This is a genomic window from Bacillus sp. EB600, from assembly GCF_024494385.1.
GTDB lineage: Bacteria > Bacillota > Bacilli > Bacillales > Cytobacillaceae > JAEVLT01.
In genome coordinates, this window is record NZ_JAEVLT010000001.1 from 173015 (window position 1) to 230685 (window position 57671).

A 57671-nucleotide genomic window follows, 5' to 3' on the forward strand; every position below is an offset into this window, starting at 1 on the left:
ACCTTCCGATGAGAACTCCCTTGATTCCTTTTGCATCTGGCAAATGAAGGAGTGATTGTAACTGACGATCAAAATTATAAATATGCGTTTCCTCGTCGTCCTCAATAAAAAGAATGGAATCCTCAAGTGGAGGCATATATTTTGTTCCTTGCAAAAGGTTTAACGTACTCAGGTTTCCGCCAATCAAAGTGCCTGAGGCTGTTCCCTCCTGATGGACCAGATAACCAATTTGGTCAACAAAGTTTCGGTCTTCCTGTTCCGAATACCACGGATCATCGCTCCAGGTCGGAGACGGATTGACATCAAACGGAGCATCATTTGTGACCGCCTCTAAAAAGGATTGAAGAGTATAATCAAAACCTGATTTTATGCCAAAGCTCGAAAAAAATGGACCGTAATAGGTAATTAATCCTGTTTTTTTATAGATGGCAGCCTGGATTGCAGTACTATCACTGTAACCACAAAACACCTTTGGATTGGCTTTAATTAAATCGTAGTCTATGTAGTTTAATAGCTGGTTGGCGTTATAACCGCCAGTCGCTGTTAAAATCCCTCTTACATTCGAATTTTGAAAAGCTTGGTGTAAATCCTCAATTCTCTGTTCAATCGATGTACTAAAGAATTCGTCGTGGTCCTCGACATTTTTCCCAAATGTAACCTGAAAGCCTAATTGTGTTAATCTTTCTATCGCGAATTCTACTTGTTTACCTTTAACCAATGCCATACTTGTCGATGGAGCGATCACTCTGATCTCATCACCGGGAATTAATCTGTTTGGCAGCATTCTTTCACCCACTTTTTTCTCATTAAGTTTATTTTGAAACCCGCAAAAGGGCGGGCTTAGACATTCACTATTTCCTTTTGATGGGTTGTTTTTGCTTTTTCAATAATATCTCTGGCGATCCAAACACCGCATGCACTTGCCTGAGCAAGGCCGCGGGTAATACCTGCTCCATCACCACCTACATAAAGACCGTCTATTTCCGTTTCAAAATGATCATTCAACTTAGGACGTGCTGAATAAAACTTTGCTTCTACACCATAGAAAAGCGTATGCTCTGAAGCGATCCCTGGTGTGACGTAGTTTAATGCTTCTGTCATTTCAATCAAACTTTTCAACGTGTTGTATGGAAGTACAAGACCTAAATCTCCTGGTACTGCTTCTTTTAAAGTCGGTTCAATAAATCCTTCTTTGATCCGTTTATCAGTTGATCTTCTGCCCTTTAGGAGATCCCCGTATTTTTGAACGATCAACCCACCATTTGACAGTGCATTTGCCAATTTTGAAATGGCATGAGCAAATTCATTTGGCTTATCAAACGGCTCCGAAAATGTATGTGAGACAAGCAAGGCAAAGTTTGTATTAGGGCTGCCTAATTTTGGATCCCGATAGGCATGTCCGTTTGCAAGCATGGTGCCAGAATGGTTTTCAACCACCACATGTCCCGAAGGGTTACTACAAAAGGTTCTGACTCGTGTTCCAACGGATGTATTAAAAATAAATTTGCCTTCATAAAGATTCTCATTGATTTCCTGCATGACAATATTTGTTGTTTCAACACGGACACCAATATCCACCTGGTTATTGATCATATGAAGCCGTCTTGAATTAAGTAACCCCTTAAGCCATGTTGAGCCATCCCTTCCAGGTGTGATGACAACCTTATCAGCAAACACCTTTTGATCACCTTTCAGTTGCACACCCAACACTTTTAGTCCATCAGTAGTCTTTTCAGTAAGTACATCTTCCACTTCGGTTTTAAATGACATTTCTATTTTCTCTTTTAAGTATTCATAAATACTTTGCATGATTTCAAGATTCTGTTCAGTACCTAAATGACGGACCTGTGCGCGAAGGAGCTTTAACCCGGCAGCATAGCCTCTACGCTCAATTTCTCTTACATTTTCTGTCATTGGATCGGTTATGCTCTTTGTTGCCCCATGCTTTAAGTTAATCTCATCAACATAACGAATTAGCTCAATGACCTGTGAATCGGGCAGGTAGTCTGTCATCCAGCCCCCAAATTCGCTTGTAATATTAAACTTTCCATCTGAATAGGCTCCGGCGCCCCCAAAGCCATTTGTAATTGAACAGGCTGGCAAACAGCCTGCATAATTCTTCTTTCCAGCAGGTGCGGGGCATTTCTTAATTTTTTTTTGCAAAATGGGACAATTTCTTCGATAGATATCATGCCCTTTATCAATTAAGAGTACCTTTGCATTAGGCATTTTAAGGGTAAGCTCGTAGCAGGTAAAAATACCAGCCGGTCCTGCCCCCACCACAAGCACATCATAGTTCATATCCATCACCCAAAACCTCCAACAAGATTATATATAACAAGAATGATTTAGCATTCTACTTTCAAATTGTTTAGTACATTATTCAGCGAACTTATGGGTTTTCTACTCACCACCGCTAAATATAGCACTTACATTTGATGAAGTCAACCAAAATCACGAACTATAAATAAATATTTTTATATAATGTTCGTGTATTTTTGACAAAAAAGAAAACCGCCAGCAGCGGTTTTCTTATTCCTATTTAAACATCTCTTTAAATTCTCCGTAGCCTGCTTCATCTAGTTTTTCAAGTGGGATAAACTTTAACGATGCAGAATTTATACAATAGCGCAGCCCAGTTGGACCAGGTCCATCATTAAAAACATGTCCTAAGTGGGAATCAGCTGTTTTACTCCTAACCTCTGTCCGAACCATAAAATGACTTACGTCTTTTTTTTCAATGATCTCCTCATCTTCAATTGGTTTCGTAAAGCTTGGCCATCCGCATCCTGCATCAAATTTATCTTTAGAAGTAAACAATGGTTTACCTGAAACAATATCAACATAGATACCTGGCCTGGTTTCGTTCCAATATTCGTTATGAAACGGAGGCTCAGTAGCACTGTTCTGTGTTACCTCAAACTGGGTCGGTGTCAGCTCTTTTTTTAATTTTGATAAATCTTTATTTTCCAAGCTGCTCCCCCCAATGTGTTTTTATAAATCCAGCGCGGCCTGAACCAACATGATAGGATTCATAGTGCGCAGGATTTTTTTTATAATAATGCTGATGGTAGTTTTCTGCCGGATAAAATTCCACTGCAGGCAAGATAGGCGTTACAATGGGTTTCGAGAATCTGCCACTGTCCTCCAATTGTTGCTTTGATTCCTCTGCAAGCTGTTTTTGCTGCTCATTTTGATAAAAAATCGCTGTTTGATATGACCTTCCACGATCGTAAAATTGCCCTCCCGGATCCGTTGGATCGATTTGCTGCCAATATAACGAAAGCAATTTTTCATATGGAAAAATGGTTGGATCATAAGTAATTTCAACCGCTTCGTAATGACCGGTTGTACCAGAACATACCTGTTCATATGTTGGATTTTCAACAGTGCCTCCCGTATAGCCGGAAATCACCTTTATAATACCAGGCTGTTGATCAAATGGCTTGACCATACACCAAAAGCAGCCTCCCGCAAAAATGGCTTTTTCATTTCTATCTTCCACACTATCCACCCCTTAAATAGGTTAACTTTAAGTATACAGAATAATCCTCCATTTTAAAATCGAGATGCTTTGCGGCTCCTCACAGCAAATGATTAAAGTGTTAAGCACCCGTCTTCAGGTTGTCGAATAATATGTAGTAGACAACATAATTGGGGTGAGGACGATGGCTGAAAAGAGAAATCAAATTGATTTTCTGCAAAAAGCAGCCATGTATGAATTATTAGCGGATTATTACAGGTATTCAAACCCAAACCTGCATATCCATTATTATCTTAAACATATGAAAAATACTAATAAAGCATTGGATATTATGAGTAATATAACCGATATCAATAAGCGAGTTTTGCATGCTGATGCAAACATCCGCTTTCTTCATGCTGTTTACGATGCCCATAAAGTCGATTTGTATGTGAATAATAAACCGTTCGCAAGTAACGTTCCTTTTCAAAAGGTAAGTGACTATGTTTCACTTCAGCCGGGGCAATACAGCATTGAGATTTTTTCAAGCGAGGAACCAGCTAAAAGGCTTTTAAACAACAACATGTTAATCGAAGCTGGAAAAATCTATACCATCGCTGCTGTTGGACTGCTCGAAAAGGTCAATCTGCTCACCGTTGAAAACAGACCGAGCGTTCCTTTAGGTGAATCTAAGATGCGGTTCTTACATTTAGCAACCGATACGCCTTCGCTTGATTTAGCAGTAAAAGATCGTGATGTCGTTTTCCCAAATATATCGTTTCAGCAAGCGACAGACTATTTAGGGTTAACTCCGATGACAGTCGATTTAGAACTGCGAACCGCAGGCCGTAAAGAGGTTATTCTTCCAATGCCAAAACTTCAATTCAAAGCAAATGAAACATATACGGTCGTCCTATTCGGTTTGGAAAAAGAGCTTTCTATATCGGTTATAAAGGATTAATCCTTAAATCTGACTCCAGTGGATGGAGTCTTTTTCATGAATTGCCTTGACAACATTAAATGAAAACAGAATAATCATGTTTGAATGATGTTTGAGAGGAGCAGGCAAAATGGAGCTGCCATCAGAGTTTATTATAAAATTTAAGCAATTATTAACAGCCGAATCGGAACGTTTTTTTGATACATATAATCTGCCTAAAAAGAGTGGATTACGGCTAAATCCTTTAAAAATATCAAAGGCAGAATGGGAAAACTTATCCCCGTTTGAATTGGAACCAGTCTCATTTGTACCAACGGGCTACTACTATCAACCAGAAAAAGTTCAGCCTGGCAAACACCCCTATCATCCGGCAGGCTTATATTACATTCAAGAGCCCAGTGCAATGTTTGTTGCAGAACAGTTAGCAGTTAACAGCGGCGACCGGGTCTTGGATTTATGTGCTGCACCGGGTGGAAAAACAACCCAGCTGGCGGGCATGATGCACCAAAGGGGCCTTTTAGTAGCAAACGAAATAAATACAAAAAGAGCAAAAGCACTATCAGAAAATATTGAAAGACTTGGAATTGCAAACGCATTGGTTACCAATGAAACTCCAGAACGGCTTGCAGGGAGGTTTCAAGGCTATTTTGACAAAATTCTCGTGGACGCGCCATGCTCCGGGGAGGGTATGTTCCGTAAAGATGAAGATGCGATTCGTTATTGGAGCCAAGACCATGTTATTGCCTGTGCCAAACAGCAGCAGAACATTTTAGATTGTGCCTATAAAATGTTAAAAACAGAAGGCACTATCGTTTATTCCACCTGCACTTTTTCACCTGAAGAAAATGAACAAACAATTGAGGCTTTTTTAAGCAGATATACTGATATGGAACTGCTGCCGATCGAAAAGCCCAAGGGTATTCAAGATGGCAGACCTGAGTGGTCCATCACTAAGAACGAAGAGCTCAGCAAAACTGCCCGGTTATGGCCGCATATGCTGCAAGGGGAAGGACATTTTGTTGCCAAAATGAAAAAAACGGGTGAAGCCGAGCCATCTTCAGTAACTAATGCTGATTCTCACCTTGGAAAAAGCCACTTAAAGGATTTTCGACAATTCAGCAATGAAATGATTCAACACCATTTGTTTGAAAATTTTTTTCTTTTCAACCAGCAACTATATTCACTTCCTGAAGGCTGCCCAAACTTTCAAGGTTTACGAGTTCTACGTGCTGGTCTCCATCTTGGAGAATTGAAGAAAAATAGGTTCGAGCCTAATCACGCTCTTGCCCTATTCTTAAAGGATGGCGAGGTCAATCAGACTTTTAACCTTTCCACAAAGGATGATCAATGGATTCATTACTTAAAGGGCGAAACATTCACAACAGGTGCAGACCGGGGCTGGATTCTGATAACAATTGACGGATTTCCGCTAGGCTGGGGGAAGGAAGCAAAAGGGATTCTAAAAAACTTCTATCCAAAGGGTTTGCGAATTTTTAGTATTTAAAAATAAGGTGCCTGTTTGGCACCTTATTTGACTGGAACTAATAATGTAAATGCTATTTTGTCGTTTTTTAAGTCAAATTTGTTCACTTTGACCTTTGTATCACTTTTAAATTTTAATCTTTGCATATCAATGTAAACTAGCTTATTATTTGGTTTAATTTCCACACCTGAGGGCAATTGGTAACTATCGCCAATAAGTTTGAGGACATATGATACAGGCAAATGCAATCTTCCTGCAGAAATTGTCTTTTGCCTTAAAATGAGATCACCATTCTTTTGTGCCTCAGGTTCAAAGGTAAGTTTCATATTTAAGTCTCGGCTCAAAAAAGGAATTGTCCCAAATAATTCGACCTTATCCCCCAGCTTAACTTGATAATCTACTGGTAAATTACCGGCTTCCTTTTGCAAGTAATAATTGATTAGTTTATTTAGATCTTCTTTATTTGATTGAACATAAAATGGTACATATTCACCGGCAGGATCTTTTTGATTAGGAACACTGTGATCACTTGCAGGCGTCAACAGCATGAATAATACAAAGATGACAATAAGAAGGTCGATACCTATTAAAACAAAGAAGCCCTTCTTCCATTTACTTTTCATTAAACTAGTTCTCCTCTTTAGATACGAAAGGTTTATTGAAGTGTTTTGATATCGTTAATAATTTCATCAAATGGGACATTCTTTACTCCCTGATAGGATTTCTTTATTTTTCCATCAGGTCCAACTAAGTAAAAGTCAATTCCATGAATAACCTGATCCCCTGTTTGCGGCTTTTTCACAAGTGCTTTGTAGTTTTTCAAAGCAAAGTTTTCAATACTTTCTTGAGAGTAGCCGGTCAAAAATGTCCAATTTTTCGTGTCAGCTCGAAATCTTTTTGCAAAATTCTGCAATGCCTGCGGTGAATCCACTGTAGGGTCCACACTATAGGAAACAAATTCAACGTTTTTCAAGCCTTTTTCCTTTACCATTTCTTGAAGCTTTACCAAATTTGCGGTCATTGGCGGGCAGACATCCGTGCAGCTTGTATAAATAAAATCGGATACCCAAATTTTCCCCTTCAAGTCCTTTAAGCCAAAAGGTTTATTGGCTTGGTCTGTAAAGGTGAAATCATTTATCGGCCAATTTACCGCATTTTTAATCTCCTTTTGTCCACATGCAGATAATAATAGAATGCCAACGAATAAAAACAAATATAAATATCTAAATTTCATACCATCACCCACACCTTTTTCTTTTCATCTCGTGAATATTTTAACAAATGAATGCTCAAGATGAAAGAAATTAGCTATCAAACGACCGTATCCTATGATCACTTTTATTCAAAAAAATACATTAAAGCGATCGCACCAGCTCCGGCGTGTGTACAAACAGTTGAATTTGTATAGTCAATTTCAATATCGCTAAAACCAGTTGTCTCGGTGATTTTTTCTTTTATCTTTACGGCAAGTTCTTGTGCTTCAGCGTGAGCAATCCCAACTCTCCTAATTGTATTTCCCCTGACGTCTTCTACAAACTGATTAACAAGGTACTTTACAACCTGGGAATAACTACGGACCTTCGTAATTGGATGGTACTCCGCTCCTTCAAGCGAGGCAATCGGCTTGATATTCATTAGTGAACCTATGAAAGCCTTCCCTTTACCAATTCTGCCCCCTTTTACTAGATTTTCAAGTGTATCTACCATTACATATAATTTTGAATGGCTACGGACGATTTCAAGACGGTTAACAATTTCAATGCTGCTTTTTCCTTGTTTCGCCATTTCAGCGGCTTCAATTACTTGAAATGAAAGCGCCTTTGAAACAAATTGAGAATCTATGACTGTAACTTTTGTGTTTGCCATCTGTGCTGCTGCTTCAGCTGACCTTACTGTACCGCTCATTTTTCCTGTCATATGTATGGAGATCACTTCATATCCTTCTGTGCCTAAACGATTGTATACTTCAAGAAATGCACCAGGAGAAGGCTGCGAAGTTTTCGGTAATTCAGTCGATTCCCGCATCATTTTTATAAAATCAACTGGATTGATTTCTACTCTATCCAAAAAGGTTTGGCCGTTAATCATTACGGATAATGGCACAACTTCAAGTTCAGTTTTATACTTTAACAATGCTTCTTCAGACATATCCATTGTAGAATCGGTAACAATTTTAATCTTGCTCACTTATTTACTCACCTCATAAAAATCTCTCTCCATATTATACATAGTATACAAGTTTATCGATATATATCTTATCACACAAAAAAAGAGCACTGAGGCCGGTGCTCCTTTTACGTATGTTTCTTTTAAAAATTAAGCCTTCAGGGATTCATAGTCCCCAAAGGCTGATTGTTAATCTATTTAATTATACTAGTTGATCTCTGTTCCATTATTATGCTTAGCACTGTCTACTTCCAATTCTTCAGCCTGTGCCTTTGTTAATTTTCTTTTATAAACAATCTTTGACAAATTAATGCTTATTTCGTAAAGCAATAATAAGGGAATGGTTACCACAAAGTCCGACATAAAGTCTGGAGGAGTAATGACAACGGCAATAATAATTAGGACAAAGTAGGCATACTTTCGAATTTTAGCCAATACGAAAGGGTTGATAATTCCTAGTGAAGTGAGAAACATGACCACAACCGGCAATTCAAATAAAACACCGAACGGAAGGGTCATATTCATAATAAAGCGAAAATACCGTTCTGCTGTAAAATTCGCAACAAACATATCTGCGCCTAAGTTAACAAGGAACTTATATACCATTGGAAAAATTACAAAATAACCAAATGCAAGACCCATGATGAATAAGAAAAAGAGTGCTGGTATATAAGTAAGTGTAACTTTTCGTTCCGAAGGACGTAAAGCAGGTCTCACAAACAGCCAGATTTGTAATGCTAACACGGGAATGGTGCCTACAATTGCAACAACAGTGGCAAGCATAAAATAAATCCAAATAATATCACTAGGTCCGAGAACCAAAAGCTTTACATCCAAACCTTTAACAAACCACTTATAAATATCTACACAATAGATAAAACCAACAATAAAAAAGATGATAAAGGCGATGGCGGAGATGATTATCCGCTTTCTCAATTCCTCTAAATGCTCAGTTAACTGTAATTCTTTATCTTCCATTTCCGTCCCCTGCCAATATCCTAATGTTGCGTATTAAGAGGATGCAAGATGAAGCCTACACCTTATTTAGTCAATGTCTTCTTATCCTCGTCTGCATCTTTCATCACGTCGTCTGTCAATTCACGCGTTGATTTTTTAAATTCTTTTAATGTTTGTCCGAACGCACGACCAATTTCAGGCAATTTCTTTGGGCCGAAAATGATCAGCGCAAGAACTAAAATCAGAATTAGACCTGGGATGCCAATATTTGAAAACATGATAGATACATTCCCTTCCATTAAGGTATTGTGTCGTTCTTATGTCAATTTATCAATAACGTCGCAGGAAGTCAATTACTATTCGTGAATAAGCATAGTAACCCATTTGCCAATTGATTTTTTCTATTATATTTATCCACCAAATCACATATACTACTAAAAGTATGAATTCCTGAAAGGATGGGATCTAATTACAATGGAATTTTCACTATCCAGTTTTGATGGGGCCATGCCCGTTGAGGTAACGATTGATGAGGACAACGGGAGATACATGATTCGAAAAAGTGATACCAGCGGTGAATTTTTCAATACACCAAATGAATTAATCCAATGGGTAAAGTCCCACTTTAGGGAAGATGAATTTTGCCATCCACAGGAATTCCACGGAATGCTAGACAGGTTAGCAGAATATGAAATGAAGAATGTATAGTAATCATTCCGGCTTCTTTTTAATGGTCCAGTTCGATGTACCAGACGAGCTAGTCCTAGTGTATTCGAAAAGCCTGCACTTGCACTTTTTCCTAAAAGCATCAGCAAAATTTGCTGATGCTTTTCCTTTACGTCTAGCTTCGGCACGCAGGAAGTGCTAGTGCCGACGTTGCCGCTAGGACGGCGGCGCTCTTAGTCGGCCAGCGCCCAGCGACTAGTGTACTTCGCCCACTTCCCTACGATAAGTCAACATCTAATCGACTATACCTCCGTGTATCCTTTATCTAAAGTTCCGTGTGCTCCAGTCCTGTCGTGCGCTAAACGGGAGCTTGCGCTTTTGGTCTTTTCAACGCTTACGGTCATATATGCAAAAATCATAATCATAAGGATTCTTCTCATCCTTAATCCCTTTTGTACAGGAGTTTAATGTCCACTCGCGTTCATCAAATTCAGGAAAAAAAGTATCCCCTGCAAATTCATGATGGATCCGAGTAATATATAAACGATCAGCGAATTTAAAGGTTTCTTTAAAGACTTCCGCGCCACCAATAACAAAAATCTCTTTTTCAATGCTTTGACAGTAAGCTGTAAAGTCTTGAATGGAATAAAAGACGGTACAGCCTTCGCACTGAAAATTAGGATTTCTGGTAATAATGATATTTTCTCTTCCCGGCAGCAGTCGGCCTATTGATTCATGAGTCTTTCTTCCCATTGCAATTGGATGTCCCATCGTAACTCTTTTAAAAAACTTTAAATCCTCAGGCAGACGCCACGGCAGCTGATTATTTTTTCCAATTGCTTTATTTTCGTCCATTGCGACAATAAAAGAAATCATACACTTACCACACCCCTAATATGTGGGTGCGGGTCATATCCTTCAAGCTGAAAATCTTCAAATTGAAACGAAAAAATATCTTTTACATTCGGATTTATTTTCATAGTGGGTAATGGTCTTGGTTCTCTTTCCAATTGAATTTTCACTTGCTCAAGATGATTTTGATAGATGTGCACATCCCCAAACGTATGAACAAATTCACCAGGTTTTAGCCCACAAACCTGGGCTACCATTAACGTTAGCAGCGCATAAGATGCAATATTGAAGGGGACTCCTAGAAAAACATCTGCCGACCGCTGATATAGCTGGCAGGAAAGCTTTCCGTCTGCAACGTAAAATTGAAACATACAATGGCATGGTGGCAGTGCCATTGTATCAATCTCTGCCACATTCCAAGCATTTACAATCAATCTTCTTGAGTTTGGATTGGTCTTAATTTGCTCAATCAGTGTACTGATTTGGTCAACTGTTTTCCCATCAGCCCCTGTCCAAGAACGCCATTGATGACCATATACAGGACCCAATTCCCCATTTTCATCTGCCCATTCGTTCCAAATCCGTATGCCATTTTCCTGTAAATAGCGAACATTTGTATCTCCATTTAGAAACCATAGCAGCTCATAAATAATCGATTTTAAGTGGAGCTTTTTCGTTGTTAAGAGCGGAAATCCGTCCTCCAAATTAAATCTCATCTGGTAACCAAACGTGCTGATTGTCCCTGTACCAGTACGATCACCTTTTAACGTTCCGTTTTTTAAAATGTGCTCACAAAGCTGCAAATATTGCTTCAAATATGTCACTCCCTTTGTTTACTAGAGTCAGCTTTTTTATTTTAACACAAACTCAAGATCAAATGTTTTATTGAAAAAAGCTGCCAGAAACAAATCCAGCAGCCTCTTCAAATTCTTTAAACTTCCAAACCAAAATTGCGGCAAAGTGCTGCCAGACCGCCTGCAAAGCCGCTGCCAACTGCACTAAATTTCCAATCACTATTATGACGGTACAGCTCACAAACAACAACCGCCGTTTCAACTGAAAAATCTTCACCTAAATCAAAGCGAAGTATTTCGTTGTTACTTTCTTCATCCACCACTCTTACAAAGGCATTAGAGACTTGTCCAAAGTTTTGACTTCGTGATTCAGCATCATGAATCGTTACTGTAATCGCAATCCGGTGTACATGTGATGGAACCTTACTAAAGTCAATTTTAATTTGTTCGTCGTCCCCATCACCTTCACCTGTACGGTTATCGCCAGTATGTTCAACCCCGCCTGATGGATGAACTAAATTATTATAAAAAACAAAATCGCTGTCTTGAATGACTTTGCCATTGGCATCCGTTAAAAATGCTGAGGCATCAAGGTCAAAATCATGCCCCCCTGAATAACGGTTTGTGTCCCAGCCAAGGCCGACAATGACCTTAGTCAGCCCAGGGTTTGTTTTGGTTAAATCAATTCTTTGTCCTTTTGATAAGTTAATGCCCATACACTGCCACCTCTTAATAAACTAAAATACTAGCCCTTAACTGTAGGATCGAACGACTTCACTAAGACTTGCTGCATTGGTACCGTTGCCGATTGCCGCAAATTTCCACTCACTCCCGTGGCGATAAATTTCCCCTGCAACCAAGCATGTTTTTCCGCTATAATCATCGGTTAAATTGTAATGAAGCATTTCCTGATCACTTGCTGGGTTTGCAATTCTAATAAACGCATTTTGAATCATCCCAAAATGCTGCTTCCTTTTTACTGAATCATAGATATTTACAACAAAGACCAGTTTGTGGATCGTTCCAGGAACCTTACTTAAGTCGACGACAATCTGTTCATCATCTCCATCTCCTGCTCCTGTCAAGTTATCCCCAGAATGCTGGACACTGCCATCTTTGCTCTTCAAATTTCCAAAATAAACAACGTCATTATTATGTTGTAGTTTATCATTCTCACCAAGCATAAGAACAGAGGCATCACAATCAATATTAGCAGTACCCCCGCCACCAAATAGGGAACCTAAAAATCCGCCACCACCACTACTTTTAACAGGGTCCCAGCCTAGTCCAACTAAAATTTTTGTAAGCCCCGGATTGCTTTTTGTTAAATCGACTCTTTGTCCTTTTTGCAAATTAATTGCCATTAAAGTTCACCCCGCAAATTTATTGTTGTTTTATTTTCTTGAAGTTTTCTTGAAGCTGCTCTAAACGTTTTGTCCCTTCTTCTCGCATGCGCTTATTTTCCTCTTCGATTGAACGTGTTTCCTGCATGCCTTTAATGATAATGTTCCATGATTCTTCAATCGTTTCTATTTTAATACTAGGACTGCCGGCGAGTCGGGCTATATCTGTACTTTGCTGTGAAATATTTTGGGCATTCCGGAGCAGCATCTCATTGGTTCTCCGATCAAGCTCACTCATTGACTCAGCAACAAGTTTTTGTCTTTTTGCTGCCATTGCCTGGATGATCCCATTTTTAAAAATTGGAATGGTTGTTACAAAAGCGGAATTGATTTTTCCAATCAGTTTTGTGTTTCCCCGCTGCAGCAGACGAATTTGTGGAGCGGTCTGCAAGGATACCATTTTTGCCATTTCTAAATCATAAATCCTCTGCTCCATTAACTCAATCGCATTCTTTAATGAATCAAGCTGCATCGAGGCAAGTTGATCATTGGCTGCTGCCCGTGACTCCAGTTGCGGAAGTTGATTGTTTTTTAATTCCTCTACCTTAATTTGTCCAGCGACAGCATATTTTTCCAATGTTAAATAGTATTGATAATTTTGTTCATACATTTGCTCAAGCATGTTCGTAGACTGAACCATTTCTTGTTGGTATTTAGAAATCTCAACATAAACCTTATCGATTTCATGTCCCATTGTTTGGTATTTTCCAAAAAGCTTATCGACTATCTTTTCGCCTTTTTTAAAAAGCTTTCCCAATAGGCCGCCAGAGGTTTTCTGAAAATCCTTAGCGTCAAATTTATCCATAATTCGGCCAAGCTGCTTTAAAAGTTCACCTGAGTCTTCTATTTTTGTTGTCCGCATATTCCGCAAAATTTGATCAGAGAATCGCGATATTTGTTCTGCGGGTTCTTTCCCGAATTCCAAAATTTGAATTTGGTCTCGTTCATCAATAGACTTGGCCAAATTTTGTACCTCAGGCTCTTTGCGAAGTGCAAGCTTTATATCTGACACCTTTGTTTCAGTCAGTTGGTCATCCGGATTAGAGGAAATTAGATCTGTTGATGGATTGGGTGATCGATTCATCGTTTTAATCTCCCTTTAAATTTTTTAAAAAACCTTGAAAAAAAACCTTTTTTATTAGAGATGGTTCTTTGAATTCCAATTCAAAAACAACCTCATCAAGCCAATGTGTATCAAAAAGATCTGCAGCAAGGTAGTTTTCAATATCATTGTGACCCGTAGGATTATAGACGATAATATCTATTCCAAAGTTATTTAACAACAGCAATACCGCAGCATCAGACCTTTGTAAATTCCCATGGAGCTCGTTGTTGTAAAGAATCAATTTAGGAATACTCTGCGAGTAATCAAACCTTTCTAGCATTTGGATGATACTCTCCGGTATTTTCATCGCAAGACTAAATAAATAAACTCGTAATTCTTCCTTTGATTCTTGTGTTAAAGGCAATAGATCTGGATTTTCACAGACGTTTCTGATCGCATTTGCGATCCCTTTTTGCAATCCGGCCGGCAGCTTACCATAGGACCAATAATGGGCCTTTATCATTTTTTCCGGGTTTAACAGACCATCTCTCCCAAGCGCATTCCGATAATGGAAGCGAAAATCGCTGGAAGGGGTAACTGTGAAAGGAAAGTGGCGAACCAATAAGCTATTTTCTAATTGGGTAATTGCATGGAGCCGCTCCCAAAACTCTTTTTTATTTTTACTAACCCCGTGAATTTTTGCGAACAGGGAAGGGATTTTCACTTGACCATTTCCAACATCAAAGTTTGGTCTAATCATTGCAATTTCTTTACTAAGAATGAACAGCTCATCATACGTTGTTTTTAACGTAATCGATGAAGGCGTATAGTCCCTTAATTGCCATGGTTTATACAACCCTGATCCCTCTTCGTTTAAGATCGTCTCGATTTCCTTTGAAGCACGGTAAGCGACTGTCGTCTTTCTCATGCGTTTTTCAGATGGAAATGACTCAGCAGGTTGATTCTTTTGAAAACGGTGAACAAATAATTTCTCTTTCACCATATCAGCAAAAGGATTCTTTCCTTCCGGATGAAAAACAACCACATCGCAGCCAAGCTTTACTAAATAATATAAAAAATACTGATGGCTCTTTTTAAAATCACCATACCAAAGAAACTTTGGCATTTCTCTGTGCGGATCTGCTTTACTCAATGGATCTTCTAAATGATTGATCGACCACTTCACAATATCAACGAGAACTCTCCGAAATTCGACGTTCTTCAGTCCATTTAGTTCCTTTTTTGCAAACAACTCAAGGGTTGCAATCATCGCTTCCCTTAGCTTCCGTTGCAAAACGGGAGTCTTTGACTTTAACAAGAGTTGCTCACCATCAAGAAAAGCTGTAAACCGATTGATGGATAGTTGCTGTTCATTATTAATATTCAGTACTCGTTGAATCTTTTGGAAGTATTGATTATTAATCGACTTGTTAAGGGAATCGTCACTTAGCAGGTTTAATTTCCACTCTGCCGAATGGACGTAATCAAAAAGCTGATTATAATATTCATCAATATCCAATGGTATACCAAGAAATATTGCAATTACTTGTCCAATCTGAATAACCCCATTTTCAATTGAAAATTCGGGCCGCTCGGATAACGGCTTTTTCAATAACCCAAGCCAATTCTCATATGTAAGGGATAAATTTTGGACATTTAACTGATTTAATGATGGGTTCATTTCTAATCCATTCCCTCTGAAAGCGAAAGATTTTTTTTAGTTGGAAACCGCCCCGATTTAGGCTTCGTAGACAGGCTTCTCCATACTTATTAGAAAATTATGTAAGGTTACCCTCCCATCATATCACAGTTATTTATTAGCTTCACATATTTTACGGTTCATTTTTAAAAATGTTTCACTATTTAGAGCGCTGCATTTTCACCAATTTCCTTGTCCCGTCATATATTTGAGTACCCACAGTAAAAGAAGGTGACTCAAAGTTGAGATTTCTATATAAACGGCCGCGTATAAATGACATCCGTGCAGATCTGGATATCGTTATGGATGTCCTAATGTCAGATTTATTCATTATGCTTGATTTATTTTGGTGCAGCACCATCTTTACAATCTTACTCTTTCCAATTCTTCCATCAATCACGATTGCCGTTCTCTTTTTTTGTTGCTCCTATCTATTTTTTAATAGTCTTTACTTTTTATTCTTTAAAAAAAGAAAGAAAAAACCGCTTGATAATTAAAGTGAAAGATATTGGTTCAGAATTTCTTCTCCAGCAAGGATCCCTCTATTTTTCGTAACGAAAATTTCAGGGATCATGTTGCTAGGATCTTGCACAAGTTCACCATGCTTCGGTACGAAACGGTACCGGCAGTGTGCAAGAAAATCCAAATCCAAAATAGAGTCACCAGAACCAGCTATAGCTCTCGCCCCTTTTTGGCTGCAAACAAACTCTAATGCTTCCCCTTTATTAATCACCTTTGGAATTAGGTATAGCTTACGCCCCTGTAAGGACACATTCCAGCCGAATGGCGCCAGCGCAGCACCTAGCCTTTTCTTGTCTTTCATTGATATGGGACTTGTTAAGATAAAGTAGAAGAACAAGTCTTCTACTTGCTTTCTTTCCCCGTTAACAGGAAAAGCCTCCTTTTGTAAAAAAGAGATTATTTCCTCCATAGCTGCTGTTTCCGTTCGCATTTTTGAAGACAAGTGTTCCGTCCATTCCTTCATTCGTTCTCCATCTTGTAAAATAGTTGCTCCATTTGTAGTAATTGCATAGTGGAGAGGAAGTTCTTGCTGAAAAATCGTTATTCTTTTATATTGCTCTGTTGTCCTCGTTGTTATTGGAACAAATAGATACTGCCGACATAAGGCTTCTAAAGCAGCAAAAGAGGCGTTTGTCATAAAGGAGACCCATTTCCCTTCACGGCTTTCAACAGGTTTTAAAACAGACTCTTCAGGCCGCCCAAGTTCGTCTATCGCTCTGTTTGAATAAATTAATGTTCGATCAAGGTCTGATGCGATAATCATGTTTCTGATACCGTAACGGGTTTGATTAAACCGCAGCATAAGTAATTTAACTGATTATACTTGACAACCTCAACACCTTTTTCTGCGGCGAGCATATGGACATGCTTTACAAAGGGACTATCAGGGTCGCGCATGAGGATTTTCCATGGCACTCTTCTTAGCAGAACACGCGTTGTTTCTCCTACTCCCGGTTTAATCAAATGAGTGCTTGGTAAATGAAATTCGGTTTGAATTCTTTTTACCGCTTGCATCCCCAAAAAAGCAGGCTCAGTCTTTACCGTGCTCCTTTCTGCAGCAAGCCTCGCTGCTTCTTGGCAAACAGTTGGAAACTCGTGACTTATAATATCAATATATTCATTAGAAACGTCCAACTTGATTAGTTCCTGGTAATACTTAGCCCCGTGAAAATCATCCTTGCCGATATACAGATCATTTAAGACCGTACGGCTGACAAGTCCGGATACGGTAGAATTTAAGCAGGCACTTGGAATCAAAAAGTCCTCTCTTGTTCCGTAAAGAGTTGTACAATAGCCGGGATCCGCAATTACTGCAAGTGTATCATCCAGCATAACTCCATATTTGCTTGAAAATTGTTTACAGGCTTCCGTCAGTTCTAGTGAAATAGCCCCTTTTCCTGTCCAGCCATCGACAAACTGAAGTTGAAATCCAGGATGCTTTCTCAGAATGTATTTTATTGCATTTACATCAATGCCCCGGTCGCGAATAATCGAAATGCTGTAATGGGGCATTCCAGCATTAAAACGCAATTCTAAATACCTTTTTATTAAAATTCCGACTGGAGTCCCTGCACGTGCAAGTGAGACCAGCACTGTCTTTTCTCCCTTAAGATGATAGATTTGCTCTGCGACGATTCCAATACATAGAGCTACTTTTCTTTTATATTCGTGCAGCATCCTCCAGAATAACTCAACATATGCCAGTGGCGGCTGGTATTCAATTGGCAGGCTTTCGCTATAGTGTCCACCCTCCTGCATTTGTTTTTCTCGATTTTCGGTTGAATCCTCAAGTCTAAAACTGCTTAAATCTTTTAATAGAAAAGTTACGTCATCTTGTTTGTAAGTACCCATCATTAATGGCTCTTTTGCTAAATTCCCCATATCCTCACCCCAGTTTTGCTAGAAAATAAACAAGCTTAATCGACTTTATGTGTGTTTTCTCTAATTCTTTTAACATCTGTAAAAGATTCTCATAGTCGACCTCCCTTTCAAAAAACAAAAAAATCTCATCGTAATTTCCAGGAGGAATATTGTAAACAAAATGGGCAATGTCCATGTCTTCGGGATTTGGGAATGCTACCCCGTACCGTGCTCCATATTGGGGCTCATTTTGAATAAAAATAGGACTTCTCGTCGTAGACTGGTAGGAAATACCAGGACCCATTTCTGCTGCTATTTTCATAGGAAGATACATAAATTCTCCCGTTCCAAGGCAAAGTGTCTTTCTGCCGCTCCTCTTCCTTTTAAGAAAAGAGGCAGTTTTAGTTATTTTTTGCTGATTCTGTCGGTTTAAATCGCCATTAATTCCAAAACGACCCGTTTCTAGTAAAAAGGGGGTATGGTTAACCCTCCCATTGCTCAATACCGAAGGAAAATCAACAATTTCAAAAAAGGATGGAAGGTAAATCGCCTCAATATTTGCGGACTTATCAGGGAATCCATGATTGATTTCACTTTGCTCAGCAATTTCTTTTTGCTGCTTCACTTGAACTGTCCCGGCAATCAAACTAACTACATGGATTGTTATCCCGAGTGATTTCTCAAGCTGTTTAAACTGCCTCTTATTCTCCTCAGAACGCCAATCTAAAATAGACACAACAGAATACTCACTTCTTGGAAACCGAGCATGAATCGAACGTATAATATTTAATGCGGTTTTCCCTGTCGTCAATTCATCATCAACGAGAATAATTTCCCTGTTGTTTTCAATCATATCTAATGGCATATAACAACGATGCGAGGTAGCATGTGAATGCTCCTCCTCAAAGGTAATCACGGGATGTTGTCCCTCCAGTACTTCCCTTGTGGTATGTACATAATCAGCACTTTCAAAGCAGTCAAAAAAAGCATGCCCCAAAGCAGTTGCTGTTTCCGCAAATCCAATAATGAGCGGATGGATGGTCCTCGGAATAAAAGAGGAACGAGTGAATGATGGTTCGTGCATTAGAAAAGAGGACACCCATCGATTTTTCGACGTGCATACCCCCCCTTTTATAACTTCATAGTATCTAGCAGCTAAAAGGGCTGATGTTAACAAGCCTTTGTTAGGGTTGATTGGAAAATGCTTGCCAAGGACTTTACTTACAAATAAAAAAGAACGTTTTTTATTTATTCTCGCTGCCATCATAAAAAGGTCATCAAGGGGTAAGTTATAATCGTTTTTTTCAACTTGAACTTCGACTTGAATGGAATTTAGTATATTAAACGAAAACTCCTTGTTTGATAAGGTCGATGTTTGTATATCCTTCATTTAGCACCCCATAGATTTCAGATTTCAGCAAGATTCTTTGTGCCCAATAGAAATGTGGTTTTACTTCATTCATTTTATTAAAAAAGTGGCTTCTTCTTACTCCAAATTCTCCAGTGGCCGATTCATTAATCGCTAAGGCATCTAAATACTCTTCAAAGGTGACTACATTTAATGCCTGTACCACCTTTATATGGGAAGGATGAATAATCGTTTTCCCTGTTAGACCATTAGCGATATCCATTAGAATTTCTCTAATAAGGCCATCCATATTCTGATCAATCAATTCAGAACGCCATTTCAAGCCTTCCTCACCAAAATGATCACGAAATGGAGTCTGCCGAAGCTGTGGCTTTAACATTCTTTCTTTAGAGGAAAAATATTCCCAGACAGGGCCTGAGATTACATATGGACAATCTACCCGCTGAAAGACATTAATAATATCCGCAATGCAATCTCGTAAAACAGCAATTTCATAAACAGAGGTATCCGCACTTCTTCTGATGCCATAAATGCCACTAAAATCGGTTGCACCAATCCGCACGTTTAATATATGCTCCCGATGCTTGTCCAAAATCTGCTTAATTTGTATTAATTCACTCATTCTTGTTTCTTTTTTGATGACTTTCTCTGATTCGAGAATCGGCATTACGTAGAAAGGCTGCTCATTCGCTGTTATTCTACTTATCTCTTTTAATAGTTCCCTTCCTGATTCTGCCTCAAACTTTGGTAATACTACACCTGTAAGCAGTTGAGCCGCTCCACCTAGGCTGCGGTATACTCTCGTAAACTGCTCAATGTTTCGGATTCGGAAAAACAACAATGGTAATTCATTCATCATTATTAGACCATTATTCACACGCTCATATAGTTCCCAAAATCCTTCCATTAAACAAGCTTCAGCGTGTTGCACATTAAGGTCTCCAACCGCATCTTCCAAATCGACGACAAGTGAAGTAAGTCCTTTTTGTTTTTGTTTGAGAATATCCTCATAAAAATGCGGGCGGGTTGCTGGCATATACAGTGTGGCTCCGAGAGCATAGGATAGCTGCTCCCGATTAGAGTTTTTATTAAAAGGCTGTGGTTTTTGATAAAATAGTCGGGACATTTCATCTTCTTCAAAGTAGGAAAAAAATCTCATATATCTCGCAGCTCCTCTAATGCTTTAGAAAAATGATAAAGGAGGGGAAGGACTCTCGTCTATTTCCCCTCCTTTTGTAAAAAACGCTAATTTAGAGTATTGTTTTTACTCTTCTGCTTTTTTTCTTTTGTTTAAGAAGTGAACGATAAATGTTGCGGCGAACGTAAGCAGCAGGATAATGAAAAAGTACATTGGTTCCAGTTCATAATGGAATACACTTAGGAACATTTTAACCGAAATAATTGCAATTAAAATATAAGCTGTTGTTTCAAGTTCCGGAACTCGGTCAATTAGGGTTAGAAAGATACCGGCAACACCACGCATCATTAAGACCCCTAAAATACCGCCAAGGAACAGAATCCAAACCTTGCTGCTAACACCAAAGGCAGCCAAGACACTATCTACAGAAAAAGCAATATCCATTAATTCTACCGAGGCTACTGTTCCCCAGAAAGTGCCAAATAAACGGATAAACAGCGATTTCGCATTTACATCTTCTTCTCCTGCTTCTCCCCCGTCGACAGCTTTTCTTTTATCAATAAAGTATTTAATCGACAACCATGCAAGATAGGCTGCACCAAGGACTTTTATCCACCAGAGTTTAATTAAGAAAACTCCCAAACCTATCGCAATAAACCGGAAGATATAGGCTCCAAATAGTCCATAGAAAAGTGCTTTGCGCCGTTTTTCTGAAGGTAAATGCTTAACCATTACGGCCAATACCAGCGCATTATCAGAAGAAAGTAATCCTTCAAGAATAATTAATGTTCCAACCAGCCCCCAGCTGACAGGGTCTGTTAAAACCTTTACCCACATATTCCATTCAAAGAACTCGGCGTATGTGTTTAAAATTCCATGCAAAAATGACATTAAAAAACTTCCTCCATTGTAAAAAAAATATTTGTAAAGAAAGACTCGGCAGAGCGCCGAGTCTCTTTAAGCTATAAACTTAGCTTAACCAACCTGTAGACCGAAATCCGTCGCTAACGCTGCTAATCCGCCTTGATAGCCGCTGCCAATTGCACTAAATTTCCATTCAGCATTATGGCGATATAATTCACCAACGACAAGAGCTGTTTCAATCGAGAAATCCTCCCCGAGATCATATCGGATTAGCTCTTCACCTGTCGCTTCGTTAAAGATACGAGCGTAGGCATTGGAAACTTGTCCAAAATTTTGATTTCGTTTATCAGCTTCATGGATGGTAATGGTAAAGGCAACTCGCTGAATGTTTGCAGGAATTCCGGCAAGATCAATGTTCACTTGCTCATCATCACCGTCTCCAGCACCCGTCCGATTATCTCCTGTATGTACGACAGCTCCATTAGCTCCTCGTTGATTATTATAGAAAACAAAGTCGTTTTCACTAGTTACCTTTCCATTTTCACCTAATAAAAAGACTGAAGAATCTAAATCAAAGTCATTACCGCCATCATACTTGTTTGTATCCCAGCCTAATCCAACAACAACTTTTGTTAACCCAGGGTTTGTTTTTGTAAGATCGACTTTTTGTCCTTTTGATAAGCTAATTGCCATTTTTTCTACCTCCAATATTGTTTATAGTTTATTTACGATTCTCGCCTAAAAAGGTTTCAAAATAATAATAATTTTTTCACTATCACTTTGCAAATCCAATTAGGAACACATCCATTTAGGCGGAGTATTTTTAGCCCAATAAATTGCCCCGAGTTCATGATGATGTTGAAACTGATCATGATAGGTATGATAATGAAAATTAAACCAGTAGCCTCCCTGTGGCGGATGGTCTCTCCGAACATGGAAACGAAGTACATCCATATTCGTAAGCTGATTTCTGAGATGAAAGATTTTTTCGGAATGACTACCGCCTGGTTCCTCTGTTATCACCAGATTTTGAAGATCATCATCAGGATATTGAGCAGCCGTTTCCTCTAAAGCTTTCTCAATATTTGGCAATACTATGTCACGAAATTCCTGTTCTATTGCAGGTTTAATTTTCGAGCCGAATTTTTGATAGGATTGCAGCTCTGCCTTCTTTACAAGTTCTTCAACATATTCTTCCTTGTTAAAGGGGGCTTCTGTCCAAAATGTCGTTAGCTGCCTGCCATTAGTCAAAGGACCAGCAGTCTCAAAAACATCTTTCTCCACAGGTTTTTCGGCCTTGACATTATTAATGAATTGTGATGGGGTTACAAGACCGAAGGTTAAAATTGAAACCATCACCACAAACGATTTACGAATCCATTTTTTCAACGGGTCCCCCCCTTTCATCGTTGTTGTAAAGACCTTTCAATACTGAAAATATAATCTTATTAGTTTCAAAGAATCACTTTTAAGACTATTATACTTTGTTTTATTAAAAAAATGGAAAAACTTGTTTTACAAAATTATTAAAACATATAAAAAACCGGGAGCCACTAAGCACCCCCAGTTAGTTCTTTTCAATCCAACCGTAATGAAACTTTGCTGTTTTCCTGCGCATCACCCGAAAACCGAATTTTTGAAAACGCCCGCTTTTATATTGGTCCTTCAAAACAACCCTCTGCCGTGATACGCGGATTGCCTCTCTTATTGTCTCTTCTTGAAGGTCTTCATGGATGGCAAAATGACCCAATGCTTTAATCCCATCAGATTCAAGGATACTTTCTTCAAACATGGGATCAAAATAGACACAATCAATTGATTCGCTTGGAAGACGCCGTAAGTAGTTAAGTGCATTTTCATTGACCACGATAATTCGCCTCATTGCCTCATCCATAGCTGAAAGACCTGAGTCCCATGTACTCAGCCCTGATTTCACTATAAACGCTAAAAATGGCTGACCTTCCACACCGGTTACACTTCCAGATTCACCAACCAAATAACTGGCAACAATCGAGTCAGAAGCCAAACCGAGCGTGCAGTCGAGGAAGCTTGTGCCTTCAATCAAACAAGCTGCATCCACAAACGGATCATGCTCCCGTTTCATTAATCTTTTGATTCGAAACATTGCTGAATTGGGATGAAAAAAGAACGGCTGACTCTCTCCCTTTCCAAACAGCTCAATACGCTCTTTTCCTACAACCATACACTCGCTATTTGCTTGCATTTGTAGGTAGTGAATGGATTTCTTATTGCGAGGTATGTAATCCACCTTTAGATTACCTGCCATTTCCCTTGCTTTCTTAATCATTTCCTGATTGGTTCGGCCTGCTGTTGTTACAAACATTCGTGATCAACTCTATTTTTATTGGATTAAAAAAAAAGGATGTCTGTTGACATCCTTTTTAGATTAGCAAAATTTATTAAATGCAGACGTTAAATTATTCATTACATCTTCCATTGATGCACCTTCAATATCATGACGCGGGATGAAATGAACAACTTTTTTGCCATTTAATAAAGCAATCGATGGTGAGGATGGTTCAATCCCTTCAAAATACTCGCGCATTTTTGCAGTTGCTTCCTTATCTTGACCAGCAAAAACAGTCACGAGATGCTCCGGCTTTTTCTCGCTATTTAAAACAGCTTGGGTAACAGCGGGACGGGCTAGGCCTGCAGCACAACCACATACCGAATTTACGACAACAAGCGTCGTTCCCTCTGTATTTTCCATAAACTGCTCAACTGCCTCATCTTTTGTTAGCTCCTGAAATCCAGCATTTGTGAGCTCTTCCCTCATTGGTTTAACCATTTGTTTCATATATTCTTCATATGCCATTGACATATTATCATTCCTCCCATTCTATGGTTGCAATGTTAGCATACTATATTTATTTCTACTATTGCAATCTTGATACATTCTTACCTAATCCAGATTATTCCGACTATCTGTCATTTGCTTCCAGACTGAACCTTTTGCCTCCTTGCCCCCTTCAATTCGCTCAAGGGCAAGCTTAATTTGCATACTTACTTCAAATTCCGGGTCATTTTCGGCAGCTTTTAGTGCTGGTAATGCTTGTTGATCCCCAACCTCATATAAGAACATAGCAGCCCTCCATCTGACTAATTTGCTTTCATCCTTAAGTGCCTTGATCATTTCTGCAGAAGCCTCTACAAAACCTAAATCAGAAAGACAGTCACCCGCCGTTCTGCGAACCGTCACCGATGTATCATTCAATGCTTTATATAAAAGCGGAAGCACTGCTTGATTGTTGATCATCCCAAGATAGGCGGTTGCTAGTCTGCGAATTGATACCTTTTCATCCAAAAGTGCTTTTTCAAGGACAGGAAGATCCTCAAGTATTGGATCACCCATTTGCTCTAAAAGCTGGTAGCGAATACGCCAATCCGGATGATTGAAATTCTCTAACGATATTTTTTTATAAGGACGCATTGGCTTTTTCACAAAAGGAGATTCCTTTGTTTGGGCTTTTTTTACTAGCTCCTCCAGCCGCTCCAGTGGATATGCGGCAATCAGCTCTTCAACAACCTCATGACCAATTTGGTCGAAATCACCATAGCGAACCCCTTGATCCTGCCATTTACGTAATAAAATATAATTATCCTCCGGCAACTGGGCTTGTTCCCTTGCCTTTAAGAAATAGTCCGGCATTCCAAACCTTTTTTCAGTTGAACCATCAGTAAGCTTAACTTGAATGGGTATGTCCTTAAACATCTGGACCTGCACTCGTACTTCCCCAAAATGGTCAGATATTTCGCCCTGAATATGAGGAAACGTTTCCGAAGTTACCTCACCGAATGCCTGCCTTACTTTAGGTAAAAGAATTTTCCAATCATACTTGGCATTTCGTTCAATTGCCAAGAAATCAGCTACATGGTAAACACCTTTTATTCCTTCTATTTGCAAAATAGACTGTATAACAGAGGGAGCTCCTTCTGAAGAATTCTGTTTATAATTATGGCTAGCTCCCATTGGAAGCTCTTCATCTAAATTAATTTTCATTGTATTCGGACTCGGTGTTGGCTCAATCGATTTAATGTTCAACACAATCACCTTTTTCATATATTCTTTTTTAAGTCTAACACATTGTTAAAGGTTATTACATTTTTCAGCCTTAAGGAAAACTAGACTATTCCGGGATAAAAAAAAGAGTACGATTAGACGCACTCTTTACTCATCCACTATTTCTGACAGATAGGACCAGCGTTCGATTAGGTTTTCCAGCTTGTCATTTAGCTCTGCTTCCTGCTTCATCAATTCTTGAGCTCGTGTAAAGTCACTGCCTGTATTGGCCATTTCCGCAGTAACCTTTTCAAGCTGGTCCTCAGTATTGGCAATAATGTCATCAATTTCTTCCCATTCTTTTTTCTCCATGTATGTCATTTTTTTCTTTTTTTCTTTTTCCCGTGTTTTCTCCTGTCTAGGTGTTCCAGCTTTACCTTTTTCCGATTGTTCCTTTGATTCTTTTTCCAAATAGTCGGAGTAACTCCCATAGAAAGATTCAATGATTCCCTCGCCTTTTAAAACGAGCAGCTGCTCTGCTACTTTGTCAAGGAAATAGCGGTCATGCGAAACCGTAACTACTACCCCTGGAAACTCTTCTAAATAATCCTCTAGGACCGTTAGTGTTTGTGTATCTAAATTGTTTGTTGGTTCATCAAGTAAAAGAACATTCGGTGCGGTCATTAAGATTTTCAGAAGATATAAGCGCCGCTTTTCTCCACCTGACAACTTGCGGATTGGCGTACCGTGCGTAAACGGCGGAAAGAGAAACCGTTCGAGCATTTGGGCAGCGGAAATGGTTTTGCCATCAGTTGTTTCAACAACTTGGGCCGTTTCCTTAATATATTCAATCATTCTCGTATTTTCATCCATATCCTCACTTTCTTGAGTATAATAAGCAATTTTCACTGTCTGCCCCATAAGCATTTCACCCTGGTCAAGCGGAATTCGCTTTGCAAGAATGTTAAGTAAGGTTGATTTACCAGTGCCATTTTTACCGATAATTCCAATTCGATCTCCCCGCTTGACGAGCAAATCGAAATTAGTAAGGATTACTTTTTCATCATACTTCTTTGAAGCATTTTTTAGTTCGAATACTTGCTTTCCTAGCCTGCTGCCATTTAATGAAATGTCAACTTTGCCGGTGGATTTTCCCGTGGTCAGCTTTTCTTCTAATTGATCAAAACGTTGAATCCTTGCTTTTTGCTTTGTCGATCTCGCTTGAGCACCACGTCTGATCCATTCTAATTCATTTCGGTAAAGGTTTTTTCGTTTTTCAAAGGTTGCCGTTTCATTTTCCTCCCGAATCGCTTTTGCTTCTAAAAAAGCGGCGTAATTTCCCTTATAGCTATAGAGATTTCCACCATCTAATTCAAAAATTCGATTCGTAACCTTGTCTAAGAAGTAACGGTCGTGGGTGACAAGTAAAATAGCACCGCTATATTTGCTTAAATAATCCTCAAGCCATTTTATCGTATCAAAATCAAGATGGTTTGTTGGTTCATCAAGAATCAGTAAATCAGCACTTTCAATTAAAGCCTGTGCCAATGCTACCCGTTTTTTCTGTCCACCTGAAAGCTCAGATACTTTTTTGCGAATATCCTCAATTCCAAGCTTCATCAAAATTGATTTAGCATTTGTACTTGCATCCCAAGCATTGTTTGCATCCATCTGTTTTTGTAATAGAAACAAATTTTCTTGTAGTAAAAGGTCACTTGGTGAATGTTCTAATTGGAATAGAGTATTTTCATATTCGCGCATTAACTTTAAAATCGGAGCTTCACCATGGAATACCTGATCTAGAACGGTTCGGTCAGTATCGAATTCCGGCTGCTGACTGAGAAAGGAAATCGTATAATCTTTTCCGGAGATAACTTCCCCTTGATCAGGGACGTCAATTCCGGCAACAATTCGTAATAATGAAGATTTTCCTGTACCATTTACACCAATAAGACCAATTCGTTCTTTTTCACCAACGGTAAAGGAAATATCCGTAAATAACTGTTTTTCACCATATGTTTTTGTGACACTTTCAACCGTTAGCATTTTCATAATTGCCCATTCCATTCTTTATAAAATTCTGTTAAAAACGATATCATAAATTGCTGACGGCTCGCAGCTAAACTTTTCGCTGTTTCCGTATTCAGCATGTCTGTTAATTTTAATAATTTTTCATAGAAATGGTGAATGCTCGATGATTTTCCGTTCCGATATTCTTCGAGACTCATTTCTTTTCTTATCTCAATATTCGGATCGTAAATGGGCTGTCCCTTTTTTCCTCCGTAGGCAAATGCTCTGGCAATACCGATTGCCCCAATTGCGTCCAAACGGTCAGCATCCTGAACAATTTTTGCCTCAACCGAAGTCAACTCCACCCCATTACCGCCTTTAAACGAAATGGTTCGAATGATCTCGTTAATATGGCGCATCTGCTCAAATGATAAACGTAACGTTTGCATAAATGAATCCAGCTTTTCTTGGCCTATTTCAATGGTTTCGTTCAGCTTTTCATCTGGTATATCATGAAGAAGGGAGGCTAATTCAACAATAAAGGGGTCCCCTTTCGCTTCTTGCTTGCAAATTAGTAACGCATTTCTGCGGACTCGGTCAACATGAAACCAATCATGCCCAGTTGCATCTTCCCCCAATTGCTTCTGAACAAACGTTTCCGCTATTTGAATGATTCCGTTCTTCACTTGTAAAAACACCTGCTTTCATCCTGCTATTTTATCATGAAAAAGGGTAAGGGAAAAAAGAAATATCATTTACTAGAAAAACAGAAAAAATCCGCGGATCATTATCTCCGCGGAATGACATATTGTAATCGATCACAGGTTGTTATGATAAAATCAATCATTGACGTTAAGTCATCAATTTGATCCTCATGAACCAACCGGCCAAATTCAATCGTAGCTACACTCTTTATACTCTTCTTTTGTAATGGTGAAAATAAAACGGTCTGGGATATTTTCCGATCGGTTCCCCAGATCTCTATGAGAACTTTCTCGATTTTCTCATAATCGATTATGTTCTCCTGATGTTTGAAGGAAAAGAACAATCGAATCGAGCATCCCGCTCTTTTCTCAGAAAGTGATACGGGTAAAAGCTCAGCAGCCAGATTTTCCAGTTTCGATTCCAATATAATACTTGCTGTAATGGGGCTCGGATTTTGAAGTTTAAAACTAAGTTCGTACTTTCTGGAAAGCTTTGCCGTATTGATGAATTCATTCCGGTCAATGACGATAATTTCGCCATTCAAATCCAAATCATACACGGCTCCTTCAAGGACTACCTTCATATTTTCAAACGCGGTTGGATCGAACACTTTCTCACCCCGATTTTTTAAAACAAGCCTACTGCTCTGCCGTTTTCATCAACATCCATGTTGAGGGCTGCCGGCTTTTTCGGGAGTCCGGGCATTGTCATTACCTCACCAGTCAAAACAACAATAAAACCTGCACCAATAGATGGTTTAAACTCTCTTATGGTAATTGTGAAATCAGCTGGTCTTCCTAATTTACTAGGATCATCAGATAAGGAGTATTGTGTTTTCGCCATACAGACAGGCAAATTTGACCAGCCAAATTTTTCATAGTCTGCCAGCTGTTTTTTCGCCTTTGGTGAAAACTCTACGTCTTTGCCACCATATACCTTTTCGACAATTGTAAGCACTTTTTTCTCAATAGAATCTGATAAATCATACAAAGGCGAAAAGTGATTTTCCTCTGTTTCAATAACCTTTAAAAGGGTGTCAGCTAGCAGAATTCCGCCCTCTCCACCTTTTTCCCAAACCTCTGTCAGCGCAACAGGAGCATTTTCCCGCTTACACCAATCAAGTAATGTTTTAACTTCCTGATCCGTGTCCGAGATGAATTTATTGATGGCAACAACAAGCGGCAGCCCAAAGCTTTTAATTGTTTCAATATGTTTTTGTAGATTAGCAAATCCAAGAGTTAAGGCAGCGAGATTCTCGGTTGCTAACTGGTCCTTAGCTACACCGCCATGCATTTTCAAGGCCCGAATCGTTGCCACGATAACGACTGCTTCAGGCTTTATATCAGCACTTCTTGCTTTAATATTCAAAAATTTCTCGGCCCCGAGGTCAGCTCCAAAGCCAGCTTCCGTAATAACAAAATCAGCAAGCTTTAAAGCAGCCTTAGTTGCGATCACGCTGTTGCATCCATGAGCAATATTAGCAAAAGGTCCACCATGCACTAATGCTGGGGTGTGCTCAATTGTTTGGACAAGATTTGGCTTTATTGCATCCTTAAGCAATAATGTTAATGCCCCTTCGACACCTAAATCTCCTACTGTCACGGGCTCTTTTTGATCATTATAGGCAACAACCATGCGCGATAAACGCACTTTCAAGTCGCTTAGGTCTGTAGCAAGGCACAGGACGGCCATGATTTCTGAAGCAACGGTAATATCGAATCCATCTTCCCTTGGAACCCCTTGAGACGGCCCGCCAAGCCCAATAATGACCTTTCTTAACGCCCGATCATTTAGATCAAGAGTACGTTTCCAAACAATTCTCCGTTGATCAATATGCAGCTGATTTCCCTGCTGCAGATGGTTATCAATTAATGCTGCAAGGGCATTATTTGCCGTAGTTATCGCATGAAAGTCTCCTGTAAAATGCAAGTTTATATCTTCCATTGGCAACACTTGAGAATATCCTCCGCCAGTTGCCCCTCCTTTAATTCCCATCGTCGGACCCAGCGATGGTTCGCGCATCGCAATCATAACCTCTTTACCCATCCTGTTTAGAGCATCAGCTAGTCCTACGGTAACTGTTGATTTTCCTTCTCCTGCTGGAGTGGGGTTAATTGAAGTTACGAGAATAACTTTACCGTTTGGTTTTATAGCTAATTTTTTTAATGCTTCATTGGAAAGTTTTGCTTTATACTTACCAAAAAGTTCAAGATCATCATCTTGCAGACCAATCTTTTCGGCAATTTCCGTAATTGGTTTCATTCTTGCAGCCTGTGCAATTTCAATATCTGATTTAACTTCAGACCCTATGACCACAATTAATCCCTCACTTCAACAGTAAAATTTTTTCATTCCGTTTATATTGTATCAAACCTATAAAAAAAAACTATGAACATTTTACAAACAAAATATTTTCTTTTCTGATTCTTCTAAAATGTTATAATAGAGCTATTGAAATTAAAAAAAAGGGGGATGGTCACTTGCCAATAAACATTCCAAAGCTTCTTCCTGCAAGAGAAACGCTCGAAAAAGAAAATGTTTTTATTATGGACGATGATCGAGCAATTAGCCAGGATATCCGGCCATTAAACATACTGATTTTAAATTTAATGCCTGAAAAAGAAAAAGCAGAAACACAGATTTTAAGGCTTTTAGGAAATACACCGCTGCAGGTAAATGTGAACTTTTTAAGAACGCAGTCATATGAGTCTACTCATACGAGCAAACAGCACTTAGATCAGTTTTACACCGATTTTGATCACATCAAAGCACAAAAATTTGATGGGATGATTATAACGGGTGCCCCAGTTGAACTGCTAGAATTTGAACAAGTAAAGTATTGGGACGAATTAATGGAAATCATGAATTGGGCAAATGAGAATGTTACCTCAACTTTACATATTTGTTGGGGAGCACAAGCAGCCCTTTATTATCATTATGGAATTAAAAAATTTGAACTTGATACAAAATGTTCAGGCATATACCCTCATAAAATTATTGAGCAGGATGATTTTCTATTACGAGGGTTTGATGATGAATTTTATGCTCCACATTCAAGATATACTGATGTTTCTATTGAAGAAATTAAAAAGCATCCAAAATTGAAGCTATTATCAGCATCAGAGGAAGCAGGAGCGCTGCTCGTTTCATCTCATGATCGAAAACACGTCATGATCACTGGTCATCTTGAATATGAGTCAGATACGCTGGCTCAGGAATATGCACGCGACCTTGAAAGAGGACTTAAAATTCATATACCCGAAAATTATTTTCCGAATAATGACCCAGTTCAACCGCCTATTAATCGCTGGCGTGCACATGCACATTTATTCTTTTCAAATTGGTTAAATTATTATGTCTATCAAGAAACACCTTTTGCATGGAGATGAAGGAATCGCCCTAACTCAGAGTCAATTCCTTTTCCAGGCTAAGGAAAAAAATTATTATGTGTTAAAAAGACAAAAAAGCATCAGGCTTGATGCTTTTTTGCTTTGTAGTAAAATCCAATGCTAGAAAAACAATGGATTTCTTTACCAAGGGCTCCACTAATAGGCAAAAAAGAAAAGGATTTTGGTTTAGATTACATAAAATGGAGTAAAAGATAGAGAATGCAAATGGAGATCCTTATTTAATACCGGAGAATGACGTTTCTTTTAATGACTTACCGAATACATTTTAAAAGAGGATGACCTAGTCATCCTCTTTTAGTGTTCCTCACTATTTTTTTGAATGTCTTTCAGAGCTTCGACTCGATTTGAATCTTCCTCAAAAAATTGGACCAGATCGCCAATTCGATCGATCGAATCCCAGCTTAAATGGTGTTCAATTCCTTCAACATCATGATAAATATTTTCTTCTTTTACACCGATAATTGTTAACAATTGCTCAAGCAGTTCGTGGCGGTAGACTAGCCGCTTGCCAATTTTCTTTCCCTTCGGAGTCAAGATAAGTCCGCGATATTTTTCATAGATTAAATATTCATCTTTATCCAGTTTCTGAACCATCTTCGTTACAGAGGAGGGATGTACTGACAATGCTTCGGCAATATCCGACACTCGTGCATATCCTTTTTCTTCAATCAATATATATATTTGTTCTATATAATCTTCCATGCTTGGTGTTGGCATCCCAAACCCTCCATTAAAAATATCCATTACAAAGTTTACTATAGATGAAAAGTACAGACAAGGTAATATCTCACCAACAAACTATATTTCTTTAAAAAACTGTTATTTTTCCTTGGATGTCTCCTCTCTCTTCTCGTTAACAAATAGAAACTTTACTTTTTTTTCATGATCATCCCAGGTTAGCATTGCATTAAAGGTTTTATCTTTGTTGGCAAAACCTTCAATCAGCTCAGTTTTCCCTTCTTGCAAAAGTTTTTTAACATTTTTTTGTGTAATAGCCTTCCCAAGGATTTTCTTAGAAATGGTAAAATCGCAATGATTTTTATGAAAATTACTGCAGCCATAAAAGCTGCCTTTATCGATCAGAAAACCATCACACTTTTTACATTGTCCTATTTTTACTGTCCGCTTTGTACTTTTCTTGCTGGGTGAAAAGTTTTCCCGGTCCTCTTCTGCAAATACCCAATTCATCGCTTGATCGACACTCGATGAAATCAGATGGTACACCATTTTATTTGTCTGTTCAATAAAATGCTTTGGTGAAGCTGAACCGTGCGAAATTTCTTTAAGCCTTTGTTCCCATTTTGCCGTCATTTCCGGGGAGGCAAGTATTTGCTGGCCGATTGCATCAATTAAAATTTTCCCCTTTGCGGTTGCGTAAACCAAATTTTTGTTTACTTCGATATAAAGGCGGTCTTTTAACATCGTAATAATTCCAGCTCGTGTTGCTTCAGTGCCAAGGCCTTCGGTTTGAGCCAAGACCTTTTCAAGTTCTTTATCCTCAATATGCCTGCCCGCAGACTTCATTAATGTAATAAGCTGCCCTTCCGTGTACCGTTTTGGCGGCTGCGTATGTGCTTCTTTTACCTCTACTTTACTTGTTTTGCCTTTTTCACCTTTTTCAAGCTGCGGCAGTACTGGCTCTTCATCTTTATCCTTTGTGAAAATGACTTTCCGCCAGCCTTCCTCAATTTGGACCTTTCCCTTTGAAACAAATGTTGCACGTCCGTCAACGAGAGTTGTCACTGTTGTATATTCCGCAATCGCTTTATTGTAGTGGGCAGCGATTAGACTGGTTACGATTAGATCATAAATTTTCCGATCCTCTGGGCTCAATTTCTCTAGATTAGGGATTTGTTCGGTTGGAATAATCGCATAGTGATCCGTAACCTTCTTTTCATTCACATACCTTTTATTATCAGAAATTGAGGATACTGGAAGCGGAAAGTATTTTTCAAAATCCGCTGTTCCCCCAAGTTTTTTTAAAATATCAGGAAATGTTTTGGCTTCTTCAATGGTTACATATCTTGAATCAGAACGTGGATATGAAACATTCCCCTTCTGATAAAGCTTTTGAAGAATATCAAGGGTTTTCTTCGGAGAGAATTTATAGCGCTTGTTTGCTTCAGCCTGCAAAGCAGAAAGATTGTAAAGTAATGGTGGGTAAAACTCTTTCCTTTCGGAAATAACGTCTGCTACTTCAGCTGATTTTTCTTGACAAAATGCAGCGATTTTAGCTGCTAATTCCTTCGAGCTAATACGTGATTCCCCGTCGTTTTGCCACTTACCGGTATATTTCTTTCCATTTATTAAAAAATGAGCTAAAACTTCCCAAAATGGTTCTGTTTTAAAGTCTTCTATTTCTCTTTCTCTTTTGACAATCAGGGCTAACGTTGGTGTTTGTACTCTCCCAACTGAAAATACATCTGCAAAGCCTTTTTTTTGTAAAAGTAAGCTATATAATCTTGATGCATTCATGCCCACAATCCAATCGGCACATGCCCTTGTATACGCTTCAAAATACAGATTGCGCGTTTCATTTTCCGTTAGCAGTTTTTTAAAACCTTCTCGAATTGCATTTGGAGTTAAGGATGAAATCCATAATCTTTTCATCGGCTTCTTGCAATTTGCTAACCTAAGAATATTTCGGACAATTAATTCACCCTCTCGCCCAGCATCCCCTGCATGGATGATTTCGGTGACATTGTTGTCTGATACTAACTTTTTAATAATCGCAAATTGTTTGGCTTTGTCTTTCGTTACTTCATATTGAAATTGGTTAGGAATCATTGGCAGCGAATCTATAGACCATTTTTTCCATTCCGGCTGATACCTTTCAGGTGGTACCAATTGACACAAATGGCCGATTGCCCATGTTACATATGCACCGTTTGTGAAAATTTCGTTTGGCAAAATTTGAATGTATCCGCTCTGCCGTTTATGTTTAAAAATTGACGCTAATGTTGCCCCTTGATCCGGTTTTTCTGCAATTATTAATTCCATAATAATGGCTCCTCTATTTTTCGCATCCAATTTATTTTCCCATTGAACGGTCCATTCGTAAAGACTAAATAAATTGGAATTATCCATCGAACAGGCTGACTTACGCCCTTGGAGCTTTTACCTGACAGGGCTAAAGCTCCACGATAAAACGCTGAATTACTAACCTCAGCAAAGAAATCTCCTCCGAAAAATGGAGGAGATCAATTGCTGCTAATTATAAACGGTTAAATCAAAGGATTAATTAATAGAGATTATTATGACTCTTGGAAAAAGACCTGCTAAAATCAATTCTTATGACAATTCAACATTGAAATTTCAAAATAAACTATAAAAAAAGTACCATTCAAGGTACCCTTATAAACCTTCTTCCTTCATTTCTATGAATTTATCATTGGAAGTAACAATTTTCTTCCGGAATAATAGTGCTAACAGTTAGAATCAAGGAGGGGATTCTTTCCACCTTAAAAACAATTATGCCAATGTTTTTATTGACTACTAAAAATGCATCTCCATGTGTGAACAAGTTTAAATCATTTTCGATATGAAGGATTGATTGCAGGATTGCTTTCTTTTCTTCAGTTTCAATCGAAATTTGCGGTGAAAATCTTACAATCCATTCTTCCCCCTTTATTGAAAAACGGTACATAACTTCACCTTCTTTATTTAAATTACTATTTAGTTAAAGATATGATAAAAGACTAATTTTATGTGTGATTGCTAGTTTCCAAATTTATCTCAATTGTTATTTTAAACGCATCTTTTTGGATAAGATAACGCTTACATTCCTTGACTGTCCACTTGCATTCGTGTATATTATAAGCATCATGGGGCAGAATAGGTTTTAAATTTTTCGCCTGATCTGTTCATGAAAATATTTAACATAGGTGCCAATGGTGTCTTGAAAAGGTTTAGGAGGAAGAATTTTATGCAAAACGGTAAAGTTAAATGGTTTAACAACGAGAAGGGTTACGGTTTTATTGAAGTTGAAGGCGGAGATGATGTTTTCGTACATTTCAGCGCGATCCAGGGTGATGGTTTTAAATCATTAGAAGAAGGTCAAGAAGTTTCCTTTGAAATCGTTGAAGGAAATCGTGGACCACAAGCTGCGAATGTTGTAAAACTTTAATTTTAAAAATAAAATTCCAAGGGCTGGCAGCTGCCAGCCTTTTTTAATTAACTAAGCCTCTTTCCAAATTCCCTAAGTCGCTCACCGACGGTACATTCTGAAATGCAAAAATGATGTGCGGCTCTTTTTCCGAACTCCTTTTTTAAATGTTTATGCAAAAAGCACCCCTTACAATATTGTTCCATTATGTTTTCAACATTTTCAAAAAGTTCTTTTTTTGTCATGTTCTTCAAGCTGTTTCCACCCCGAATTTCTAGAGTAATTGTGTTTTAGCAAAAATCTCTTTCCCCTCAAGTGCCTGACTGGCCAGCTTATCTGCTTCTTTATTATCGTTCCTTGATATCGCAGTATATTTTGCTACGATCCCAAGGCTTTTAATTTTTTCTTCAATTCGGTTCAGCCAGTTATTTAGAACTTCTTCATAACAAGGCCACTCACCCTCAAGCTGTTTTAAAACAACCTGTGAATCCCCTTTTATTTCGCACGGGAGATGGTGAACCCCCAGCTCTTCAAGTAAGCTTAGAGCAAAGTATAGGGCTGCATATTCTGCTTCATTGTTCGTTTCCAATTCGTCAAATTGTTCGTTGGCTCGGATTCTGAACTTCTTTTTTCCTTGTTTAAAGAAAATAACAGCCCCAAGCCCAGCTTGATTGGATTCCTTCTGAAAACCGCCATCAAAGTAGAGAGTGACTTCGTGTGGGTCTTCTTCAATTTCAGAGTTAAGTTTTTTCACTTCTTTTAATGTCCAAGATGTCCCGATTTCATCATAGAATAAAAGGTCAGTAACCTTTCCTGACTTATCTAACTCTTCGCCAGCTTGTATGGCTACTTCTCCAGAAATAAATTCAGAGGAAAAAAGAATTTTTCCGTTTTCTTTTAATTTATACATCCATTCCAATTTATATTTCATTTTTTTCAACCTTTCTACTCTTCCTAAAATCTTGATCATTTCACTTATTCGTTATCATGCCCAGCTAGCAAAAGTAAAAAGCAGATTCATTTTTTATGACTGATTGTGAAAAATTATGATAAACTTTCAGTAACTATTCAGATGTGGAGGCTAACAAATTGATCGAAGTTTATATCGATGGTGCTAGTGCCGGAAATCCTGGGCCCAGCGGGGCAGGAATCTTTATCAAAGGAAATGGCCTTACTAAAAGATACTCGATTCCACTCGGAAACATTTCAAACCATGAAGCAGAATTTGAAGCTTTCATACATGCTTTAAAAATTTGCCTAGAAAATAAATTCACGGTTGTATCCTTTCGAACTGACTCAGAATTAGTTAACCGTGCTGTTGAAAAGGAGTTTGCAAAGAATCAACAATTTGCTCCATTACTTCAGGAAGCGTTGGAACTTTCCAAACAGTTTGATTTATTTTTTATGAAATGGATTCCAAGCAGTGAGAACAGGGTTGCTGATGAGCTTGCTAGAAAAGCCATTCAAAAAAGCAGAACAGGAGAAAAGTGACACCATGAAACAGCCAATTTTTGCTGATATCACTTTATTGCTCATTACCATAATTTGGGGTTCTACTTTTGTTTTAGTTCAAAATGCAATTGATTTCCTTAAGCCGTTTTCCTTTAATGGAATCCGCTTTTTTATTGCTGCTATTATTCTGATTTTTTGGCTGTTTTTATTTGAAAAAAAACAACTAAAGCAGTTAAACAAAAAACTCATCCTAACAGGAGTGTTCATTGGGGTTTGGCTTTTTCTCGGCTATGCAACGCAAACAATTGGCTTATTATATACACCTCATCCAAAGCAGGGTTTATTACCGGATTAAGTGTGGTTTTGGTTCCTTTACTTTCGATGCTTTTATTAAAGCAAACTTTAAGCAAAAATGCTATTATTGGTGTAGTCGTTGCCACAATTGGTTTGTTTTTGCTTACTGCAACAGATATATCGGGGTTAAACATTGGCGATGTGTTTGTGTTTATTTGTGCAATTTGCTTTGCCTTACATATTATTTTTACTGGTAAGTTTACCAGTCAGTACCCAACTCTCCTATTAACGATTATTCAGCTTTCAACGGTATCAGTACTTTCGATTTTTTCAACCGTTTTATTTGAAAATTGGCAAGCAGCCTTTCATACTGATGTTTTATTTTCTACTAATGTTTTTATAGCTTTAATCATTACATCTGTATTTGCAACCGCATTAGCTTTTTTGGCCCAGACAAAATTTCAAAAATTCACAACCACCACAAGAGTAGCACTGATTTTTGCGATGGAACCAGTTTTTGCTGCTGTTACTGGTTTTGCTTGGGCACATGACCGCTTGACAAATGATGCTATATTTGGCTGTACTCTTATTTTTTTAGGAATGATTTTACCTGAACTTCCTTTTAAAAAAAGGCTGCCAGGTCAAAAAGTATTACAAGAAGCAAAGAGAACTTCTTAAGCTTTACCAACTTATGATATAAAAACAACTCCCAAGTAGCAAACAGGGAGTTATTTTTTACTCAGGCGCTTTAAGCTTTTGTTCTTAAACCGCTAGCAATTGTTTTTCTTTTACATATAGTAAAGCTGCAACTCTTGTGTTTATTTTATTTGCTGTCAGTGTTTCCAGCAACGAAAGATAAAAACTGCCATCGAAGCTTTTCTGTGTCTTTAATGTCAGTTCTATCACTGTAATGATGATTTCATCAGAGGCGTTTGTATAGTGTTTTCCAAAATAGATAAACCCAGTCACATCCTCTTGAAAATGAAAACCCTTCCCCTGTAAGTCGTGTAAGTATTCTTCCACTGTCCGCAATAATGTAACTTCCTCTCCAACAAACTTTAAGCAATCTATTTAAAATCTTAACTGAAATTTCGTTTTTTTACTATCCTTTTTCGTACATACGTGCCCAATCATTCCAACAATAATTCCTAGCAACGCTCCCCCCATTACTTCATCTGGCTCATGGCCAAGCATTTCTTTTAATTTTTTTGGCGAATTTTCTTTGAACTGAACTTTTTCTTTATTTGAAACTTTCTCCATCAACTCATCTAATGAATTAACCTTTAGTGTAAGTTCACCTGTTTGCCGGCGAATGCCCTGGGCATCATACATAACAATCAACCCATAGACCAACGACAAAGCAAAGTCAAATGTGGGCAGACCTTGGCGTAAAGCAATATAGGTAGTAAGCGATGATACTCCTGCTGAATGAGAGCTGGGCATTCCCCCAGTTTGAAAAAACAAATCAGGCCTCCATTCCTTCTTTTTCATATAATGAATTGGAATTTTCAACCCTTGTGCCAATCCAATACTGAAAAGGGCCAAATAAACACCTTTATTCATATTCATTCACCTCTATTGTCCTAGCCTCAGCACCCGACGACTAGTGTACTTCGCACACCTACCTACCATAAGTCAACATCGAATCGACTATAGCTCCGTGTTTCCTTTATCTCAGTCGATGTGCTCCAGTCCATACGTCGCTGAACGGGTGCTTCCGCTTTTCTTTATTGTCTAGCTCCAGCACCCAGCGACTAGTGTACTTCCCACACCTCCCTACGATAAGTCAACATCGAATCGCTACGCTCTTCGTGTTTCCTTTATCTCAGTCGATGTGCTCCAGTCCATACGTCGCTGAACGGGTGCTTCCGCTTTTCTTTATTGTTAAGAAAGTTGTGTTTTATTATTCTCCATGGAAATACTAAAAACATTGGGAGGTGATGAATAATGGGTAAAAAAAAAGGGGCAAGCCGGGGAGTGAAGGCTCCTGGCGTAACTCCACAGGGCTATGGACAGGATGCTGAATTCGCTGAAGAACCCAAAAGTAAATTAGAAAATGCTGCTAAAAAGAAAAATACAAAGTAATGGAAAAGGCTGTCCTTAAGCGGACAGCCTTAGTTAAATTCAGGAAACAATTGCATCTTCTTGTGGAAGAATTCGCTGAAGACCACGAAGCTCCAAATCAGAAAATTTGTCGAGTACTTTTTCTTTTTCAAATTTAATCTTTGCCTCATCAAGGCTGCAGCTTACCGGGACATCACATTTTATTTTAGCAAGCCTTCTTGAAAGGTGAAGCATGTCGAGATCCTGCTCAATTTTTGTTTTATTTCCCTTTGAAAGCTTATCCAGATTCGAAATAATTCCCTCGACATGTTCATATTCCTGCAAAAGCTTTAAGGCAGTTTTTTCTCCAATTCCTTTTACACCTGGATAATTATCACTTGGATCGCCCATCAATGCTTTTAAATCGACCATCTGCTGTGGCTTAATCCCTTTATCTTCGAAAAAAGTCTTTGGTGTGTGTACCAGATAATTGCCATATCCCTTTTTCAGTAAAATGACCGAAATACTTTCGTCAAGCAGTTGAAGAATATCCTGATCCCCCGTTAAGATCGAAACATTGGCGTCAGCTTTGGCTTGGTTTGCTATCGTACCAATACAGTCATCCGCTTCAAATCCAACCTTGCCAATATTCGGGATATCAAATGCGCTCACAACCTCTTTTACTAAATCAAATTGCGGTAGTAACTCCACAGGTGCTTCAGATCGATTCGCTTTGTAGCCATCATATAATTCAGAACGAAAGGTTTTACTTCCCATATCCCAACAAACAGCAAGATGTGTTGGCTGAAACGATGAGATTGCAGTCATTAAATGCTTAATGAAACCGAAAATTCCATTTGTTGGAACTCCCTTCGAATTTATCATAAATTGCCCTGTTACAGCAGTCGCGTAATAAGCACGAAACAACAGAGCCATACCATCTACAAGCATGAGGGAAGGCTTTTGTTTTTCCAACTTGTTTCCTCCTCTTAAATGTTTATAAAAAATAAATGCCTTCCCATTATATCATAGGAAAGCATGTATCATTTAGATACGTCATTAAATACCTAAAATTTTCCAAATCCATTTATCAAGTTTATCAATCGATGATTGGATTTTTGGTATTTCATTTTCTTCGTCTGTCTCTATTAATGAAAACTGCAGCAACCTAATCAGATTCTCCACTTCTTTAGGGAGTAAAAGTTCATTATTTCTTTTTGCTTCCGTGATGGTGAAATAAGCTGAAGACATGTTTGAATAATTCGTTTTCGCATTTTCGATAAACTCAAATGGTGATCGGACTTTTTTTGTTTTCATGATACCTGTCCTAATTAACTCAGCCCGAACTGCCTGCAGCAATTGCTTTTGCTTTTTTAGAGAGTAACTTCCTTTGGATACTTCTATTATATTACGCTTACTAAGCGAACGATAGTGTTTAAATAATGCATAGGGAGAATAGTTTGTTTCTATCACCATTTTAAGCTGAGTTGAAAACTGGCCGATATCTTTGTAAATAATCGGAGAAAAAGCCCATTCATAGATGCTGGGATTGGACTTTGAGATCAGTTCAAAAGCTTTAAATAGATCAAACCCGCTTACATCGAATGGTGATTGGAAGTCCATTACCGATTGGGCCTTTTTTAAAGAAAGATATTGCTTTAAGCTGCGATGGCGATAGATGAAGCGAATATCAAAATCCGAATGCTCTCCGGCTAGCCCCCACGCCCTACTTCCAGCCTCACAGGCAAAGAGAATATCTAATTCATAGTCCTTTTCAATACTGGACAACCAATCATTCATTGATGCTATCACCCTTTATAAAAGTTCTGTTAATCTTTGTTGAACTTCAATTAATTGTTCGATTGGTACACCGCCGTCTAAAGCTGAAAGCAGACTTAAATAAAAGTCATCCACCTGTTCAGTCATTTGCTCTAGTAGCCCAGAAAACTCACCTTCAATTACATCCCCATATAGGGCAGCTACCCGTTTCCGTTCATTTTGTAAATATTCGTCAGCAGGTATGTCAAGAACATGATAAATTTCATCACTCATTAATTTTTTGTCATTTTTTTCAAAAAATGATTTTGGGTTTTTAAAATAAGCCATTGCTTTTGAGAATAGCTGATAATTGATATCTTTAAAAGCCATTTGAAATTGAATTTCTTGCTTATTGGTAAACTCAAAAGCTGAAAAAGATAGATCTTGGTTGACTTCAAGGAGTCTTTCAATAAGAGTAGTTTGATATTCTGCTGTTATTTTTTCCGCAAAGCGGTCAAGCCTTACAGTCGTTGCTCTCATTTCCTGTGCAAGGTCATACCCAATTTCCCCCAAAAATTCTTCCAACGAATTCTGCAAAGCTTTTTTAAGGTTTCGTCCATCATCACGTAATACAGCCGGATTAAATGCTTCTTTAAAGAAATCACCAAACCGGAAAAATACTCGTTGCTTTATATAATAAATTAATTCTTCCGTTTCCTGAGACAGACGATTTTTTAAATTTTCAGCTGTTTGTTGCTTGAGAATTGCATTTATTCTTGCTTTCTCTGCTTCAATATTCACCCGTTTTTGTTGCTTAACTGTAGCATCCTCTTTAGCATTATCAATAAGCTTTCCTACCAATTTATAAACACGATTTAGTTCATTCTCTGATGCAGTAACCGCCATGTTTGCTAAATCATTCGTAATAAAATGATAAAAAGCCTTTTCAAAATCTACCATACCCGAAACAGGAGTGGTTGTTTTTTCGTGTTTTTCCTTGAGCGCATTTAAACTTGACAAGGAATATAAATGCGGATTTCGAACCCCATATTTTAGCAGCTGCTCTTGTACATATTCAGCTACAGTTTCCTTCTCTTCCTCACTATCTGCCAGATCAATCGCATTAATAATAAAGAACATTTTGTCTAATTGGAATGAATCCTTAACGCGGCCAAGCTGAATTAAGAACTCCCGGTCTGCTTTTGAGAATGCATGATTATAATAAGTGACAAACAGAATTGCATCTGAATTTTTAATAAAATCAAAGGCTACACCGGTATGGCGTGCATTAATTGAATCTGCTCCGGGAGTATCAACAAGGGTGATTCCTTTGCGGGTTAACGGACAATCATAATACAGATCAATCCACTCGACAAAGCAGGATTTCTCTTCCTTCGCTACAAAATCGCTAAAATCAGTTATGGTTGTCTCCAATAATGTACCAAGCTGGTCCCTAAAAGCAGGATATCCCTTTTTAAATGCCTGTAAAAAAGTATAATTAGTCTTTTCAATCGGACCATCCTGACTCAAATGCTCGCCTATCTTTTCTACACTCGACAATGCAGCAGAAAGGTTCTCCGCATGAAGGTCAAATATTTTTAAGGCTTGATTAACATCCTCAAGCATTGCATGATCCTCTTTAAGCTTAACAAGAACAGTCCCATGACGATAGGATTCATTAACCGGTTTAATTTTATTTATTGCAGCTGTAGTTGGGTTCGGAGAAACAGGCAGTACCTTTTCCCCGATCAACGCATTCGCGAACGAAGATTTACCAGCACTAAATGCCCCAAATAAGGCAACAGTGAAGCCTTTATGATCTAATCTTTCTGCTTTCTCTTCCAATTCCCGGGCAAGCTTGCTAAAGCCTGGGAGTGTCTGAACTAGCTGTGATGTATTTAGCAGTTTTTCAACTGTATTCTTCGTCCGATCCGTTGCAGCGGGTAAGACAACCTCTTCTTTAGGGAGCGGCTCGTTCGATGATACATTCTCAGTTTTTTTCTTTGGGCTTTCGAATGGTATAGAATCCCCATAAACCACTTCGAATTCTTCATCATCTTGTTCAAATAGGTTAAATGGATCATTCTTCAGGTAATTTGATTGGATTAGCAGCTTATCCAGATTCGTTTTCTCAAGTTTAACTTGTGCTTCAACTCTTTTTACTTCCTCATATGCAGTTATATACCGTTCCAATCTTGCCGTTTCTTTGGATAGTCTTTCCTGAATTTCCGCATTTCGTTGCTTTAAAGCATCCAATAATTCTGTCTTAAGCTCCATTAAAGTGTTTTTAGCGGCCCTTTTTATTTCATTTGCAACATCATCCGTATAATTTAAAACATAGTCGCCTGATAGACGTGCACCTGCTTTAACAGCATCAGCTAACAATTCGATTGGGAAATGAACATGGAAATCTTGAGCTTTAGAAAGTAAGTCTGAATTGTCGATCCGCTTTTCTTTTACTAAACCGATCAGGAACTCGCGCAAGTGCCACTCTATCTGGGATTTGGTTTTATCAAGAATATCCTGATAAAAGCGAGTAAGTCTCGCCTGTCTCTCATCTAATGTCTTTTGTTTTGAAAAGAGGAATCCGACCTTAAATTCAGGCTGACATGACTCAAGGTAGGCCTCAGCCAATTCCCTTGTTTGAAACGGCATTAAATAGGCATTCTTCATAATTTGGTTAACCTCAGAATCAAATTCCTGTTCTGCCGTTCCAATACCATTACCTAATACTTTTAGCTCCTTACTTAGTTTGCCATAGGTTTCAGCTACTTCCTCTTGCTGGTTAACAGACAATTCATTGAGGATATTCTTGTAAGGCTCAAGCTCCTGATCATGCTTTTTCGTTGATGTATCCAGATGGTCTTTGATTATTTTTTGTAAAGAATGAAAGATGGATTGGATGAGTAAAGCATCCTTATCTTTTAACCTTTCCCCAATAAAATCCTTTAATTGGGAGAATTGATTAAATCCAAGGTCATCTCTTTTTAAAGAGGTATAAAAAATATCAGCCGGTTTTACTCCCCAGGATGCAAACGATTCAATCACGCTTGTTTTAAACTCATCGAAAGAAAGCTCCTCATTGGAGTGTTTATCAATTTGGTTAATAACCAAGTAAACTTCTTTTCCTGCCTCAGTTAACTCCTTTGTAAAAATAAAATTCAACTCTGATTGCACATGGTTATAATCCATAACGTATAAAATTAAATCGGCGAGGTGTATCGCTGATTCCGTAGCAATTCGATGCGCATCATCTGCTGAATCTATACCGGGAGTATCCATAATAACGGTATTAGTTGGTAATTGTGTATCTTGATGGCTGATCTCAACTTCCTTGATTTGATCCCCATCCTTACAGTAATTTTTCACTAGTTTATAATCATATGGTGCAAGGTATAAACGCGGTTTTTCATTTTTGAAGAATACCTTTGCGTACTCTTCGCCTGCCTTTACCTTTACCAGATTGGCACTTGTCGGAATTGGACTCGATGGCAGCAAATTTTCCCCAATCAAGCGATTAATCATCGTTGATTTTCCGGCAGAAAAATGGCCGCAAAAAGCAATAGCAAATTCCTCATTTTGTAGTTTACGCGCTAATTGCTTAACTTTTCCAGCGTTTTCTTGATCATGCTGGTTAAGTAAGTACTCATATGCAGTTAAAAGCTTCCCCTTTAATGTTCGAATTGTCTCCTGACGATCCACTGTTTGAATCATGAACTATTTCCCCTTATATATAACTTTGTAATAAGTTTTATTTTAAACGATAATTCAAACTTTTCCTATTCTTATATACTCTTATGCAAAAAAAAACTAGGGGTCCGTTTTCCCTAGTTTTTTCAATGTGCGACATTTTTTAATATGTGTCGTAAAATCATAGCATAAATAATTACTGTTCCACCTACAAAGACAAGAGTCATCCCCTACACCATCCTTAACTGCAACCATTATGAGAGCGTTTTCAATTTTACTTAATTTTATCATAACCGATAATCATTTTCAATCATCTTTGTTAATTGTAGATTTATCTATGATTTTCGGAAGGAACCGATTGCAGCCTGCAAATTTTTCTTTATATTCTGTTAAGGTGATTAATGCTTGTTCCTCCTCCGGGATCCGGATGAGTAGTACGATGATATTAAAGAAAGTAAACATGACTGCTGTAAAATAGGCATTAAACAGGAGCGGGATGATCAATAGTTCTAAAGAAACAACTGTGTAGTTGGGGTGTCTAATGAAACTGTATGGTCCACTTCGAATAATAGTTGCATTTGGCAGAACAATAATTTTTGTATTCCAATATTTTCCTAAGGATGAAATAGCCCAGACCCTAATCAATTGTGTAAGTATAAAAGCGATTGCTAACCACGGCCACATCAAGCTAATACTCTGATTTCTGAAAATCTTTTCGCCAAGTAAGACGATAAAAAAAAGAATATGCATAACCACAATATACCGATAATGCTTTTGGCCAAATTCAACTGCGCCTTGCTTCTTCATCCATTTTTCATTTTTTCTAGCAATAAAAAGTTCAATCATTCGCTGTAAAATAATGAACGCATAACAAAGGAGAAAAAGCTGGAGGTCCCTCATGAAGCCCACCTCAATAATAGTAATTCCGAGCTAAATCCTGGACCCAGTGCTGCGCAAAGCCCATATTCGCCATCTTCAATTTCTAGCTCCATATGCCGTTTCATGACAAAAAAAACCGTGGCGGAGGACATGTTGCCATACTGTTTTAATACTTCAAATGACAATTTTGTCATCGAAGGCTGAAAGCCTAAAGATTTTTCATAAGCATCGAGAACTTTCTTCCCCCCAGGGTGTGCGATAAAATAATGAATTTGTTCTAAGCTTATTTTACTTTCTTTCAACAATTGACTGACGTTTGGTTTTAACCAATCCTCAATGATGTGGGGAATATCGCGTGAAAAAACAACAAATAAACCTTCATTTTTTATATTCCAACCCATCACATTCAAAGAATCCGGCATCAGCCTGGATTGTACAGCCACAATGTAAGGACTTGCATTTTTTTTTCGAATTTTATTAATCCCAACACGATCACCGCAAACCAATGCACAGCCAGTCCCATCTCCGAATAACGATGTTCCGATCAAGTTACTCTTAGTGTGATCATTTCTTTGAAAAGTTAGGCTGCAAAGCTCCACTGATAAAACAAGTACCTTTGCATTGGGAAAGGCTAGGCAATACTCAGCCGCCCTTGATAAGCCCGAGACACCACCTGCACAACCAAGCCCCCAAATTGGAATACGCTTGGTGCTGGATCGAAACGGCAACACATTCATAATTCTCGCCTCAATGCTCGGAGTAGCCAAACCAGTCGTCGAAATGAAAAAAATAGCATCAATTTGCTCATATGGTATCTCTTCCTGTAAAAACAATTGGTTTTTCAAGCATTCATTTATCGCTTGTATGCCAAGTGTGACAGCTGCTTCAATATATGTATTGTTCTTTTCTTCAAAAGACCTATCAACCTTATACCAATCGATTTCTTTTACAAAATGCCTTTTTTCAATTTGTCCATTTTTAAATGCACATAGTAATCTTTCAATATCTCTAAACGAATCCGCAAAAAGATCTCTGGAAAATGTTATGACTTCATCCTGTTTTAATGCAAATGGGGGAACTGCTTCTGCAATCGAAATAATTGTTGGCATCCTTTGTACTCCTTCTCTATCTATTAGGAGTATTTTTTTCTTCTAGAAGTAAATTATTCCTATTTCGACATAAAAAAAGCTTCCCCCACCAAAGGGAAGCGAAACGTTTTGAAGGTGTTGTTGTGCCTCTCCATTATAACCACAGAATTATTAAATTTCATTGCCAAAACTTTTCCAATGCTTGCTTATCAATATTTAAAGTTTAAAGATGCAATAACCCTTAGAGCCTAATTTCTTTACATCATAGATTGTTTCTTAGGGCTGATATCCATACTTTGAAGTCCTTTCCCTTACACTCTTTTACATCCCTGCCAATGCACCTCAATCCAAATTTTCTTATTTGCCAACGTCCCGCAAATTTTACAAACTTCCTCTTTGTTATAAAGTAAACGGCAATGCTCGCAGTAAAATTTCTCCATATTAAAAGCACTCGCTTCCTAAAATATGCTTTTTATTAGTTTATTTCAACACAATTTAAGTGTGATAGAAATTCATCATAGCAACCCGTAGTTTCTTTCGAATAATTATATTCAACAACGTTAGTCACATCACTACTGTGATATTTCACATATTTTTCACATTCGCTATTAAGAATTCATGACTTTAATCACTGTGCTATCGCTTTTTCACTATTTACATAGTAGAAAATGAGTGAATGAACAATTTGTGAACTTTTAAAAATCATATTTTTATTTGCCATTTGTTTTGTATGATGAAAGAGAAATTATTGTCTTTTTTTAACTATTAAGAAGGGAGTGCAAGAGGATGGCGAATACGGAACTTAATTCAAATACGAAAACAGAAATTGAAGACAAATCTTCCCTGAAAGGCACCATGGTCTCAGTTAGTTTCTTGGGCCTATTCATCGTTGTCACTTGGGTAAGCGTATACTTCTTATTTCTCAGCCGTTTATAAAAATAGAAAGGGGAAAAGGCTATGCACATGCATAAATTAGAAAAAGTTTGGCTTAGCTTTGGGATTGTTGCGCTTATCGTCTTCTTATCTGTCATTGGTATAAGCGCTTTCTATCTGGGTAATAAGCCGCCTAGCTGTTTAGCAACAGTGAACTCAGAAAAGGTTGATCAAACTGCACCTTTTAATAAACCTGGGTTACATAAGGTTGAAGGAAAAGATTGGGATTATGAACTAGTCTTTGTGGCGTCAGCATTTAACTATAATCCAGGAACTGTCCAAGTACCACTTGGTGCAAAGGTTAAAATTATTGCCACAACAAAAGACGTTATTCACGGATTTGAAGTTGCCGGAACAGATATAAATATGATGCTTGAACCTGGATATGTCAGTGAATATACAGCAACATTTCATAAAGCTGGAGAATTTTTAATTGTTTGTAATGAATATTGCGGTGCAGGTCACGCTTTAATGACTTCCAAAATCGAGGTGGTAAAATAATGGAGAACCATACAACAAATATAAAAGTTGATCCACGGGATGCTAAATTGTCAATGGCCCACTTTTATGTCGCCTTTGCAGCGTTGGCGATCGGTGGTTTGATGGGACTTTTACAGGTTCTCGTTCGTTCGGGTAAATTTGAACTTCCCGGTGGAATTAGTTACTACGAAGTTCTAACTGTTCACGGTGTTTTACTTGGTCTTGTGTTAACTACCTTCTTTATTATGGGGTTCCAATATTCGGCTGTCAGTAGAACCGCTGGTACTCATTCAAAAGCTGCCCGTAGAGCCGGCTGGATCGGCTTCTGGATTATGCTAATTGGAACAGTGATGGCTGCAGCGATGATTTTGACGAACAAGGCATCTGTTCTTTATACTTTTTATGCTCCCCTAAAGGCACATTGGATTTTTTACCTTGGGTTAACATTTGTCGTTGTTGGAAGCTGGATCGATGGAATTGCCCAGATTATGACATATGTGCGCTGGCGCCGGAACAATCCGGGGAAACCCAGTCCACTATTAAGCTATATGGCAGTTGTTAATACTGTTCTTTGGATTGTTGCGACGCTGGGCGTTGCTGCCACTGTTTTAATTCAACTACTTCCATGGTCATTGGGATTGGTTGATCGTGTCGATGTATTAGTAAGCAGGACCTTATTCTGGTACTTTGGCCATCCGCTTGTTTATTTCTGGCTTTTACCTGCATATATGTGCTGGTATGCCATTATTCCAAAAGTTATTGGCGGGAAAATTTTCTCTGAACCATTAGCTCGTTTATCCTTTATTCTTTTCTTGCTTTTCTCTATCCCAGTTGGTTTCCACCATCAATTAACCGAGCCTGGGATTGATCCGGCATGGAAATTTTTACAGGTTGTCTTAACATTCTTAGTTGTCATACCTTCTCTAATGACAGCATTTGCATTGTTTGCGACTTTTGAACGGTTTGGCCGTTCCAAAGGAGCGACAGGTTTACTTGGCTGGCTTAAAAAGCTGCCATGGAATGATGCCCGCTTTACAGTACCGTTTATTGGAATGGCTGCGTTTATCCCTGCTGGTGCAGGTGGTATAGTTAATGCTTCAAACCAAATGGATCAAGTGGTTCATAACACGATTTGGGTAACTGGTCACTTCCATTTAACGCTTGCTACGTCCGTTGTTTTAACGTTTTTTGGGATATCTTATTGGCTGATTCCGCATTTAACAGGACGGATATTAACGAAAAAAATGAACAAGTTGGCGATCATTCAAGCATGGATTTGGTTTATTGGAATGACATTCATGTCAGGTGCCATGCATGCTGAGGGTCTGCTTGGCGCGCCGCGCCGCTCAGCCTTCTCAACCTATGGCGGTGCGAAGCAAGCTGCTGAGTGGATTCCATATCAAATTGCCCAAGCAATTGGTGGGTCCATTTTGTTCCTTGGAATCATTCTCGTCCTTGTTATTTTTGTGAATCTTGCCTTCTTTGCACCGAAAGGCGAAGAAGAATTTCCTGTCGCAGAAGCTGAGGATGCAAGTGAAGCATCACCAATGATATTTGAAAATTGGAAACTATGGTTAGGGATTGCTGTTCTTCTTATCCTCTTTGCCTACACGATTCCATTTATCGATATGATTCAAAATGCTCCATTAGGTTCAAAGGGCTTTAAAACCTGGTAAAAAGAAAAGCGGAAGCGCCCGTTTAGCGGCGTATGGACTGGAGCACACTGACTGAGATAAAGGAAACACGAAGAACGAAGTGATTCGATGTTGACTTATCGTAGGGAAGTGGGCGAAGTACACTAGCCGCTGGATGCTGGAGCTAGACAATAGAAAAGCGGAAGCGCCTGTATAGGCGCTTCCGCTTTTTAGTTGTTTAACAGATATACTTCTCTATATTTCTCAGTAAGATAATTAATTAAATATTGTGCATTTAATCCTTCACCAGTCACATCCTGGAGGATCTCAAGCGGTTTTTTCATTTTACCATATTGATGGATATTTTTATTCAGCCATTGTTTAATTGGGAGTAAATTCCCCTTTTCAAGTAATAGATCATAGTTTGGGAGTTCTTCAAGCATTTTATTTTTAAATTGGGCAGCATACATATACCCCAATGCATAGGAAGGGAAATAGCCAAAGCTTCCACCTGCCCAATGAACATCCTGTAAAACACCTTCTGCGTCGTTTTCAGGGCGGATGCCGAGATATTTTTCATACATTGCATTCCATGTATCTGGGAGGTCTTTCACCTCAATTTCATCATTAAATAAACGCTTTTCAATTTCATAACGAATGATAATATGCAGTGGGTACGTCAGTTCATCTGCCTCAATTCGAATTAACGATGCTTTTGATTCATTAATTGCCCGATAAAAATCATCCAAACTAATTTGGTCAAACTGCCCACTCGAATATGTCTTCAAAAGATCATAATTATGCTGCCAAAATGAATAGTTCCTGCCTACAAAATTTTCATAGAAAAGCGATTGAGATTCATGAATGCCCATTGATGTTCCTGAACATAGTGGAGTTCCAATAAGGTTAGTTGAAATATTTTGTTCATAGATAGCATGACCACCTTCATGTATCGTGCCAAAAACGGCTGTTCGAAAATCTTGTTCATCATATCTAGTCGTTACTCGAACATCACCTGGGTTTAATCCTGTCGCAAATGGATGAACTGTTTCATCCAATCGCCCTGCCTCAAAATTAAAGCCCATTTGCTTTAAAATATTTAAACTGAATTGCCGCTGTTTTTCTTTTGTAAATGTTTTAAATAGGAATCCCGATCTCGGTTTATTCAGTGAGTCTGCTACCTGTTGCACAAGAGGGACAAGTTTGTTTCTTAACTCGCTAAATACCTGATCAAGAATATCAACGGTTATTCCAGGCTCATACATGTCAAGCAGAGTATCGTACTTATTTCCATTGTACCCCCAGTAATCAATAAAACGCTTTGTCATTTCTACCAACTTTTCTAAATATGGCCGAAAAATCGCAAAATCAGAGTTTGCTTTTGCCTCTTCCCAGACACTCTCCGCTTTTGACTGGAGAATGACGTATTCTTTATATTCTTCTGCAGGAATTTTTTTATTTCGCTCATAATTTTTCTTGCATTCTTCAAGAGCCTTTCGGGAAATTTCAGAAATGTTTTTCCTTGTTAAATTAGCAATATAGGCTGCCATTTCTTCAGAAACTGACATTTTAAATACTTCAGAGGATAACATACCGATTACTTCTGATCTTTGCTCGATGCCGTTTTTCGGGGCGCCCGTTCGCAAATCCCAATAAATAAGGGCAAGTGCTTCATTATATGATGACATTTTCTTAACATACTCTAGAAATTCTTTTTCCTGCTGAACCGTATTTAAACTCATCCTCCATGCTCCTCTCTTTTTCTTTCCATATTTTATCATATTTTTTAAAGCTCATTCAAAATATGGATAAAAAAACAACAGAAACGCTTATTTCTGTTGTAGAATAGCTCTATAGTAAAAAAAGGGAATGGAATGAAAAATAATAGAACAAAAATACTCCCATATTACTTACGTTAATCATTACCTATTTTTTTCAATCGAAACTCTCCAAGTTTCGGGACCTTCTTCAAGATACTCCCATGTGAATTGATCGGTTCTTTCCATCATAAATTGGTATTGAAGCGGTTTAGGATCATGATCATTAACAATTTGCATGAATTCTCCGGATTTTAATTCATCAAATGCATTCATTATGGTTGGGTGTTTTTCACGAGGTGGATAATCTGGAACATTAATAATCTTTGCGAAAGTTTGCATCATTTTCACTCCTTCTAATATCGTTAACTTCTTTTTTATTATAAAAAATACTTGCTACTATTTTAGTGAAGCCTGTCACACTTCTATAATGATTTTACTTATACCACACTTCGCCAAAAATAATGCAAAGGGGGAAAATAAAATGAAGGAATTAATCGGTTGTTGTTCCTGTTGTGGCAAAGAGGTTTTTTGTTTAGATGGTTTTTTTAATGCGATCTATACTGATGACAAGAAAATCGTTTGTTTTGATTGTCATGAGAAAAGCGGAAGCACCCGTTAAGCGATGTACACTAGTCGCTGGGCGCTGACCGACTAAAAGCGCCGCCGTCCTGGCGGCAACGTCGGCACTAGCACTTCCTGTGCGTCGGACCTAGACAGTTTTCTATTTTCAAAAACTTTATACTTTCATAAAAAGCAAGAGAACCGACAGTCAGACACGCTCAAAGTTCAAAGAAATAAATCATGATAATTTAGTAACAAAAATCCACAAAGTTTATCTTCTTAATATCCAGCTCTCTCCATTAATCAGAAAAAAGAAAAAATAATTCTTTTCTAGGAAATTTCTACAATTAAAAGGACAAACTAACCATGTACTTCAAGGAAAGTGCTCTAAATAAATAGCGTACAGTTAAATTACTTTGAATGTAGAAGGTGGAAAAGATGAAGCAAACTGTAGCAGATTTACTTATTAATACTCTTTTACATGCAGGAATTAAACGAATTTATGGGATTGTCGGGGATTCCTTAAACGCGGTTTTGGATTCAATCAGGGGCTCTGGAAAAATTGAGTGGATCGGGGTCCGACATGAAGAGGTAGCAGCATTTGCCGCCGGTGCTGATGCACTGTTAAGCAATAGTATAGCTGTTTGCGCAGGAAGCAGTGGACCGGGAAACTTGCACCTTATTAATGGGTTATATGATTGCCATCGCAGTCGGATACCAGTTCTGGCAATTGCAGCACATATTCCCAGCAATGAAATCGGCAGTGAATATTTTCAGCAAACCCATCCTGAAATTCTTTTTAAGGAATGCAGCCATTTCAGTGAAGTTTTGACAAGAGCAGAACAAATGCCCCGTATGGTTACGATTGCAATGCAGCATGCAGTTTCAAAAAAAGGTGTGGCAGTTTTGGTGCTGCCAGGAGATGTTGCTGCATTGCCTGAAAGTGAAACTGTCCCCAAACAGGTTTTTCATGTGACAAATCCCATTATCAGACCCTCAGAGGATGAATTAAAAAAACTTGCCGAATATCTAAATAACGGAAAGAAAATTACTTTATTATGTGGCGCAGGTTGTGAAGGTGCTCATAAACAAGTAATGGAGCTTTGTGAACAATTAAAGTCCCCGATGGTCATCGCCCTAAGAGGGAAAGAACACCTTGAATTTGACAATCCTTATTTGGTAGGTCTTACTGGGCTTATTGGCTATTCATCAGGATTCGATGCAATAATGGATTCAGATGTGCTTCTCATGCTGGGTACTGATTTTCCATATCGGCAGTTTTATCCCAAAAATTCGATTATCTTGCAAGTGGATATTCGGCCGGAGCACCTCGGTCGAAGAGCAGAAATAACTTTAGGGCTCTGCGGGGATGTTAAAGACACCATTGAAGCTTTAATTCCTTATCTTACTAAAAAACATAAATCGAAACATCTTGATAAATATGTTGCCGATTACAGTGACGTTCGTAAAGAACTTGATAACTTAGCAATCGGAAAAGCAGGAAAAAAGCCCATCCATCCGCAGTTCTTAACAAAGATAATTAGTGATCTTGCAAGCAAAGATGCGGTATTTACCTGTGACGTCGGAACCCCTACCTTATGGGCAGCTCGTTATCTTAGAATGAACGGGAAAAGAAGGCTTTTGGGTTCATTTAACCACGGCACAATGGCAAATGCGCTGCCACAAGCGATAGGTGCTCAAGTAACAAATCCTGAAAGACAGGTAATTGCTCTTTCAGGAGATGGTGGACTTGCGATGTTAATGGGCGACCTGTTAACACTGCAACAGCGAAAATTGCCAGTAAAAGTGGTCGTATTTAATAATAGTGCGTTAAGTTTTGTTGAATTGGAGATGAAAGCTGCAGGGTATTTGGAAACCGGTACCGAACTTCAAAATCCGAATTTAGCATCTGTGGCTGATGGAATGGGAATAAAGGGGATACGAGTAGAAGATCCTGGGGATCTTGAAGCAGCGGTTAAACTCGCATTTGAACATAATGGACCCGTATTATTGGATGTGATTGTTAATCGACAGGAGTTATCACTTCCGCCAAAAATCAATTTTGAACAAGCCCATGGATTTACCTTGTGGATGTTAAAAGCTGTCTTGAGCGGAGAAGGCAATACATTAGTTGAACTTGCAGAAACAAATCTGCTTCGTTAAAAAAGCACAAAAAGACCCTCTTAAATTATTGGTAAAGATAAAATAAGGCATATCGCTATAATAGTGATATGCCTTAGAATATTTTTCATCCTATTTATTGGTAGGTAGTAATAACTGTACTAATCGGAAATTCTAAATTACGATAACCATGCTGATTTTTGTTTTTACTCTTCCTCAATAGCAAGATCTCTGACAGGAAGTTTTTCCTTTTCTTTATGAGTTGGTTTACGTAAATTAAACATTGCTTTTATGGCGAAGATCAGCAGTGTTATTACCCCAATCAAGAAAATTGTGTCAGGAACTGCACGCCATGTTAATAATGTTTGTACAATAGGTTGTTTCAAAAATACTGCGGCACGGGATGCGGCATACCCATGATCAAACGCTTCTTTAATTTGCAAGAAACCGACTGGAAGCAAGGATAAAAAGACCATGCCTGCAAGACCAACATTCAACATGATACAGCTGAATTTAAGCCATTTATCGTTCCAAGCCTCAGGTTTTACAATACTTCTCAGTGAGTAGAGAAGGACGGCAATCGCAAACATTCCGTATACACCCATCATCGAACCATGACCATGTGCCGCGGTTAAGAATTGACCATGTTCAAAGAATGTAACAGCCGGTAAGTTGATTAAAAATCCCAGCACACCCGCCCCTACTAGGTTCCAGATGGCTACAGAGATTAAGAACCAGAAACTCGCTTTATACGGGAAGTTTACACCACCATCACGCATCATTTTATATTGATCATATGCTTCAAGAATTAGCAGCGTCAACGGAACGACTTCCATTGCGGAGAATACTGCTCCGAGACCAATCCAAGCTTCTGATGATCCATTATAATAATAATGGTGACCGATTCCTAGCACACCGCTTCCTAATAGCAAGATTAATTGGAAATACATCTGTCTAACGGTTGATTTCTTCGTTACGAGACCTAGTTGAACTAATAAAAATCCAATAACAACAACTGCAAAAACTTCAAAAATTCCTTCAACCCATAAGTGAATAATCCACCAGCGCCAGTAATCAGATAGCGTAAAACTACTGCTTGGGTTAATAAATAAAGCAAAGATATAGAATGCCGGAACAGCAATCGATGAGTAGAATAACAGGTGAATGAGTCCACCCTTATCTATTTCCTTTTTGAGTCCTGCTCGAATTCCCCGATAAACGATAAACAGCCAAATAAACATTCCCGCAATCAGGATAATTTGCCAAATTCGTCCTTCCTCAATGTATTCCCAACCATTGTGACCGAATAAGAACCAATTATTTCCTAGATAACCATTTGCCCCAAGCCATTCACCGATCATACTTCCGCCGACAAGTACCACGAGCGCCCAAAACAAGATGTCAACCAATAGCCCTTGTTTCTTCGGTTCATAACCGCCGACAAGCGGTGCAATATAGATACCCATTCCCAGCCAGGCCGTTGCAATCCAAAAGACAGCAAGCTGCAAATGATAGCCTTTTGCGATATTAAATGGGAGTATATCATGAATCCACTTAATCCCAAAGAAGCTCTGAGGCTCAGTATAATAATGTGCTAGTAGTGCACCAAACATACACTGAACAAAGAATAATGCTGCTACAACGACAAAGTATTTGCCAGATTTAACTTGTGAGATTGTTACTGGCATTTTGCTTATATTTATCTCAGGGAAATTCCCTGGTGTATAGGCTTCTTTCATATTGAGTTGATAGCGTTTGTAAAAGTATAGAATGATTCCAATAGCTAAAATTAGGATCGTTACACTTGCCCCGCTCCACCAAATAGCTGAGAATGAGAGTTGGTTTCCTGCATCTTCATAATATGGCCAGTTATTTGTATAGGTAATCTTATCACCAGGACGGACAGTGCTTGAGAGCCATGCAGTCCAGAAAAAGAAGTCAGAAATTTGCTTAATCTGGTCACCATTCGCAACATAGACTCGGTTGGTTTTTGGCATATCAGAGTCTTTAATTAGATTTGCTTTAAGTCCCCAGCCATCACCTTTTGTAAATATTTGTTTATAATAGGCTCTTACTTTTTCTAACCCGTAGCTTTGGGCATCCGTTAATTTCAATGTATCTTTGCTGCTATCATAACGATTTTTGCGCATTTCATTAATAACATTGTTTTTAATAATCGATTTTTGATCCTCATTTAACTGAGAGTACGTCTTACTGAATTTCTCGTTTGCTCTAAAATCTTGCATTCCTTCTATATAAATCTTCAATGCTTCAGCAGTATAGTCAGGACCCATATAAGATCCATCCCCAAGTACAGTTCCATAATCCATTAATCCATATTTTTGCCATACTGCCTGGCCGCCGATGATGGTTTCTTTAGAGAATAGTACATCACCGCTTTTATTCGTTACCTCTAGTGGTCTTGGTGCTTGTTCCTTAAAAATCCAGTAGCCTCCCACAAGCAAAATTGTAAAGGTCACCAAAATCGTAATAATTAATATCGATTTTAAAAGAGCATTTTGATTTTGCTTTACGACTTTTTTCACAGGTATTCCTCTGTTAATTTCCATATCCTTTTCATCCTCTCTTGTGTCATTATGTCATCAATTGTAACTGTCACAAGACTGACACAAAGTGAGACTCCTCATGCTGCACCTGTGATTTTTCACACAGTATTGAGAATTATTTTCACAAGAAGGCAATTCTATGACGGTGGTCACTTATTTTAAAAAAAAGGGTTGCTACAATAGAAATACAGAAAACAAATTTCTTTCTTCGAAGGTGATACTATTAATGAAACATGAAGATATTGTAATGCGATTGTCGAATGTTCCTTTATTTAAAGGATTGTCCTATCCAGAATTAGAACCATTCGTTCAAATTGCTCAAACCCGTTTTTATAAACATAAAATGTATGTTTTTATGCAGGAAGACCAACTTGATCGTGTCTTTTTTATCCATAGTGGAAAGGTTAAGATTTATCGAACAGATTTCTCCGGTAAAGAACAAATCATTTCCATCCTGGAACCAGGCGAAATGTTCCCGCATGCAGGATTTTTTAGACATGGCAAATACCCTGCTCATGCAGAAGTGCTAGAAGATTCTTATCTAATTGTAATTCCAATCGACAAATTCGAGGAAATTCTTATTTCATATCCTGAGCTTTGTATCAAAATATTCAAAGTCTTGGGTGAAAAAATTGTTGATCTGCAAGGTAGATTGGAGGCACAAGTCCTTCATAATACCTATGAGCAAATTATTTTATTATTGATCAGACTCTGTAAATCCAATGGAGAAAAAAATGAACAGGGTTATAAGCTAACGACACAGTTTACAAACCGTGAGCTTGCAAATATGATTGGTACTTCGAGAGAAACTGTAAGCCGGACAATAAACCAATTAAAAAAGAAAGAGTATGTCTTACCGGATGACGACGGGTTTTATTT

The 57671-nt window shown here is 38.4% G+C and carries 58 protein-coding genes and 1 pseudogene (2 of these 59 running past the window's edge); 15 read left to right on the forward strand and 44 right to left on the reverse strand.

The window, feature by feature from the left end; translation table 11 throughout:
* The 4 genes from JN080_RS00930 to msrA all read right to left on the reverse strand — a co-directional run.
* Positions 1-784: the 5' portion of a S66 family peptidase gene (locus tag JN080_RS00930; RefSeq protein ID WP_256233998.1), read on the reverse strand. The gene continues 197 nt to the left of window position 1, outside the view; only the first 784 of its 981 coding nucleotides appear in the window; its start codon is at positions 782-784; its stop codon lies beyond the left edge, outside the window.
* A 56-nt stretch (positions 785-840) separates the two neighbouring features.
* A complete protein-coding gene (locus JN080_RS00935) occupies positions 841-2307 on the reverse strand; it encodes an NAD(P)/FAD-dependent oxidoreductase (protein WP_256233999.1) in 1467 nt (488 codons plus the stop codon).
* Between the two features lie 231 nt (positions 2308-2538).
* Positions 2539-2973: a peptide-methionine (R)-S-oxide reductase MsrB gene (gene msrB / locus JN080_RS00940; RefSeq protein ID WP_256234000.1), complete on the reverse strand. Its 435-nt coding sequence runs from the start codon at positions 2971-2973 to the stop codon at positions 2539-2541.
* Complete coding sequence (gene msrA / locus JN080_RS00945; protein ID WP_256234343.1) at positions 2963-3454, reverse strand: peptide-methionine (S)-S-oxide reductase MsrA; 492 nt, start codon at positions 3452-3454, stop codon at positions 2963-2965. The genes msrB and msrA overlap by 11 nt, the downstream gene beginning before the upstream one ends.
* Positions 3455-3668: 214 nt before the next feature.
* Here msrA and JN080_RS00950 point away from each other — a divergent pair, with 214 nt between their 5' ends.
* Together JN080_RS00950 and JN080_RS00955 are read left to right on the forward strand one after the other, a co-directional pair.
* Positions 3669-4424: a DUF4397 domain-containing protein gene (locus JN080_RS00950; protein WP_256234001.1), complete on the forward strand. Its 756-nt coding sequence runs from the start codon at positions 3669-3671 to the stop codon at positions 4422-4424.
* A 109-nt stretch (positions 4425-4533) separates the two neighbouring features.
* Positions 4534-5907, forward strand: coding sequence for an RsmF rRNA methyltransferase first C-terminal domain-containing protein (locus JN080_RS00955; protein WP_256234002.1), 1374 nt, complete (start codon positions 4534-4536; stop codon positions 5905-5907).
* Between the two features lie 23 nt (positions 5908-5930).
* Here JN080_RS00955 and JN080_RS00960 read toward each other — a convergent pair whose 3' ends face one another.
* The 5 genes from JN080_RS00960 to JN080_RS00980 form a co-directional block, all read right to left on the reverse strand.
* Complete coding sequence (locus JN080_RS00960; protein ID WP_256234003.1) at positions 5931-6509, reverse strand: YpmS family protein; 579 nt, start codon at positions 6507-6509, stop codon at positions 5931-5933.
* 32 nt (positions 6510-6541) lie between these two features.
* Positions 6542-7120 carry an SCO family protein gene (locus tag JN080_RS00965; RefSeq protein WP_256234004.1) on the reverse strand — a complete coding sequence of 193 codons (579 nt, stop codon included), beginning with the start codon at positions 7118-7120 and terminating at the stop codon, positions 6542-6544.
* 104 nt (positions 7121-7224) lie between these two features.
* A complete protein-coding gene (locus JN080_RS00970; RefSeq protein WP_256234005.1) occupies positions 7225-8073 on the reverse strand; it encodes a DegV family protein in 849 nt (282 codons plus the stop codon).
* Between the two features lie 186 nt (positions 8074-8259).
* The gene (tatC, locus tag JN080_RS00975) at positions 8260-9030 is read right to left on the reverse strand and encodes a twin-arginine translocase subunit TatC (protein ID WP_256234006.1); all 771 of its coding nucleotides are present in this window, start codon (positions 9028-9030) and stop codon (positions 8260-8262) included.
* 62 nt (positions 9031-9092) lie between these two features.
* Positions 9093-9287: a twin-arginine translocase TatA/TatE family subunit gene (locus JN080_RS00980; protein ID WP_256234007.1), complete on the reverse strand. Its 195-nt coding sequence runs from the start codon at positions 9285-9287 to the stop codon at positions 9093-9095.
* Between the two features lie 196 nt (positions 9288-9483).
* On the opposite strand from JN080_RS00980, the gene JN080_RS00985 reads away from it, so the two are divergent.
* Positions 9484-9717: a hypothetical protein gene (locus tag JN080_RS00985; protein ID WP_256234009.1), complete on the forward strand. Its 234-nt coding sequence runs from the start codon at positions 9484-9486 to the stop codon at positions 9715-9717.
* 345 nt (positions 9718-10062) lie between these two features.
* Here JN080_RS00985 and JN080_RS00990 read toward each other — a convergent pair whose 3' ends face one another.
* The 6 genes from JN080_RS00990 to JN080_RS01015 form a co-directional block, all read right to left on the reverse strand.
* Positions 10063-10551, reverse strand: a complete 489-nt coding sequence (locus tag JN080_RS00990; RefSeq protein ID WP_256234010.1) for a dihydrofolate reductase — start codon at positions 10549-10551, stop codon at positions 10063-10065.
* On the reverse strand, positions 10548-11342 hold the full coding sequence (locus JN080_RS00995; RefSeq protein WP_256234011.1) for a thymidylate synthase: 795 nt from the start codon (positions 11340-11342) through the stop codon (positions 10548-10550). The genes JN080_RS00990 and JN080_RS00995 overlap by 4 nt, the downstream gene beginning before the upstream one ends.
* Before the next feature lie 116 nt (positions 11343-11458).
* Entirely contained in the window at positions 11459-12037 is a 579-nt protein-coding gene (locus JN080_RS01000) for a TerD family protein (RefSeq protein ID WP_256234012.1), read from the reverse strand.
* A 36-nt stretch (positions 12038-12073) separates the two neighbouring features.
* Positions 12074-12685, reverse strand: a complete 612-nt coding sequence (locus tag JN080_RS01005; RefSeq protein WP_256234013.1) for a TerD family protein — start codon at positions 12683-12685, stop codon at positions 12074-12076.
* A 19-nt stretch (positions 12686-12704) separates the two neighbouring features.
* Positions 12705-13808 (reverse strand): toxic anion resistance protein, encoded by a 1104-nt coding sequence (locus JN080_RS01010; RefSeq protein ID WP_256234014.1) that lies wholly within the window; start codon positions 13806-13808, stop codon positions 12705-12707.
* Positions 13809-13812: 4 nt separating this feature from the next.
* Complete coding sequence (locus tag JN080_RS01015) at positions 13813-15450, reverse strand: YceG family protein (protein ID WP_256234015.1); 1638 nt, start codon at positions 15448-15450, stop codon at positions 13813-13815.
* A 260-nt stretch (positions 15451-15710) separates the two neighbouring features.
* Between JN080_RS01015 and JN080_RS01020 the strand changes: the two genes are divergently transcribed.
* Positions 15711-15965, forward strand: a complete 255-nt coding sequence (locus JN080_RS01020) for a hypothetical protein (RefSeq protein WP_256234016.1) — start codon at positions 15711-15713, stop codon at positions 15963-15965.
* Here the strand turns inward: JN080_RS01020 and JN080_RS01025 are convergent.
* From JN080_RS01025 to JN080_RS01090, 14 genes are all read right to left on the reverse strand, one after another.
* Positions 15962-16753 carry an HAD family hydrolase gene (locus JN080_RS01025; RefSeq protein WP_256234017.1) on the reverse strand — a complete coding sequence of 264 codons (792 nt, stop codon included), beginning with the start codon at positions 16751-16753 and terminating at the stop codon, positions 15962-15964. The genes JN080_RS01020 and JN080_RS01025 overlap by 4 nt on opposite strands.
* Positions 16750-17871: a cysteine protease StiP family protein gene (locus tag JN080_RS01030; protein WP_256234018.1), complete on the reverse strand. Its 1122-nt coding sequence runs from the start codon at positions 17869-17871 to the stop codon at positions 16750-16752. The genes JN080_RS01025 and JN080_RS01030 overlap by 4 nt, the downstream gene beginning before the upstream one ends.
* A gap of 4 nt (positions 17872-17875) precedes the next feature.
* Positions 17876-19240, reverse strand: a complete 1365-nt coding sequence (locus JN080_RS01035) for a phosphoribosyltransferase family protein (RefSeq protein WP_256234019.1) — start codon at positions 19238-19240, stop codon at positions 17876-17878.
* Positions 19191-20378 carry an HpcH/HpaI aldolase/citrate lyase family protein gene (locus tag JN080_RS01040; protein WP_256234020.1) on the reverse strand — a complete coding sequence of 396 codons (1188 nt, stop codon included), beginning with the start codon at positions 20376-20378 and terminating at the stop codon, positions 19191-19193. Before JN080_RS01040 ends, JN080_RS01035 begins: the two co-directional genes overlap by 50 nt.
* Positions 20379-20483: 105 nt before the next feature.
* Complete coding sequence (locus JN080_RS01045; RefSeq protein WP_256234021.1) at positions 20484-21248, reverse strand: TerC family protein; 765 nt, start codon at positions 21246-21248, stop codon at positions 20484-20486.
* Between the two features lie 84 nt (positions 21249-21332).
* Positions 21333-21914 (reverse strand): TerD family protein, encoded by a 582-nt coding sequence (locus JN080_RS01050; RefSeq protein WP_256234022.1) that lies wholly within the window; start codon positions 21912-21914, stop codon positions 21333-21335.
* A 99-nt stretch (positions 21915-22013) separates the two neighbouring features.
* Complete coding sequence (locus JN080_RS01055; protein ID WP_256234023.1) at positions 22014-22610, reverse strand: YpjP family protein; 597 nt, start codon at positions 22608-22610, stop codon at positions 22014-22016.
* Between the two features lie 178 nt (positions 22611-22788).
* Positions 22789-23565, reverse strand: a complete 777-nt coding sequence (locus JN080_RS01060; RefSeq protein ID WP_256234024.1) for a class I SAM-dependent methyltransferase — start codon at positions 23563-23565, stop codon at positions 22789-22791.
* A 63-nt stretch (positions 23566-23628) separates the two neighbouring features.
* Positions 23629-24063 carry a BrxA/BrxB family bacilliredoxin gene (locus JN080_RS01065; RefSeq protein ID WP_256234025.1) on the reverse strand — a complete coding sequence of 145 codons (435 nt, stop codon included), beginning with the start codon at positions 24061-24063 and terminating at the stop codon, positions 23629-23631.
* 81 nt (positions 24064-24144) lie between these two features.
* Positions 24145-25284: a conserved virulence factor C family protein gene (locus tag JN080_RS01070; protein WP_256234026.1), complete on the reverse strand. Its 1140-nt coding sequence runs from the start codon at positions 25282-25284 to the stop codon at positions 24145-24147.
* A gap of 126 nt (positions 25285-25410) precedes the next feature.
* Positions 25411-27294 (reverse strand): ABC-F family ATP-binding cassette domain-containing protein, encoded by a 1884-nt coding sequence (locus tag JN080_RS01075; RefSeq protein ID WP_256234027.1) that lies wholly within the window; start codon positions 27292-27294, stop codon positions 25411-25413.
* Positions 27291-27938 (reverse strand): HD domain-containing protein, encoded by a 648-nt coding sequence (locus JN080_RS01080; RefSeq protein WP_256234344.1) that lies wholly within the window; start codon positions 27936-27938, stop codon positions 27291-27293. The genes JN080_RS01075 and JN080_RS01080 overlap by 4 nt, the downstream gene beginning before the upstream one ends.
* A 101-nt stretch (positions 27939-28039) precedes the next feature.
* Positions 28040-28567 (reverse strand): hypothetical protein, encoded by a 528-nt coding sequence (locus JN080_RS01085; protein ID WP_256234028.1) that lies wholly within the window; start codon positions 28565-28567, stop codon positions 28040-28042.
* Between the two features lie 17 nt (positions 28568-28584).
* Entirely contained in the window at positions 28585-30273 is a 1689-nt protein-coding gene (locus JN080_RS01090) for a formate--tetrahydrofolate ligase (protein WP_256234029.1), read from the reverse strand.
* A 164-nt stretch (positions 30274-30437) separates the two neighbouring features.
* On the opposite strand from JN080_RS01090, the gene metA reads away from it, so the two are divergent.
* Positions 30438-31346 carry a homoserine O-acetyltransferase MetA gene (metA, locus tag JN080_RS01095; protein WP_256234030.1) on the forward strand — a complete coding sequence of 303 codons (909 nt, stop codon included), beginning with the start codon at positions 30438-30440 and terminating at the stop codon, positions 31344-31346.
* A gap of 315 nt (positions 31347-31661) precedes the next feature.
* Here metA and mntR read toward each other — a convergent pair whose 3' ends face one another.
* The 3 genes from mntR to JN080_RS01110 form a co-directional block, all read right to left on the reverse strand.
* On the reverse strand, positions 31662-32084 hold the full coding sequence (gene mntR / locus JN080_RS01100; RefSeq protein ID WP_256234031.1) for a transcriptional regulator MntR: 423 nt from the start codon (positions 32082-32084) through the stop codon (positions 31662-31664).
* A 102-nt stretch (positions 32085-32186) separates the two neighbouring features.
* The gene (locus tag JN080_RS01105) at positions 32187-34367 is read right to left on the reverse strand and encodes a DNA topoisomerase III (RefSeq protein ID WP_256234032.1); all 2181 of its coding nucleotides are present in this window, start codon (positions 34365-34367) and stop codon (positions 32187-32189) included.
* 388 nt (positions 34368-34755) lie between these two features.
* Positions 34756-35013 carry a hypothetical protein gene (locus JN080_RS01110; RefSeq protein WP_256234033.1) on the reverse strand — a complete coding sequence of 86 codons (258 nt, stop codon included), beginning with the start codon at positions 35011-35013 and terminating at the stop codon, positions 34756-34758.
* 279 nt (positions 35014-35292) lie between these two features.
* Here JN080_RS01110 and cspD point away from each other — a divergent pair, with 279 nt between their 5' ends.
* Positions 35293-35493 (forward strand): cold-shock protein CspD, encoded by a 201-nt coding sequence (gene cspD, locus JN080_RS01115; protein ID WP_256234034.1) that lies wholly within the window; start codon positions 35293-35295, stop codon positions 35491-35493.
* Positions 35494-35540: 47 nt separating this feature from the next.
* Here cspD and JN080_RS01120 read toward each other — a convergent pair whose 3' ends face one another.
* Positions 35541-35717, reverse strand: coding sequence for a zinc-finger domain-containing protein (locus JN080_RS01120; protein ID WP_256234345.1), 177 nt, complete (start codon positions 35715-35717; stop codon positions 35541-35543).
* Between the two features lie 29 nt (positions 35718-35746).
* A complete protein-coding gene (locus JN080_RS01125) occupies positions 35747-36403 on the reverse strand; it encodes a reverse transcriptase-like protein (RefSeq protein WP_256234035.1) in 657 nt (218 codons plus the stop codon).
* 158 nt (positions 36404-36561) lie between these two features.
* Between JN080_RS01125 and JN080_RS01130 the strand changes: the two genes are divergently transcribed.
* A complete protein-coding gene (locus tag JN080_RS01130; protein ID WP_256234036.1) occupies positions 36562-36963 on the forward strand; it encodes a reverse transcriptase-like protein in 402 nt (133 codons plus the stop codon).
* A 4-nt stretch (positions 36964-36967) separates the two neighbouring features.
* Positions 36968-37896 (forward strand): annotated as a pseudogene (locus JN080_RS01135) (DMT family transporter).
* Between the two features lie 84 nt (positions 37897-37980).
* On the opposite strand, the gene JN080_RS01140 reads toward JN080_RS01135, so the two are convergent.
* Positions 37981-38250, reverse strand: coding sequence for a DUF6123 family protein (locus JN080_RS01140; RefSeq protein ID WP_256234037.1), 270 nt, complete (start codon positions 38248-38250; stop codon positions 37981-37983).
* A 39-nt stretch (positions 38251-38289) separates the two neighbouring features.
* Positions 38290-38781, reverse strand: a complete 492-nt coding sequence (locus JN080_RS01145; protein ID WP_256234038.1) for a divergent PAP2 family protein — start codon at positions 38779-38781, stop codon at positions 38290-38292.
* Positions 38782-39165: 384 nt separating this feature from the next.
* Between JN080_RS01145 and sspL the strand changes: the two genes are divergently transcribed.
* Complete coding sequence (gene sspL, locus JN080_RS01150) at positions 39166-39303, forward strand: small, acid-soluble spore protein L (protein WP_256234039.1); 138 nt, start codon at positions 39166-39168, stop codon at positions 39301-39303.
* Positions 39304-39342: 39 nt separating this feature from the next.
* Here sspL and JN080_RS01155 read toward each other — a convergent pair whose 3' ends face one another.
* From JN080_RS01155 to JN080_RS01175, 5 genes are all read right to left on the reverse strand, one after another.
* The gene (locus JN080_RS01155; protein WP_305473553.1) at positions 39343-40236 is read right to left on the reverse strand and encodes a 5'-3' exonuclease; all 894 of its coding nucleotides are present in this window, start codon (positions 40234-40236) and stop codon (positions 39343-39345) included.
* An 84-nt stretch (positions 40237-40320) separates the two neighbouring features.
* Entirely contained in the window at positions 40321-41061 is a 741-nt protein-coding gene (locus JN080_RS01160; protein WP_256234040.1) for a nucleotidyltransferase domain-containing protein, read from the reverse strand.
* Between the two features lie 15 nt (positions 41062-41076).
* A complete protein-coding gene (locus JN080_RS01165; RefSeq protein ID WP_256234041.1) occupies positions 41077-44733 on the reverse strand; it encodes a dynamin family protein in 3657 nt (1218 codons plus the stop codon).
* A gap of 282 nt (positions 44734-45015) precedes the next feature.
* Positions 45016-45609 (reverse strand): isoprenylcysteine carboxyl methyltransferase family protein, encoded by a 594-nt coding sequence (locus JN080_RS01170; protein WP_256234042.1) that lies wholly within the window; start codon positions 45607-45609, stop codon positions 45016-45018.
* Positions 45606-46697, reverse strand: a complete 1092-nt coding sequence (locus JN080_RS01175; protein ID WP_256234043.1) for a type III polyketide synthase — start codon at positions 46695-46697, stop codon at positions 45606-45608. Before JN080_RS01175 ends, JN080_RS01170 begins: the two co-directional genes overlap by 4 nt.
* 765 nt (positions 46698-47462) lie before the next feature.
* On the opposite strand from JN080_RS01175, the gene JN080_RS01180 reads away from it, so the two are divergent.
* The 3 genes from JN080_RS01180 to JN080_RS01190 are packed head-to-tail and all read left to right on the forward strand — an operon-like array spanning position 47463 to position 49765.
* A complete protein-coding gene (locus JN080_RS01180) occupies positions 47463-47612 on the forward strand; it encodes a cytochrome c oxidase subunit 2A (protein WP_256234044.1) in 150 nt (49 codons plus the stop codon).
* Between the two features lie 21 nt (positions 47613-47633).
* Positions 47634-48110 (forward strand): cytochrome c oxidase subunit II, encoded by a 477-nt coding sequence (locus tag JN080_RS01185; protein ID WP_256234045.1) that lies wholly within the window; start codon positions 47634-47636, stop codon positions 48108-48110.
* Positions 48110-49765, forward strand: a complete 1656-nt coding sequence (locus tag JN080_RS01190) for a b(o/a)3-type cytochrome-c oxidase subunit 1 (RefSeq protein ID WP_256234046.1) — start codon at positions 48110-48112, stop codon at positions 49763-49765. Before JN080_RS01185 ends, JN080_RS01190 begins: the two co-directional genes overlap by 1 nt.
* 188 nt (positions 49766-49953) lie before the next feature.
* Here the strand turns inward: JN080_RS01190 and JN080_RS01195 are convergent, their stop codons facing one another.
* Positions 49954-51465 (reverse strand): carboxypeptidase M32, encoded by a 1512-nt coding sequence (locus JN080_RS01195; protein WP_256234047.1) that lies wholly within the window; start codon positions 51463-51465, stop codon positions 49954-49956.
* A 180-nt stretch (positions 51466-51645) separates the two neighbouring features.
* Positions 51646-51882: a DUF2249 domain-containing protein gene (locus JN080_RS01200; protein ID WP_256234347.1), complete on the reverse strand. Its 237-nt coding sequence runs from the start codon at positions 51880-51882 to the stop codon at positions 51646-51648.
* Between the two features lie 142 nt (positions 51883-52024).
* Between JN080_RS01200 and JN080_RS01205 the strand changes: the two genes are divergently transcribed.
* Complete coding sequence (locus tag JN080_RS01205; RefSeq protein ID WP_256234048.1) at positions 52025-52162, forward strand: hypothetical protein; 138 nt, start codon at positions 52025-52027, stop codon at positions 52160-52162.
* Between the two features lie 380 nt (positions 52163-52542).
* Entirely contained in the window at positions 52543-54267 is a 1725-nt protein-coding gene (poxB, locus tag JN080_RS01210) for a ubiquinone-dependent pyruvate dehydrogenase (RefSeq protein WP_256234049.1), read from the forward strand.
* Between the two features lie 164 nt (positions 54268-54431).
* Here poxB and JN080_RS01215 read toward each other — a convergent pair whose 3' ends face one another.
* Positions 54432-56795 (reverse strand): nitric-oxide reductase large subunit, encoded by a 2364-nt coding sequence (locus JN080_RS01215; protein WP_256234050.1) that lies wholly within the window; start codon positions 56793-56795, stop codon positions 54432-54434.
* 223 nt (positions 56796-57018) lie between these two features.
* On the opposite strand from JN080_RS01215, the gene JN080_RS01220 reads away from it, so the two are divergent.
* Positions 57019-57671, forward strand: the 5' portion of a protein-coding gene (locus JN080_RS01220) for a Crp/Fnr family transcriptional regulator (protein ID WP_256234051.1). The gene runs 40 nt beyond the window's last position; the window shows 653 of its 693 coding nt (coding positions 1-653); its start codon is at positions 57019-57021; its stop codon lies beyond the right edge, outside the window.

Excerpts from the sequence above, each read along its gene's own strand:
- JN080_RS00935 (WP_256233999.1), bottom strand. The coding sequence starts at position 2,307 with ATGGATATGAACTATGATGTGCTTGTGGTGGGGGCAGGACCGGCTGGT.
- JN080_RS01075 (WP_256234027.1), bottom strand. The coding sequence starts at position 27,294 with ATGAAAATGCTAACGGTTGAAAGTGTCACAAAAACATATGGTGAAAAA.
- JN080_RS01015 (WP_256234015.1), bottom strand. The coding sequence starts at position 15,450 with ATGAACCCATCATTAAATCAGTTAAATGTCCAAAATTTATCCCTTACA.
- JN080_RS01000 (WP_256234012.1), bottom strand. The coding sequence starts at position 12,037 with ATGGGCATTAACTTATCAAAAGGACAAAGAATTGATTTAACCAAAACA.
- JN080_RS01060 (WP_256234024.1), bottom strand. The coding sequence starts at position 23,565 with ATGTTTGTAACAACAGCAGGCCGAACCAATCAGGAAATGATTAAGAAA.
- JN080_RS00955 (WP_256234002.1), top strand. The coding sequence starts at position 4,534 with ATGGAGCTGCCATCAGAGTTTATTATAAAATTTAAGCAATTATTAACA.
- JN080_RS01110 (WP_256234033.1), bottom strand. The coding sequence starts at position 35,013 with ATGTACCGTTTTTCAATAAAGGGGGAAGAATGGATTGTAAGATTTTCA.
- JN080_RS01185 (WP_256234045.1), top strand. The coding sequence starts at position 47,634 with ATGCACATGCATAAATTAGAAAAAGTTTGGCTTAGCTTTGGGATTGTT.
- JN080_RS01205 (WP_256234048.1), top strand. The coding sequence starts at position 52,025 with ATGAAGGAATTAATCGGTTGTTGTTCCTGTTGTGGCAAAGAGGTTTTT.
- JN080_RS01035 (WP_256234019.1), bottom strand. The coding sequence starts at position 19,240 with ATGAAGGATATACAAACATCGACCTTATCAAACAAGGAGTTTTCGTTT.
- JN080_RS01195 (WP_256234047.1), bottom strand. The coding sequence starts at position 51,465 with ATGAGTTTAAATACGGTTCAGCAGGAAAAAGAATTTCTAGAGTATGTT.
- poxB (WP_256234049.1), top strand. The coding sequence starts at position 52,543 with ATGAAGCAAACTGTAGCAGATTTACTTATTAATACTCTTTTACATGCA.
- JN080_RS01010 (WP_256234014.1), bottom strand. The coding sequence starts at position 13,808 with ATGAATCGATCACCCAATCCATCAACAGATCTAATTTCCTCTAATCCG.
- JN080_RS01170 (WP_256234042.1), bottom strand. The coding sequence starts at position 45,609 with ATGAGGGACCTCCAGCTTTTTCTCCTTTGTTATGCGTTCATTATTTTA.
- JN080_RS01105 (WP_256234032.1), bottom strand. The coding sequence starts at position 34,367 with ATGGAATTAATAATTGCAGAAAAACCGGATCAAGGGGCAACATTAGCG.
- JN080_RS01165 (WP_256234041.1), bottom strand. The coding sequence starts at position 44,733 with ATGATTCAAACAGTGGATCGTCAGGAGACAATTCGAACATTAAAGGGG.
- JN080_RS01190 (WP_256234046.1), top strand. The coding sequence starts at position 48,110 with ATGGAGAACCATACAACAAATATAAAAGTTGATCCACGGGATGCTAAA.
- JN080_RS01045 (WP_256234021.1), bottom strand. The coding sequence starts at position 21,248 with ATGTCATTTTTGCATGGAATTTTAAACACATACGCCGAGTTCTTTGAA.
- JN080_RS01030 (WP_256234018.1), bottom strand. The coding sequence starts at position 17,871 with ATGGGGAATTTAGCAAAAGAGCCATTAATGATGGGTACTTACAAACAA.
- JN080_RS00950 (WP_256234001.1), top strand. The coding sequence starts at position 3,669 with ATGGCTGAAAAGAGAAATCAAATTGATTTTCTGCAAAAAGCAGCCATG.
- JN080_RS01040 (WP_256234020.1), bottom strand. The coding sequence starts at position 20,378 with ATGAGATTTTTTTCCTACTTTGAAGAAGATGAAATGTCCCGACTATTT.
- JN080_RS00985 (WP_256234009.1), top strand. The coding sequence starts at position 9,484 with ATGGAATTTTCACTATCCAGTTTTGATGGGGCCATGCCCGTTGAGGTA.
- JN080_RS01180 (WP_256234044.1), top strand. The coding sequence starts at position 47,463 with ATGGCGAATACGGAACTTAATTCAAATACGAAAACAGAAATTGAAGAC.
- JN080_RS01145 (WP_256234038.1), bottom strand. The coding sequence starts at position 38,781 with ATGAATAAAGGTGTTTATTTGGCCCTTTTCAGTATTGGATTGGCACAA.
- cspD (WP_256234034.1), top strand. The coding sequence starts at position 35,293 with ATGCAAAACGGTAAAGTTAAATGGTTTAACAACGAGAAGGGTTACGGT.
- JN080_RS01200 (WP_256234347.1), bottom strand. The coding sequence starts at position 51,882 with ATGCAAACTTTCGCAAAGATTATTAATGTTCCAGATTATCCACCTCGT.
- JN080_RS01025 (WP_256234017.1), bottom strand. The coding sequence starts at position 16,753 with ATGATTATCGCATCAGACCTTGATCGAACATTAATTTATTCAAACAGA.
- JN080_RS00990 (WP_256234010.1), bottom strand. The coding sequence starts at position 10,551 with ATGATTTCTTTTATTGTCGCAATGGACGAAAATAAAGCAATTGGAAAA.
- JN080_RS01175 (WP_256234043.1), bottom strand. The coding sequence starts at position 46,697 with ATGCCAACAATTATTTCGATTGCAGAAGCAGTTCCCCCATTTGCATTA.
- JN080_RS01065 (WP_256234025.1), bottom strand. The coding sequence starts at position 24,063 with ATGTCAATGGCATATGAAGAATATATGAAACAAATGGTTAAACCAATG.
- mntR (WP_256234031.1), bottom strand. The coding sequence starts at position 32,084 with ATGCCAACACCAAGCATGGAAGATTATATAGAACAAATATATATATTG.
- JN080_RS01125 (WP_256234035.1), bottom strand. The coding sequence starts at position 36,403 with ATGAAATATAAATTGGAATGGATGTATAAATTAAAAGAAAACGGAAAA.
- JN080_RS00980 (WP_256234007.1), bottom strand. The coding sequence starts at position 9,287 with ATGTTTTCAAATATTGGCATCCCAGGTCTAATTCTGATTTTAGTTCTT.
- tatC (WP_256234006.1), bottom strand. The coding sequence starts at position 9,030 with ATGGAAGATAAAGAATTACAGTTAACTGAGCATTTAGAGGAATTGAGA.
- JN080_RS01215 (WP_256234050.1), bottom strand. The coding sequence starts at position 56,795 with ATGGAAATTAACAGAGGAATACCTGTGAAAAAAGTCGTAAAGCAAAAT.
- msrA (WP_256234343.1), bottom strand. The coding sequence starts at position 3,454 with ATGGTCAAGCCATTTGATCAACAGCCTGGTATTATAAAGGTGATTTCC.
- JN080_RS01050 (WP_256234022.1), bottom strand. The coding sequence starts at position 21,914 with ATGGCAATTAGCTTATCAAAAGGACAAAAAGTCGATCTTACAAAAACA.
- JN080_RS00960 (WP_256234003.1), bottom strand. The coding sequence starts at position 6,509 with ATGAAAAGTAAATGGAAGAAGGGCTTCTTTGTTTTAATAGGTATCGAC.
- JN080_RS01160 (WP_256234040.1), bottom strand. The coding sequence starts at position 41,061 with ATGAATGATTGGTTGTCCAGTATTGAAAAGGACTATGAATTAGATATT.
- JN080_RS00965 (WP_256234004.1), bottom strand. The coding sequence starts at position 7,120 with ATGAAATTTAGATATTTATATTTGTTTTTATTCGTTGGCATTCTATTA.
- JN080_RS01005 (WP_256234013.1), bottom strand. The coding sequence starts at position 12,685 with ATGGCAATTAATTTGCAAAAAGGACAAAGAGTCGATTTAACAAAAAGC.
- JN080_RS01120 (WP_256234345.1), bottom strand. The coding sequence starts at position 35,717 with ATGACAAAAAAAGAACTTTTTGAAAATGTTGAAAACATAATGGAACAA.
- sspL (WP_256234039.1), top strand. The coding sequence starts at position 39,166 with ATGGGTAAAAAAAAAGGGGCAAGCCGGGGAGTGAAGGCTCCTGGCGTA.